Here is a 44,536-nt window from a genome sequence, read left to right as displayed (position 1 = left end):
ATACGCTCCTATCGTCGGTGATGGTGTGTTATCTAGTTACTAGTCGGGCTGCTTTTGTGGGTCGTACCTGACCACCGGAAGAAAACAGCCCCGTAGCGCCCAACAAACGCATCAATGCGCTGTGGAGCACTACAGTTACCACCCTACCGCATGTTTGCGGTCGTTTGCATTCTTTTGAGGGTGGTGGCGGTGATTGGTCATTATTCGGGCTTCTCAATGTTTTATGCATCAAATATCTCTGCTCCCGCGGAGGTGCAGCGTATGCAGAATTTGTGCCATGGTTTAGCGTCTTCGACCATGGCTTTTAACTACGACCAAAGACACTAACCTATCGAAAACCTCTGTCTAAAAAGCAGGCGGCCCCGGACGCACACGCATCCGGGGCCGCTTGCTGCGGTTATTTACATTCGGTTATTAGTCCCATTCGCCGCGCAAAATCTGCTGAACGAATTTCTTGGGCAGCCAGAAGGAGTGCTTCGTGATGCGGCTACCGTCGGGTAACTCGTCGGTATCCTTGAGCTTGCCTTTTCCGACAAACTCGCCAGGTTTAACTTCGTAGTAGGTTTGGGAGGCGTGAACCTTCGTAAAGAGGTATTTGTTCACCTTGCTCTGCGGGAAGTTAGTGGAGACCTTAAAGCCATCCTCACCATTCGGCTTGACTGTTAGCTCAACACCTCGATTAATGATTTCCTTCGTCTCTTGCCATACCCTCATCAGTTCAGGCTCTAGGGGCTCAGGGAAACCCCAAAACTTAATCTGATCCAGGCAGAAATCACCGGATTCATTCTCTCGGAAAACAACGAACATGAATTTCCTTGAGAAAATCTCGGCGTAAATATGGGACTCTTCCCACTCCTCTTCCTTCGCCAGTTCAATAAAACGGTAGTTCTTAAAAGGAGAATCCTCTTTAGGGAGCCCGTTTTTATCAACACGAATAGCGCGAATATTCATGTTTGCCTTTTTAAATTCGGCAGTACTGTCAATATCCGAGGAAAGGCCTAGAATTTTCCTCACAAGAGTGCTGTTGCGGCCCTTGGCGTTAAAGTTAACGTCAAACTTCTTACAGAGTTCTTTCTCGCTCTGGCCCCGGTACTGCAGAAGCTTTTCTTCAATAATCTGGGTAAAAGGCTTAGAAGTGTCTTGTGCTGCGCGAGCGATACTCTCCTGTTCCTCCTGGCTGAAAACCTTGGTGCGGAGGAGAGTCGTCATGTAGCTACTCTTTAGCGACCAGGCGCGCCTATTGGCCAACTCAGGGCCATAGGGCTGAGTAGTGCGATCCTTGTCTTTACCGGCACCCTTGCGGCAGGTCGAAAGATACATGCTGTCAGATTCGGAAAGCTCGTGCGCGCGTCCCTCCAGGACTTTCTGGGTAATACGTTTATAGTCCTCGAGAATGGTCGGCATATCCTCTTCGGGCCAGTCGAAAAGGAAAAATTTATCGGTGATATTATTCAAAATATCGCGAGTCTTTTGATATTTATAAAACAGAAGCAAAATATTTTGGCACTTATGCCAAAGGTGCGTCTGATAAAAATCGTCTAGGTTTTCCTCATGAAAATTAAACATGCTGAGGACTAGGCGTTCTTTGGCGGAAATAGTGCCGTTCGCGTTCACTCGGTAAGGGGTCGTTTTGATTTCGACCCTTGCCGCGGGAATATCGGGGTCCGGGGAATTATTGGGGTCAATCCCATAGGACAGCTTTTCAACGAGGCTGCCGTAGATTCCCTTGGAGAGCTTGCTAATTTCCTTGTGAGTAGTCGTTGAGGGAGTGCCCTTTTTCTTATCCTCATAGGTCTTGTACTCGGAGTTCTGGTACTCCTCCAAGAGGTCATAGAGTGAGCGACCAACGAGATTCTCCGCTGTGTATTTGAGGATGCTATCAATGCTCGAATTGTCGTAATCGAAAAGGCCCATGGTCGGTGTTCCTTCCGGAAGTAGAGGGGTGGCGGCGGTGCTGTTTCTTGCTCTCATGCTACGTCAGATACGGCAGCTGCGCTCTTTAGGTCGTCACTGGCTTTTCCCGAATCCACTTGATCTGAATAGCTGTTCTATGTTATAGTATTAGTATTCGAATATATTTACAGAGGACTATAAGGACTACTGACTCATGGATCAGAAAACCACCAGCAGTAGCCAGCCTATCCGAGTTATCGAGCTTTTCGCCGGTGTAGGTGGCTTCCGCTTAGGATTTGAAGGCTATAACGCCAACTGCATGACCCTGCCCTCCGCGGGCCCCTTCACGACTGTCTGGGCGAACCAGTGGGAGCCCCCGGGAACGGTTGGCCGCCAGTTTGCGGCACGCTGCTATCAGGAACGTTTCGGTGAAGAAGCAAACCTCGAAAACCGCGACATCCACGCCGTACTTGATGACGTGGAGGCGGGCCTCTACGAAATTCCCGATGCTGACCTGCTCTGCGGTGGCTTCCCCTGCCAGGATTACTCGGTCACCAAGCCCCTTTCGCAGTCGCACGGCATTGAAGGTAAGAAGGGCGTGCTCTGGTGGGATATTCACCGAGCGCTCGAACTTAAGACCCCCAAATATGTTGTTCTGGAGAACGTTGACCGCCTGCTGAAGTCGCCCGCTAAGCAGCGAGGGCGCGACTTCGCCATTATGCTCTCCTGCTTCTACGCGCTCGGTTACAGCGTCGAATGGCGCGTTATCAACGCGGCAGAGTACGGCCACCCGCAGAAGCGTAAGCGCGTCTACATTTACGCTGAACACAACGCCCCCGAATGGGATTTGTCGCGCCGCATCACCCACACCGGTGTTTTGGCAGAAGCGTTCCCGGTCAAAACTGCAGAATCTGAGGGTCTTCTCTCCGTCTTCGAAGAGCTCAATGAGGCCGATGAGTTCACCATCTCCGATGACCCCTACTACGAGACGGAACACTTCGGAATCGGTGCTAAGACCTCACCCTTCCAGATTGCCGGTGTCATGCAGAACGGCACCGTGCTCACCAGCAAGGTAGAGCCCGATTACCGCGGCGAATTTAAGACGCTCGGTGACGTAGTTCTTCCTGACTCTGAGGTGCCGGAACAGTTCTTTATTGCCCCTGACAAGGTACCTTCTTGGGAGTACCTCAAGGGTGCGAAGAAGGAAAAGCGTATCAATAAGGCAAGCGGCTTTGAATACTTCTACACCGAAGGCTCAATGTCTTTCCCTGACCCGCTCGACCGCCCGGCGCGTACCATCCTGACCGGCGAAGGAGGCTCGGGAGCCTCCCGCTTCAAGCATGTTGTGATTGGTGATTCCGGTGCGTACCGCCGTCTCGTTCCCGATGAACTGGATCAGCTGCAGGGCTTCCCCCGCGGCTGGACTGACACCGGCATGAGTGACGGTAACCGTGCCTTCTGTATGGGTAACGCCCTCGTGGTGGGTATCCCGCACGAAATCGGTAAGGCTATCGCCCGCCGACACAACCAGTAAGACATAACCAGTAAAACGCATAGGAGGTGCAGTAGCCCGAAAGCTACTGCACCTCCTTTTGCATGCCCGGCGGCCTAAACCAGAGCAGGCCTAAACCAGCGCCTCATCAAGCCAGCTCAGACTTGAGCGGTGCTCATCCAACAGCTCAAGAGCTCGGTTAGGCAACTCAACCTTCAGGCGGGCACCCGCCAACGACTGATACTGCGTATTTCCCAAACCGGGGTGTAGAAGAAGAGTCCGCGAAGAGCTCACACCCACCAGCTCACTATCAAAGAGCTTATGCAGATCTTTGCGTAGAAGCAGACCCTCATCCACTCGGTGCTCACCCTCGCGCGCATAGCTGTACAGGTGTGCCGCATCCAGCGCCGCCGTATGGCAAGCGCCCGTAAACGCACACATGCTTCCGAAGCGGTTCAACAGCTCCTGACGGAACTGCGGCTGGCCATTGCGAGCCTTGACGGTGCGCATCGTAAAACCGCCGCGAGGATTCACGGGAATCCCGCGGGCCTCACCAAGATTGAGCTGGTGAATACCCGAAGTGTTCAGGCTTTCAAGCCAGGTGAGGACTTTCGCGGTATCGAGGGCAACAATGCTGTTCTGAGTGTTGTATTTGCCGGGTACGCTCAGCGCTTTGAAAGAATCCTTATCTGCTGCACCGATAAGCTCAGTCCAGGTATCACCGTAGTAGGCAATGAACCGCTGAACCTTCTCGGCTTTCTGCGGCGGATTCTTATGCAGACGCTGCTCGGGCTTGAGATTGTCTCTCCTCAGACACTTCCCATCGCAACGCCACAGCCCATCGGATTTGAAGGTGATGCGGCTGCTTCCACAGCGGGGGCAAAAAGTCATGACCTTATCAGCTTCGTATGACTCAATTTTTCGGATAACGGCTGATCCGAGAAGAATCGAATTATCTCGAATCAGCACGAAGTCGCCCTCTCGAACGTTCTTGTGGTTGGGAACTTTCGAGTCGTAGACATAACGGAATTCCAAGGCGTCATCGTAGACTTTGCCGCTGGCGGCGCTTCGGTTCTCTTCGTCGGGAACGGAACGTAGCAGCCACGCGTGGGGGAGCCGCATGTCAGTTGCGGCGTGTTTGCTCGGGAGGCTGAGGGTCGTCACCACGGACGGGAGAACGAGGTCCGGCAGTGAGGGCGTTGAGTTGTTGTCCATAGCAGCAGCCTAGCAGCACGGGCGGTTTGCTGCTGCTTGGGTGGTCACCGGTTCACGGGGGAGGGGTGGTGGAATCCTGTAATTACAAAAATCTTGGAGGCCCCCCATACGCCTTTCCTCGAAAAGCCACATGTGTTTCGAGAAGCCACGTAACATGTTGCTTTTCGAAACACATGTGGCTTCTCGGCGCATAAATTCGGTGCAAAGTTCGGCACCCGCATGCACAACTTTCACCAGCCACAATGCTATTGATTCGCATCACAGGCCGGCGTTCTTAGGTATCCTTGGGGTAACACTCAGACAGAAGCCCGCCCTCCACCTCGAAAGGGGCCGCATGAAAACCTTCTGGACTAACCTACCCCTCACCATCCGCGCGGCAGTCATCTTCTGCTACGCCTACGCCGCGGTGCGCATCCTCAACCTCTTCTCTGAGGCAGGCACCGCACCGCTGACCCCGCGCACGCTCCTTGACGGTGCCCTCACCGCCGCGCTCGTCGTCGGCGCTCTCGCCCTGTACCTGGGTAACGCGCTGGGTGCCGCTCTACGCGCCCGGCGAGAAGGCTACGAGCCCCGCCCGGTCGGCATCATCGTCGCCTACGCGCTTTTCGTGGCGGTGTGCACCTACCTTGTCTGCCGCCTCATCGCTTACACCGTGGAGGCGGGGCTCACCTGGCTTTTCCCGCCCGCCCTCGACTCGGTTCTGACCGCCGTGGGTATGGCTGTTCTTGGCGTGATTAACTATGTGCGCCTCGACCGAGCATATCCCGACCGCCGCAAAGACTAACCGGGGGAGCGGCCCCAAAAGAAATCCCTGTAATTACAAAAAATCTCCCGCACCGGGTGGAGCACACCTCCAAGGCATGCCCCCCAGTGCGGGAGATTTCTATATCAACGGAACGCCGCAACCTTCACGCTACAGCGCCGCGTGCACCTTACAGGCTCTGTGCCTGAATTGCGGTGATCGCAACGGTGTTGATGATGTCCTCAACGGTGGTACCGCGCGACAGGTCGTTCACGGGCTTACGCAGACCCTGCAGAACCGGGCCCACAGCGGCAGCACCCGAAGACTGCTGAACAGCCTTGTAGGTGTTGTTACCGGTGTTCAGGTCGGGGAAGACGAACACGGTAGCCTGACCAGCGACCTCGCTGCCGGGCAGCTTGGTCGACGCAATGGACATGTTCGATGCAGCGTCGTACTGAATCGGGCCCTCGACCGCGAAGTCGGGGTTCGATGCGCGCACGAGCTCGGTTGCCTCACGCACAACGTCCACGTCTGCGCCAGCGCCGGAGGTGCCGGTCGAGTAGGACAGCATAGCAACCTTGGGGGTCACGCCGAACTGGCGTGCAGTCTCCGCGGATGCCTTCGCGATGTCGGCCAGCTGCTCTGCGTTGGGGTTCGGGTTCACTGCACAGTCGCCGTAGACCAGAACGCGGTCTTCCATCAACATCAGGAAGACGGAGGACACGATCTTGGTGCCGGGGCGGGTCTTGATGAACTCGAGCGAGGGGCGGATGGTGTTCGCGGTGGTGTTCACAGCACCGGAAACCATGCCGTCTGCGATGCCCTTGTAGACGAGCATGGTGCCGAAGTACGAGGGGTCGGTCATGCGCTCGCGAGCAGCCTCGATGGTGACGCCCTTGTGTGCACGCAGCTCAGCGTAGGTTGCGGCGAAGTCCTCGGTGTACTCGTTGTTCTCGATGTCGATGATGCGGATCGAGCTGGGCAGTTCGATACCCTCAGCCTGGCAGATTTCTGCGATCTTTGCGGGGTTGCCGAGCAGGATCAGGTCGCAGAAGTCGCGGCGTGCAATGATCTCGGATGCGCGCAGGATACGCACGTCGTAACCCTCGGGCAGGACCACGGAGCGGCGGTTTGCGCGTGCGGTCTCGATGAGGTTGTGCAGGAAGCGCAGCGGGGTCATGGATGCGGGGCGCTCAATTTCGAGGCGTGCGAGCAGTTCGTCCTTGTTGACGTGCTCGTCCCAACCGCCCATTGCTGCTGCGAGCTTGCGCTGGTGGCCGCTTTCGAGGGCGCCACGGACGCGGGAGACTGCGCGTGCAGACTTGAAGGTGTCCTTGGTGGTGGACAGCACGGGGAACGGTGCGTTGTCGATGAGGGAGCCGACTGCGGTGTTCTTGCCGGGCAGTGCGTCCAGGCCGCCGGTGAGCAGCACGCCGGAGGGTGCCGGGAAGGTCGGTGCCAGTGCGGATGCGAGGGTTGCTGCAACGATGTCTGCACGGTCGCCGGGGACGATGACGAAGTCGCCGTCAACGAACTGGTTCAGGAAGTTGGAGACGTTCATTGCTGCGACCTTGATGCCGTGAATATCGCGGCTGAGGTCTTCTGCCTTGATGCCTTCGGTGTCGAGCTTGAGGGCTTCGGCAACTTCACCGACGGTGGGTGCGTTCAGTTCGGGGATTTCGGGCAGTACGTAGACGGGCAGGTTTGCATCGCCGCGCTTGACGGACTTCTCGATTTCGTCGCGCAGCTCGGGCTCGGCGCGGCCGACGATGATGGCGAGCAGGTCTGCCTTGGAGGCGAGCAGTTCGGTGCGTGCCACGTCAACGGCGGTGACTGCTTCTTCGACGGTTGCTTCCTGCGCACCGACGATAGCGACGACGGGCAGGCCCAGGTCGCGTGCAATCTGGACGTTCAGGTCGAACTCGACGGAGAGTGCGTTGGCGGGCAGGTAGACGCCGTCGACGATTACGACGTCGCTGTTTGCGGCGACCTTCTCGTAGGCGGAGACTGCGCGTGCAGAGATCTCTTCGGTGTCGCCTTCTGCGATGAGTGCGAGGGCGTCGGTCATGGAGACGGCGCCACCGACCTGCTCCTCAGCGAGGCCGAAGTGCTCGCGGATGAGGCGTGCGACGGGGTCGTCAGAGATGGTTGCGCCGTCGAAGACGGGGCGGAAGAAGCCGACGCGGTCTGCGCGCTTGATGAGGGAGTCTGCTAGGCCCAGGGCGACGAGGGACTTGCCCGAGTTCTGGGACATAGCGGAGAGGTAAAGACCGGTGGTCATAGTTTTACTTTCCTTCTATGCGGATGTTCGGCGCTGGGTCCCGCGGCTGCGCAGGGGTGTATATGCTCCTGTGCGCGGGTGCGTCGAGCTTATAGGTCATCTTCTATCTTAAGGCGTTGTGGGGGTGGTGCCTAACAGGGTGTGCGGTGCGCTGCGTCATGTGGGCGGGCTGTTCCTCTGTTTGGGTGTGCTGTTTAGGGGTTGAGGATGCGCGCGTACCGTACGCTGTGGCCGGGCGCCCAGATGCCGCGTGCCTCAAATTCGATGCTGTTGCGCTGGTAGCCGAGGTGCTCGTAGAAAGAGAGCGCTCGTTCGTTTTCAGCCATGACCCACAGGTAGGAGTTTTCGTCCGGGTAGATGACGGATTCGTAGAGTGCCTGCCCGAGCCCGGTGCCGTGCGTGTGGTTGAGCGTGTACAGGTGCGTGAGTTTGCGGGTGCCTGCGGGCAGCTCGGGCAGGGAGTCGGCGCGTTCGAGTTCCCAGGAGGACTGCTCGCACAGGGAGAGTGCCAGGCCGACCGGCTTATCCCAGTCAATCTGCGCGCCGATGGAGCAGGAGAGTCCGCCGTCGGGGGTCCAGCCGGGTACGTCGTAGGCGAAGAAGCCGCGCACGGTGGGGGAGGAGATGTGGCGGCGGAAGTCTTCGAGGTATTCGTTGCGTTCGGCGCGGTGGCGGTCGGTGAAGCTTTCCCCGAGCGCGTCGAAGTAGAGCGGGTCGTAGGTCTGCTCCATGCAGTCCAGCTGCAGGTTCACGTATTTTTCGGCGTCGGTCGGTTCAATCGGTGCGAGCGCGTAGCGGCCCTGACATACAAATCCCATGGGTTCTAGTCTACTCAGCCGGTTTCTGCGGAGGTGGGCTCCCGCGGGTGCGTACGCTAGGGGCGTGCGGGCTGTCAGCTTGGCTAGTCGGCTAGTCTAGTGGGTATGGCGAAAAAGAGCAGGACACCCAAGAAGACCCAAAAGGCGCAGAAAGCCCAGAAGCAGCAGAAGAACCGCATCGACGATACCGAGAACACCCCCGTGCAGGGTGCCGCCGCTGGCGTGTACCCGATTTCTACGGGTGAGGCGGAGCTGGTCCCCGACGGCTACCATGCTGACGGCTGGTTGCTGCTCATTAATGGTGTGCAGTCTTCCCACGTGATTGTGGGTGAGCCCCGCCAGCTGGATTTTGAGTACATGCGCTGGATCGCGGCGGTCGTCTCCTCGCACGTGGCCGAGCACCTGGACGCCGCGAAGCTGCGCATCACCCACCTGGGCGGCGGTGCGTGCTCGATGGCGCGCTATTTCGCCGACCTGTACCCGACGAGCCGCAACACGGTCGTTGAGCTGGATGCCAAGCTCGCCGAGTATGTGCGCGCCTGGTTCGACATTCCCAAGGCGCCGCGCGTGAAGATTCGCGTGGGCGAGGCGGGTGCCGTCACCGCGACCTTCGCGCCCGCATCCCGCGACGTGCTGATTCGTGACGTATTCGCCGGGGACACCACGCCCGAGGCGCTCACCACCGTCGAGTTCACCCGCACCGTCGCCGAGTCGCTGGCACCCGGTGGCCTGTACATCCTGAACTGCGGTGACGGGCCGGCGCTGACCGGTGCCCGCGCGGAGGCGTCCGCCCTGCTTGAGGTGTTCGAGTACGTGTGCATTGTGGCGGATTCGGCAATGTTGAAGGGCCGCCGCCGCGGCAACGTCATTATCGCCGGTTCGCACGCGCCCCTGCCGGAGGCTGGTTCCGTGCAGGCTGCCGCTATCGCCCGTGAGCTCATGGGTGGAGGTGTGCCCGCCCAGTACTGGGACACCGCGCGGGTGCGCCAGTTCGTGAGGTAGCGGTTTCAGCTGTTGCATGGGTTTTCAGTAATGACTTAAGTTTTTCGGTGATAGGTTAGTGACTTCGGTAGGGGCTTTTAACTACCGCCAAAGACCGTAACCTATAGCCCAATTCGGCGCCCCCTCCACGGCAGACGCTACTATAGTGGCATGCGATACACCTACCTTGGCCCCTCCGGCACCTTCACCGAATCCGCCCTGCTGAGCGTCCCCGGCGCAGCCGACGCCGAACGCATCCCCGCCACCAGCGTGCCTGACGCGCTCGCACGCCTGAACGCGGGCGAGGTGGACGCCGCCATGGTGCCCATCGAAAACTCTGTGGAGGGCGGCGTGAGTGCCACCCTGGATGCCATCGCAGCCAGCGAGGGTGTACGCATTATCCGTGAGGTGCTCGTGCCGATCCGCTTCGTGCTGGTCGCCGCGAAGCCCCTTAGCATCGAGGACGTCAAGACCATTTCCACCCACTCGCACGCCTGGGCGCAGGTGCGCGGCTGGGCTCAGGAAAACGTGCCCACCGCGGCGTACCTGCCCGGCTCCTCCACCGCGGCGGCGGCTGTCGGCCTGCTCGAAGAGGGTTGCACCTACGATGCGGCAATCTGCTCTCCGGCGCTGTTGAACTACCACCCGGAACTGCACGTACTGCAGGACAACATCGGCGACAACAAGAACGCCGTAACCCGCTTCGTGCTGCTCTCCCGCACCGCCGACATCCCCGAACCGACCGGCTCCGACAAGACCACTCTGACCGTGCCGCTGCCCGCCAACCGCGCCGGCGCCCTGCTCGAACTGCTCGAACAGTTCTCCGTGCGCGGCGTGAACCTCTCCCGCATCGAATCGCGCCCCACCGGCGAAGGTATGGGCTCCTACTCGTTCAGCATCGACGCCGACGGCCACATCTACGAGGCACGCATGCGCGATGCACTGCGCGGCCTGCACCGCGTCTCCCCGACGCTGAAATTCCTCGGCTCCTACCCGCGCGCCGACCACGAAAACACCGAGGTCGACGCCATCCACTCCGATGGCTCCTTCGACGCCGCACACGAATGGGTTGAGTCGCTCTTCCCGAACGGTCGCCCCGCACAGCTGCAGCGCCGCTAGACACCCCCGCACCTACCCGCGCCCCACCAGCGCAAACCCCGCCCACAACCCACCGCAAGATTAGGTAGGATAAAACAGTGATTGATATTAACCTCCTCCGCGAAAACCCCGACGTCTTCCGCGCCTCCCAGCGAGCACGCGGCAAGGACGAAACCCACGTCGACCGCATCCTCGAAGCCGACACCGCACGCCGCGCACTCATCGGCGAATACGAGACCCTGCGCGCCGAACAGAACGCCTTCGGCAAGACCGTCGCAAAGGCACCCAAGGAAGAAAAGCCCGCCCTCGTCGCACAGGCGAAGGAACTGGCAGCCCGCGTCAACGAAGCAAAGGCAGCCTCCGAAGCGAAAACCGCCGAATACGAGGAACTGATCAGCAGCATCGAAAACCTCATCATCGACGGCGTACCCGTCGGCGGCGAAGACGACTACGTAGTCGTCAAGAAGGTCGGCACCCCCCGCGACTTCACCACCGAAGGCTTCGAACCGCGCGACCACCTCGAAATCGGTGAACTCGTCGACGGTATCGACATGGCACGCGGCGCGAAGGTCTCCGGCGCACGCTTCTACTTCCTCAAGGGCCAGGTAGCACGCCTCGAACAGGCACTCATGTGGATGGCGCTCGACCTCGCAACCGAGCACGGCTTCACCATGATGACCACCCCCACCCTGGTACGCCCCGAAATCATGAACGGCACCGGCTTCAACGTCAAGCACGACGACGAAATCTACCGCCTCGAACGCGACGACCTGTACCTGGTCGGCACCTCCGAGGTGGCGCTCGCCGGCTACCACACCGACGAAATTCTCGACTTCGAGAAGGGCGCGAAGAAGTACCTGGGCTGGTCCTCCTGCTACCGCCGCGAGGCAGGCTCCGCAGGTAAGGACACCCGCGGCATCATTCGCGTGCACCAGTTCAACAAGGCTGAAATGTTCGTCTACTGCCCCGTCGAGCAGGCAGAAGAGATGCACGAGAAGCTGCTGTCCCTCGAAGAGGAAATGCTGCAGCGCTGCGGCCTCGCATACCGCGTGATTGACACCGCCGCAGGCGACCTGGGCACCTCCGCAGCCCGCAAGTTCGACTGCGAGGCGTGGGTCCCCACCCAGGGCACCTACCGTGAGCTGACCTCCACCTCGAACTGCACCACCTACCAGGCGCGCCGCCTGAACATTCGCGAGCGCACCCCGGACACCGTGGACGAGGCAGGCAACGTGCGTAAGGGCCGCACCCGCTCCGTAGCGACCCTGAACGGTACCCTGGCGACGACCCGCTGGGTGGTTGCCATCCTGGAGACTCACCAGCAGGCAGACGGTTCCGTTGTGATTCCTGAAGCACTCCGCCCGTACATGGGTGGCGCCGAGGTCATCCCGGCAGTAGCTGCTGAGTAATCTCACAACCAGCTGAAAAACCCGCTCACCGCGTAAACGGTGGGCGGGTTTTTGCGTATCCCGGTAGTCTAAGAACTATGCCTCTATACCGTAAACTCCTTGGTGTTTCTGCGGCGGCGGCTCTGACCGCCTCCGTCACTCGTGCCCGCCGTGAAGCGCGCCGACGCGCTATCGAACTGGGCGCGCCCTTCGGCGTTCTACCGACCCTGCCCACCGGTGAAGCGCAGCGCGTGGGCGTGGTGTACAACCCGAGCAAGCCCGGCGCTGCGGCGGCTATCGAGATTCTGGAACGTACCCTCGCGGCGAACGGCCACCCGCAGCCGCTGGTGCGCACCACCCGCGTGGACGAGCCCGGTTCCGGGGCTGCCCGCGAGCTGATTGCTGAGGGTGTTGACCTGCTGATTGCTGCCGGTGGTGACGGTACGGTGCGTGCTGTGGCGGCGGCGCTGGCGCATTATGAGGGGCGCAAGCCGCGCCTGGGTATTCTGCCGATGGGTACCGGTAACCTGCTGGCGCGTAACCTGTACATTCCGGTGAGTGACGTGGCGGCGTGCGTGAATATTGCGCTCAACGGTGCAGGTCAGAGCGTTGATGCGGTTGAGATGACGACGACGAGCACCCCCGGCGAAGAAACCGAACACACGTTCTTTGTAATGAGTGGTGCCGGCTTTGATGCGCTCGTCATGAATGATACGAACGAGGATATTAAGGCGAAGTTCGGCTGGGTTGCGTACGTGCAGTCCGGCATGAAGCATATGCTGGGCAGGTCGCATCCGGTGCGCATTAGCGTGGACGGTGGGGAGCCTCGCATTTTGCCGATGCGGTCGGTGCTGATCGCGAATTGTGGCCGCCTGCAGGGTGGTATTCGCCTGGCGGATATGACGGATGTGAATGACGGTAATCTTGAGGTGATTGTGGCGTCGCCGCGTGACCTGGTGGAGTGGGGGCTGCTGATGGCTAAGGTTACGCGCCGCACGATTTTGGGTTCGCCGCGCGTTGAGTTGCCGGTGATTCGCCACCTGGTGGGGTCTGAGGTGGTGTTGGAGTTCCCGGATGGTGCGCAGCCGGTTGAGGTGGATGGTGACCCGGCACCGTCGGCGTACCGTATTAGCGCACGTGTGCTGCCTGCCGCCGTGGAGGTGGCGGTCCACCCGGACGTGCTCTAAACGTATAAACGCGGTGGGGTATGACCTATTGAAAGGTCGTGCCCCACCGCGTATTTTCGGGTCTACCGGTTTTTAGTTTTTAGGCTTCCCAGGTGATGAACTCGTCCGGGTCTGCGGAGCTAAAGCTCGGCAGAGTAGAAGGTACCCAATAGCGCCAGTCACCGTCGTGCCATTCCATCACTACGTCCCAGCTACGGTATTCACCCGAGGGAATCTGAAAGAGTAGACGCATAGTCGCGCGCTCCGGGGTGTAGGAGATATAGCGGTAGCCAGCAATGCGCGTTACAGTACGTGTCTTAGTATCCTTGAGGCGGTTCTGACGTGCTTTATCAGCACCTGGACCGACGACAGTCGGCATGTAAGCTTCCGGAGCCTCATTAATCTCGATGGTTGCCCACATAGCAGCGTAGAGCGCACCCTCAGCAGAATGCTCAAAGCAACTACGAATCGGCGAGTTTGCTACCGGGCCTGCGGTCTTCGATACCGGTCCAGTCCAACCTACATCAGTGGTCACCCAGGAGGTGCCCTTGGGGGCGGCGTCCAGTACCGACTGGTCGTCTGAGGCGCCAGCGCCGCAGGTGCCTGCCGCTACCGTTGAGGTGGCCTTCGACTGAGCCGCACCGTTCGAGCCGCCCGCGGCGGAGGTGTTGGAATTATCGCCGCCGCGCGGAATCAGCACGATGACCAGTACAACGAGCAGGGCGACGACAGCTGCTGCCAGTCCGAAAGCCCAGCGGGGGATAGTGACTCCACCCTTGTTCTCCATAACAATCTCCAAAATACGTAGACCCCGCAATTTCGGGGCGCGACAAACCCACCCCCCAGCAGGAGGGCAGAGATTGAATGAGTGATGAGAAACTATGCGGTGCCGCAGGAAAAAGCGTCTGATCCAGAACACAACATCGAGGACTGCAAGACGCAAAAACACGGCGGCACGTATTTATCGGTGTCAAAAGATACCCTATCATGCCTACAGATATCCTGCAGGCGCTCGCCCTGAGCTACCATGATATGAGCTGGACTGCACGAAAAACACCGAATTTCTACCGATAATCCGGTGCCAAACCATGCACCCGCTATGCGTCAACGCCCGACGCAGACACCAACCGCAGGCGGTCGCAACGCTACACTGCCCCGCCTAGACACATCACACCGATACATAGAACCGTTCATCAGAGAAAGCCCCTCTCCATGACCCGCAAAATCACTGCTGCCGCCGCTGTACTTGCCCTGCTCGCCACCGGTTGCTCTGCTAGCACCGATAGCTCCGCACCGGGCGGAACCCTCATCACCGGCGGAACCTCTACCGCCACCAGCACCCCCACCCCCAGCTCTACTACTCCTGCACCCGCAACCACCACCGCAGGTCGCACCCCCACCGTCACCGAGGTGACCGCCTCCCCGAGCGCGACGGAAAGCACCACCGCGGCATCCACCACTGCGGCAACGACCCCGACCCCGACCGTGAGCCTTGACCCCTCACCCCTGGCGGGAACCGGTGGTGGACCCCAGCAGCCCTCCAGCGTTCCCATCCTCAACAGCATCACTGACGAAGACCGTGGTCGCGCGCTTGAAACCGCGAAAGCAATTGTTGCTGCATACACTAGCGGCAAGCCGTACAAGGAATGGTCTGAAGAGCTCTACCCGATGGTCGATCCCGAAGTGCAGAATGAGTACGGCCCTAAATCGCGTATTGACCTTTTGAAAGGAACCGTAATCAGCGCTGAACTGGTCGATGACCCGACCCTGAAAGTTCCTGGTGGGGACAACCCCTACTGGCTTACGGTTAGCGTGCGAGTCGAGGGAAGCCTCAGCCCCGCCTACTACGTGCGTTTGCACCGCACTGCGGAGCGACCCAATAAGTGGAAGGCGTCTCATATCCTTGAGCCGCAGGGCTTCAACAGCTTTGTGAAGGAACGAATGAAGGAACAGAATAAGTAGAGCGGTGGGTGCGGCTTCCTGCTAGGATGCGCCCCTGCAGGGGTTTGAGTCGGGAGCCTACTGGCACCCTAACTACCTATTTATGACCTGAATTATGAAAAAAATCGCGGATTTTTTCACTATTTCCTGAAAATCAGAGGGGATAGTGAAAAAATTGGCGATTTTTTACACTATTTTTCTCGCCGTCCAGTCCGGTGCAGTTCTCGCTTCTAGACGCTGTGAGTCGGCAAAAATCCCATGTATCGGTTCTGTGGCTGTAGGGGAATTTATTTTCAAAATATTCTTGGGTACCCCAAAATACCCCCTTATCTTGTCAGGGGTATCCCCTATGGTCGTTATAAGAGATGTCCAAACAGGTTATCCCTATAGCTCGTGGAAGAGGAGGAAAGGCCATGGCTGAGAAAACCAGCACCGACGATGGTGCCCTGTACCGTGCCTATAAATTCCGCCTTGACCCCAACCAGGCACAAAAAGCTGAGCTGATGCGATGTGTAGGCGCAGCGCGCTGCACATTCAACCTTCTCAATGAATACAATCTTCAAATTCTCCGAAATGAACAGGAATATCGGAGAACCCGTGCCGCTGAAGGCATAGACTATGGGACTATCAACGGCGAGCTTAAGAAACTAGGCAAGAAAGATCCGGAATATAAATTCCTTGGACAAGCTGAGTATGAAAAGCGGTACCTAACCCCTGAGAAGCAACGTCATGAAGCTATCGCTCAGGCTATTGCTGACGGTGCTGACCCAGCTATTGTCTGGCCCGAAACTGAACGATTCACTGAGCCTTGGCTGCATACTATTGCTCGACGAGTCCTTGTTTCTGGGATAAAGAACGCTGATAAGGCGTGGGACAACTACAACAAATCCCGCATGAAGCAACGTGCCGGCGCCCGAATGGGCGTCCCTCGTCGTAAGCGTAAGGGCATCAGCCACGACTCTTTTACCGTCGACCGCGACCCACGTAAGGACGAAGTTGGAGCTTACGGCACCCCCTACAAGCAGGGCGAGCCTGAGTACGTGCGTCGTAAGGCACAGCTCAAGCGCCGTAGCATTAAGACCACCCCAACTATTGGGGACTACCGCCATGTGCGCCTCTCGCACCTGGGCGTTATTCGTACTCATAACACTACGAAGCCGCTGGTGAAGGCCGTGCGAGCTGGCGCGAATGTCAAATCCTACACTGTCTCCCGTGCCGCCAACCGGTGGTATGTCTCCATCCTCGTGGAGCTCACCCGCCCGTCTGCGACCCCTACCCGTGCGCAGCGTGCCGCTGGTGCCGTCGGTGTAGACCTGGGCGTACGATACCTCGCCGCGCTCTCTGACGAGCAGGCACCGCAGCGTTTCGCGCGGTACCCATCCTTGGAGTTCACTGGTGACGGTGTCCCCACCCTGGCAAACCCCCGCTGGGCACGTACCGCCGAGCGCCGCCTGGTACGCCTGCAGCGTGCCCTTGCGCGCGCTCAGAAGGGCTCTAACCGTCGTGCCCGTATTGTGAAGCAGATTGCACGGCACCACCACCTGGTAGCCTTGCGCCGTGAATCCGGTCTGCATCAGGTTTCTAAGCGCCTGACCACCGGGTACACCCTCATCGGGCTTGAAGACTTGGCTGTGGCGGGTATGACCGTCTCAGCTGCCGGTACCATCGAGGCACCAGGCAAAAACGTGCGCCAGAAGGCCGGTCTCAACCGCTCCATCCTCGACGCCGCTTTTAGTACACTGCGCCGTCAGCTGGAGTATAAGGCCAGCTGGTACGGCTCACGGGTACAGATTATTGACCGCTTCTTTGCATCCTCTCAGACGTGTAGCGCCTGCGGAGCACGAGCGAAAACCAAGCTCGACCTTCGCGTGCGTGTCTTTGAGTGCGCGGCCTGCGGTGTGCGGATTGATCGTGACGTAAACGCGGCACGTAATATCTGTGCGGAGGCTGTGCGGATGCATGAGGCGCAACTCGCCCCCGGCACGGGGGAGAGTCTAAACGGACGCGGAGTTGCTGACTCTGACACTACCGGTTCGGTGGTGTTGGAGGATGGGGCGTTGGATGCGTCAAGGCCAGCCGCCACGGGCGGCGGGTCACCGTAGGCGAGTAATCGTCTACTCATCCCCTTATATACGTGTGGAAACTGAATAATTTTTTTGGTCTTTGGCTGGGTATTGCGACTTGTGGCTGAGTGTGTTCCCCGTATGCGCGGGGATGAGCCCTGAATCAGTCCCGTACGCAGTGCGTAGGCGTTGTTTTCCCCGTATACGCGGGGGTGAGCTCGGCCGCCTGGGCAGGTACCTGCTGGTGACCCAGCGTTCCCCCGTATGTGCGGGGGTGAGCCCACCACCAGCAGCCCTATGTGACGGTTTAGAAGGCGTTCCCCATATGCGCGGGGGTGAGCCCGTTTGTCCCTTTGCTAAATGAGGGTGGCTGCTGCGTTCCCCGTATGCGCGGGGATGAGCCCATCGTGCACAATATCATCGCGTTGATCCGCATGTTTTCCCCGCATGAGCGGGGATAACTAGAGAGGTGCCGGGCTGCATGCTCCTCATTCTGCGTGCTTGCAGAAATGAGCTGGCATGTGCCTGGTTGCTAATCCTCCGGTAGCTTCTGACACCCCACCAAACCCGCGCCTCCTGCCCCGATGTCACCCCTAGTAAAAACCCCCGTTAAAAACACGGTCGGGGCCGTCTCGCACGCAGGCTCGAAAAGTGCGAGAATGGAACGAAAAGAAAACTACGAAAGAAGATACTTTCATGCTTATTCTCGTTGTGAACGCTGGTTCTTCCTCCCTGAAGTACCAGGTGCGTGACACCTCCCTGCCCGAGGCAGAGCAGATGCTGACCTCCGGCCTCGTCGAAAACATCGGCACCGACGTGGCCAACCACGAGGTCGCATTCGACATCATGTCCGAGAAGCTTGAGCCCGTCCTGCACGGCCGCGAGCTGCAGGCAGTCGGCCACCGCGTGGTGCAGGGTGCAGAGAAGTTCACCCACCCCACCCTGCTGACTGAAGAAGTTGTCCAGCAGATCGACGACCTCTCCCCGCTGGCACCGCTGCACAACCCCGCACACGTTCAGGGTATGCGCGCAGCAATGCACAAGTGGCCCTCCCTGCCGCAGGTCGCTATCTTCGACACCGCGTTCCACTCCACCATGCCCGAAGAAGCATGGCGCTACGCAATCCCCTACGACCTGGCTGACAAGTACAGCATCCGCCGCTACGGCTTCCACGGCACCAGCCACGAGTACGTCTCCCACGTTGCAGCTGACATGCTCGGCATTGCACGCGACGAGTTCAACGGCATTGTCGCACACCTCGGTAACGGTGCGTCCGTGACCGCTGTGAAGGGCGGCAAGTCCGTCGACACCTCCATGGGCTACACCCCGCTGGCCGGCCTGATCATGGGTACCCGCTCCGGCGACATCGACCCCTCGGCACTGACCACCATCCTGTCCCGTGAGGGCATTGACGGTGAACGCCTGGACACCATCCTCAACAAGGAGTCCGGTCTGCTCGCACTGGCTGGCTCCAACGACATGCGTAAGGTCGTTGAGGCTGCACAGTCCGGCGACGAGCGTGCACAGCTCGCACTGGACATGACCTCCTACCGCCTGATGAAGTACATTGGCGGCTACAACCTGGTTGTTGGCGGCGCGCAGGCACTGATCTTCACCGCTGGTATCGGTGAGAACTCCGGCGACTTCCGCAAGCTGGTCCTGGACCGCCTCGGCGCACTGGGCATCAAGTACAACGAGGAGGAGAACGCTAAGCGTTCCCCCGAGCCGCGCGTGATTTCCACCGAGGATTCCGCTATCAAGGTGCTGGTCATCCCCACCAACGAGGAGAAGGCTATCGCTGAGGCTACCGAGGAACTCGTCAAGAGCCTCTAAGCCCCACGCACCCCGCCGTGTAGGCGGCTCAGCGTAAAGTAATCCGCCGTGGTACCCATTCCGTATGGGTGTCGCGGCGGATTTCTTATGCCCGCGAGGCGGCGCGCTCCTTACGCTGTGGCGTGCTGTAGCGTCGCGAATGGGCATTCTATGAGAAAAAGCGCATTCACATTCACTAGTAAGTGCCCAAAAACGATAGAGTGGAATCAGATAACACTCGATACGAAGCGGACGAGACATGACTCAACCCCCTGAAAACCACCAGCAGCCCGGCGGGCAGTTCAACGCCCAGCCCGGCCAGCAGGCATTCCACGCCCCCGGTGAGCCCCTCCCGCAGGACCTCTCCGCCGGCTGGCTCCCCGAAGACGAACGCCAGAAGCCGGTCAGCCCCCTGCCCCAGCCGAAGCTCTTCGCCTACCAGTCGATGCTGCCGCCGAAGGTGCTGCACGCGCTGCGTCACCCCTCCGAAATTCCGTGGCTGGTCGCCGCCTACGCCGTCACCGCGGTCGGCTACATTGTGCTGTTCATGGCGCTGGCTGACCTGTTCAGCTCGATGATGCGTTACGTCTTCAGCTCAACCGGTGAAGGCTCGGTTCGAGTACCTTCCGGCAGCACCTCCGCAAGCCTGGAAGACCTGATTTTCCAGACGGTTGGTCTGCTCATCCTGGGCCCGATTGCCATCTTCATTGTTCGTGCAATCTACTACGCACAGCAGCGTGTTCGCGGTGTGCGCATCACCCCGACCCAGTTCCCCGAGGCGTACCAGATGCTCGCCGAAGCAGCTGAGGCGGCAGGCCTGCGCCGCGTGCCGGATGCGTACGTTGTTCTCGGTAACGGCACCATGAACGCTTTCGCGGCAGGTCACGGCTTCCGCCGCTACATCTGCCTGTACTCCGACCTGTTCGAGATCGGCGGTAAGTCTCGTGATCCGCAGGCGCTGCGCTTCATCATTGGCCACGAGGTGGGCCACATCGCCGCAGGTCACGTCGGTTATTTCCGTCTGATTTTCACCACGCTGTTCAACCAGATTCCGGTGCTGTCGAGTGCGCTGTCCCGCTCGCAGGAGTACACCGCCGACAACTTCGGCTACCGCTTCTGCCCCGAGGGCGCTGAGGGTGCTGTCAAGGTGCTTGCGGCAGGTAAGTACCTGAACAAGCAGGTCAACTTCGATGAGCTTGCCGACCGTGCCGTGACCGACCGCGGTCTTGCCGTCTGGTACGTGAACCTGCTGGCAAGCCACCCCATCCTCACGTGGCGTGCGCACGCGCTGCGTGACCGCACCCAGCCGGGCCGCCTGTTCTGGCGCCCGACGGAGAACCCGGTCAAGGATGCCGCACCGCGCGTTCCTGTCCTGATCCCGGCGGCGGAGCCGGTGCACATGTGGCCTGACCCGATTCAGTCCACCGAGTTCATGCGTGAACACCAGGATGTTTGGGCAGACCACACCCTGGAAACCGTGGACGTGTACTCCAAGCCCGAGAACGCCCCCGCGTTCGATGCGAACTCTACGCTGTTCGCTGGCTGGCTCACCGAGCAGGCTCGCGCCTTCCACGGCCAGCGTTGGGATGCGTACGCTGCCGCCGGTGGCGCGCCGGCACCGGGTGCTCCCGGTGGCCCGCAGATGCCCGCACCGGGTCAGCCTGCGCCCAATCAGCCTGCCTACGGTCAGCAGCCCGGCTTCGGTCAGCCTCCCGCAGGCCAGAACAGTGCAACCCAGAACGGTGCAGGCCAGCCCGCCCCTGAGCAGCCCTCTAATGGCCAGCCTAACGGCCAGTCTTCTAATGGCCAGTCTGCTCCCGAGCAGTACGGTTACGGCCAGTACGGCAACAACTCCTCTGAGGGTGGCTCGTACGGTTACGGCTTCGACGGCGATAAGAAGTAGTTCCTGAGCTGTAGCTCCTGAGCTACAGACCCAAGAACCTTTGAGAACCCGTCGGGGTGCGTGAGGCGCCCCGGCGGGTTCTGCCGTTAACCGCCTCCTGCACGACCCCCAGGTGAGAAGGGGCGCCCGCCACTGCATCCGCCGCGTGCCGCGGTCATAGAATGGAAACCATGCTTTCATCACTTCGCTCCATCAAGCTTGACCCGCTACTGACCATGCTCATTAGCGCGGTTATCCTCGCGATTATTGTGCCGGCGCGCGGCGACTTCGCCGAATGGTTCAGCACCGGAACAAAGTTTGCGGTCGCCCTGCTGTTCTACCTGTACGGCGCTCGCCTCTCCACCGCGGAGGCTATTCGCGGCCTGACCCACTGGCGTCTGCACCTGATGATTCTGAGCTGCACGTTCGTGCTGTTCCCCCTGGTCGGTTTGGCGCTTTCACCGCTACGTCTTGTGCTCGGTGATGGGTTGTACATGGGCATTCTGTTCTTGACCTTTGTGCCCTCGACCGTGCAGGCGTCGATTGCGTTCACCTCGATTGCCGGCGGTAACGTGGCGGCGGCGATTGTGAGCGCCTCGCTCTCTTCGATTGTGGGTGTGGTGGCGACCCCGCTGCTCGCCATGATGCTGATGAACACGGGCCATATTGAGTTCTCCGGAACGGTCTTCCTGGACATTGCCATTCAGCTGTTCCTGCCGTTTGTGCTCGGTCAGCTGACGCGCCGCTGGGTGGGGGAGTTCGCCAAGAAGCCGACCACCAAGTGGTTGGATAAGTTCTCGGTCATGATGATTGTGTATTCGGCGTTCTCTGCCTCGGTGGTGCAGGGTGTGTGGACGCGCGTGGCGTGGTGGCAGATTGTGCTGCTGGTCGTGCTCATGGCGATTATTGTGGTGTTCATGCTGTGGCTGACCGACCAGCTGGCTAAGCGCCTGGGGTTCAACCGTGCCGACCGCATTACGATTCAGTTCTGCGGTTCGAAGAAGTCGCTGGCGGCTGGCCTGCCGATGGCGATCATTATTTTTGGTGCGGGCTCGCTGGGTCTGATGATGCTGCCAATCATGATTTTCCATCAGGTTCAGTTGATGATTTGTACCTGGCTTGCGGGCCGCTATGCGCGCTTGGATGTGGTGGGTGCCGCCTCCGCGAAGGAAGTTCAGTAGGGGCTTGAACCCTATCTGCCGGGGTGCTCGGCGGGTGCTATTGGGGGCCTCTGAGCCTGTGAGATAAGCCTCTGATGAGGGGTTTTAATGGGTTCTTTGGGACTGGATGACCTGTCTATGAAGTGATATAGCGCGCATTCATCGAAAAACTCTCTGACTAGTGCATATGCGTGCAAAATGTGGTATTAGTACTGGTCAGTTGGTTTTCTGTGGGTTATATGCACTCTATTGCATCAAAGTGACCGGCGAGACAATCAACACTATCGGGTGTTGAGCGGCGAAAAAGCCCCAATTTTGCCCTAGAATATTTTGTCGATGGGTTAGACAGATTTGCATCCTGTATGCAAGAATTTATGACTCATGTGGGAATGGTTGAGATTCACTCCCTCACACCGCCCACGAGCATTGATGCAGCGGATTCACTCCCCGCCCGCATCCCGCACCGGAAGAGACTCACTCACTCAACCGGAAGGAAGCTCAAAACCATTTATTCACTCAAACACAACTGGATACACTCAGCTTAATGACGCGCTTAGATTCCATCTATGCGCTAATCGCTGTCTGTATCCGCCAAGAAAGAGGACACTCCATGGCTACCATCATGAGCGTGAACGTATGCGATTCCAAGTACAACGCTGACCCCACCGGCGTACGAGACTCCACTAGTGCTATCCAGAAGGCTATCGATGATGTTGCTGCGCAGGGCGGCGGCTCCGTGGAGATTCCCGGCGGCATGTACCGCGTCTCCTACCCCTTCATCGAAATGAAGCACCGCGTCGAGATTTTCGGCCACGGTCAGGCAACCCGAATCGTCGCTTTCACTGACAAGAGCATCCCGTCGTCCAAGAATGGTAGCTACGAATGCACCGGCGTTTTCCACACCGGTAGCTACACCACCCCCATGAGCGGTGGCACCAACCAGAACAAGCCCATGCGTATGGGCGTGCGTGACCTGTTCATCCGCACCAACAAGTACAACCTGCCGCTGGATTCTAAGAGCAACCAGATTTTCCTGGAGAAGCACACCCAGCCCGTCGACAACGTTGCAGGCGTCATCTTCCACACCCGCATTGCGGACGCTAACCCCGGTGAGCCGGACGCAGTGCCCACCCTGTCCAACATCGAAATCTGGGACACCGCCATTGGCGTTGCGATCCTGGGCCTGGACGACCAGGGCATGAAGATTGACAAGCTGCGCATCCGCCAGACCCTGCGCCAGGGCCTGCTGGTCGGCAAGCCTGTCGGCCACCCGCTGCGCCCCCGCGAGGGTGACACCCCCGGCGCGGCAGATAACAAGTTCTCCATGATTGACGTCTCTGACGCAAACATGAGCTTCGGCACCTACGCGGGTATCGAGATTTACACTTCTCAGTCCAAGTTTGAGGCGTCCACCAGCTGGTTCAACAAGCGCAACCAGGGTAAGAACGCCCTGTACGAGGTGAAGACTCGCCACGTGGGCGCAGGCTGGTTCATTCAGGGCACCCGTAACATGTTCATTGGCTGCACCGCCCAGGAGAACGCCGGTCACGGCTGGCTCGTGGAGTGGGGCAACAACCAGTTCATTGGCTGCCTGGGTGAGTCCTCCAGCTTCCAGGACGCTGTTACTGGCGCTGCTCGAGGTGACGAGGCGGCGAACTGGTACATTGGCCGTAACGCACGCGGTAGCCGCTTCGTGGCTCCTCGTTCGCACAACCCTTACAGCTGGGCGAAGGCTTCCCTGTACGGTTTCTACATTGAGAACAACATTCGCGATATGCACATTACGACTGCGTCTGCGAAGGATGACCGTATTGGTGAGAACAACATGGTCGGCCGCCGTGTTCACGTGACCGGCGCTATGGGCGATAACGTGCTCATTGAGGTGGATCATATTCGCCACGCGACTTTCGCGCCGAAGCAGCTGGAGAAGCGCGGCAACGGCGTGTTCATGGGCTAACCCTCACGGGTTAGGTCCTGCGAGCTGAGGCTCGTGATCACAAAATCTTAAAACGCATACGTCTGAGGGGCGGGGAGTAATCCCCGCCCCTCGGCGTTTAACCCGCACCCAAAACAGCCGAAAAACTGTAGAAAAACGGGGTAGGGGAGCAGGCATCACAGTGCCCGGTCATCGCCTCCACACGCCCAATGCGGTACCCTTGAGCAGGGAGGCAGGTCTGCCGGTGCACAGGCCCGCACACGCCAAAACACCCGCAGAAATGCGCCCAACACGCCGCACCACACAAACTCAACACTGCACCCACGCAGCACCGTACTCACCGCATACTGCCGTATTCACTCAATTCACTCACCACGCCGCCTTCAGCACCGAACGCGGTACCCATCGAAAGAATTGAGCCCCTCATGCCCGATACGCCCATGAGCGTCAACGCCATCAACTACGGCGCAGACCCCACCGGTGCCAAAGACTCCACCGCAGCCATCCAGCGCGCCGTTGACGCTGTCGCCGCACGCGGCGGCGGATCCGTAGAACTACCCCGCGGCATCTACCGCGTCTCCTACCCTTTCATCGACATCAAGCACCGCGTCGAAATCTTCGGCTACGGCTCCTCAACCGTCGTCATCGCGCACTCCGACCGCGCCATCCCCACCACCGCCAACGGCCACACCGAATACACCGGCGTGTTCCACGTCGGCAGCTACACCACCCCCGTCTACGGCAACTACAACGCCAACAAGCCCATGCGTATGGGCGTACGCAACCTGCACATCCGCACTAATGCCGCAAATACCCCCATCAGTAGCTACCCGCTCGATGCGCACACTGCCCCGCTGAATAACGTCGCCGGCGTCATCTTCCACACCCACCTGACCGGCGACATGCTCAACGAACCGGACATCGTGCCCGTTATCGCCGGCGTGGAAGTCTGGGACACCGCCATCGGCGTCGCCGTACTCGGTCTGGATGACCAGGGCATGAAAATTGACGACGTGACCATCCGCCGCACCCTCAACCAGGGCCTGCTGCTCGGCAAACCCGCCGGCCACCCCCGCCGCCCCAATGAAGGACAGAACTCCGGCGCGGCAGACAACAAGCTGCGCGGTATCGACGTTGCCGAGGCGAATCTCAGCGGCGGCTCCTACGCCGGTATCGAGGTGTACGCGGCGCAGGCTAAGTTCGAGAACTGCTCCAGCAACAGCAACCACCGCACCAGCAACAAGAACGCCCTCTACGAGCCCGCCACCCGCCACGCCGGCGCAGGCTGGATCGTGCAGGGTGAACGCAACATGTTCATCGGCTGCACCGCACGCTCCAACGCGGGCCACGGCTGGATTGTTGAGTGGGCGCACAACATCTTTATCGGATGCGAAGCGGAAGGCTCCAGCTGGGCTGGCACCGTCAGCGGTGCCGCAGGTGCTGACGAGGCCGCCAACTGGTACATCAGCCGTAACGCGCGCGGTACCCGCATGGTTGCGCCCGTCTCCTACAACCCGCCGGAGAAGCCTGCCTCCCTGTACGGCTTCTACATTGAAAACAAGATTTACGACCTGCGCATCACCGAAGGCACCGCCAAGGACGACCGCATCGGTGAGGGTAATATGCTCGGCCGCCGCGTGTACGTTACCGGCGCAATTGGCGCGAACGTGGTTATTGAGGTTGAGGAGCTGCGCCACTCCACCTCGCCCGCCGGTCAGCTCACCAAGGAAGCCTATAACGTGATGCGCGGCTAGTAGAGGCTAGTAGACACGCCCGAACCGGTCCAGGACTTTCCTGTGAATCGTGAGGGAGGCGCGTGTGCCCTAGTGGGCGCGTTATACCGCTATATATCAGCTAAAAATCAAAGCAGCTGTGAATGGAATACATACCATTCGCAGCTGCTTTGTCGTTTAGAACAATGTTTAATTTTTAGTTGATAAAAGTCTCAATCAAATATTGAATAAAATATTAATATGTACTTTAAACTTTCTATGGCGGTGTAAAACAGTCCATTCACTGTGCACCGCCATAGCCGTGCGACAGCATGCGGAACACGCACATCATTGGTACACGCCAAAACGGCGTATCGCCGCACGTCAGCCCCTATTCATTGCCGCTTCTCACTATTCCTCAACGCACTCCTTTCCCCTTTTCTTATTCGCTCCATTTGGCGACCCCGCAGTCGACCCAAAAATCGGTTCCTTCCGGCCGGTTCCCAACCACAATTACATAAGGAAAAATCCATGCTTCCGGTTATCTCTCGAGCGCTCACACCCGCTCCCCGCGCACGCCGCACTTTCGCCCTCACCCTCGCACTCGCCCTCGGTGCCGTACCCGTCACCTCCGCGGTGAGCGCACAGCCTGCCGCCCACGCTGTAGAAGCCCACGCCGCAAAACCCGTCGTGAACCTGCAGCTCGTCATCAAGGCAGAGCAGCCCAAGGACGACCCCAGTTACGTTGAATGCGTCGCCAACTTCCTCGGCACCATGAGCGCCACCCCCGGCGTGTGGGCGGTCTGCCACGGCTATCTCGACAGCGAAGAATACACCGTCACCCGCCGCCACAGCAGCGCAACCGTCACCCGCGGCCAGCTGGTGCGCATGCTCTACCGCATGGCGGGATCGCCGACCGTCAAGGACCTCCCGAAAACCTCGCCCTACAAGGACGTGCCCACCACCGACCCCAACTATGCTGCGTACATTTGGGCAGCGGATGCGGGCATCACCTCCGGCTGGGATGACGGGCTCTTCCACCCGGACGATTACGCCACCCGCCACACCCTCGCCGCGTTCCTGTATCGTGCCGCAGGTAGCCCCGACGGTGCCGCACGCCTGCGCCAGATCCGCCGTCCGCTACGTGCCGAAGTCAAGAAGGCTGAACAGTTCAAGACCGAAAACCGCTGGGCAGCCCGCACGCTCGGCACCTACCCCGAAGTCGACCGCGACGGTGACGGCGCGGCAGACGTGGTGGACCCCGCCAGCCCCCTGTACTTCTCCGACGCCCTGTACATGCTCAAGGCGTACGGCGATAAGGGCCTGAAGGTTGTGGGCACTCCCGCCGTTGACTAGGAGGCCGTTGACTAGGAGTAGTACCGACCAGCTCAGCGCTAACTAGATTCAGCGCTGACTAGCGCATATATTCACCGCCCGCCGGTGCGACCCGAAGGTTGCGCAGGCGGGCGGTGCTCTGTTCCGGGTGCTGTGCTGTTCTGGCAGGTTGCGAGCACCCGTGCCCGCCGTGCATTCGCCTCCGTGCAATGAAAGGCGCCTGCGCTGCACCCGCTAAGCTAGAAGGCATGAAGATTGCCACCTGGAACATCAACTCAATCCGCGCCCGTGAGAACCGCGTCGAAGACTGGCTCGACGAACACGACGTTGACGTGCTCGCCCTGCAAGAAACCAAAACCAAGGACGAAACCTTCCCCTTCGACCTCTTCGAATTCATGGGCTACGAGGTTGCGCACTTCGGCCTGAATCAGTGGAATGGCGTGGCAATCGCCTCCCGAGTTGGCCTCGAAGACGTGCAGCGCGGCTTCGATAATCAGCCGCACTTCGGTAAGACCGGCGAGCCCGAGGTGCTGGAGGCGCGCGCGATCGGTGCGACCTGCGGCGGCGTGCGCGTCTGGAGCCTCTACGTGCCCAACGGCCGCGGCCTGACCGACCCGCATATGGACTATAAGCTCCACTGGATGGAGGCGCTGTGCCAGAACGTGCACAACGAACTGGCTGCTAACCCGCAGTCGCAGCTTGCCCTGGTCGGTGACTGGAACGTCGCCCCCGAGGATGCCGACGTGTGGGATATAGACTACTTCCTGCGCAACGAAATGACCCACGTTTCCGAACCCGAACGCCGCGCCTTCGCCGCCCTACTCGAAGAGGGCATGGTGGACGTAGTACGCCCGCACACTCCGGGCGAGTACACCTACTGGGACTACCAGGCGGGCCGCTTCACCAAGGATGAGGGCATGCGCATTGACTTTCAGCTGTTCTCGCCCGCGCTCGCCGCACGCGTGGAACGTGCCTGGATCGATAAGGTGGAACGCGCCGGTGAAGGCGCAAGCGACCACACGCCGGTCGTGGTTGAGATTGCCGACTAATCCGAGCGTATAGCTTGCCGTAGAACCGCGTGTAGTAAGGAGGCGGGGGAGGGGTCCCTCGCCTCCTTGCTGTATCTGTAGGTACTTCTGTGTCTGTACTTCTGCCTTTGCGTGCCTGTTCCTGCGCGCCTGTCTCTGGGTTTCTGCCAATATTTTGGGGTTTTCTGTGTGGCTTAGTTGAAAAGTTCGGCTAGCCGAACTATTGTTAAATTCCGCCCGGGACGACAGGCAAAAGCGCATTATGATGCCTGCGCAGACACACCGTGTCCCTAGCGTCCCGGCGCGGCAAATTCCACACATCAACCACATACTCAAACCCGTGACTTCGAATGAAGGATGCCTCATGAACGCTTTCACCCCCGCAGGCAGCAACGCACGCCGCCTCGTCCAGGCGCTCTGCGCCGCCCTCGCACTCACCCTGCTACTCGTGCTCACCGGCTGCGGTAGCACCTCCAGCACCACCGAAGGCGCTAAGAGCAGCAGCGGCAAGAAGACTGTGCTCACCACCTTCACCGTGCTCGCAGACATCGCCCGCAACGTGGCAGGCGACGACCTGAACGTTGAATCCCTCACCAAGCCCGGTGCAGAGATCCACGAGTACGAGCCCACCCCCTCTGACCTGAAGAAGGCACACGCCGCCGACCTGGTGCTCGACAACGGCCTGAACCTCGAATCCTGGTTCGCGAAGTTCGTTGAAGAATCCCACGCTAAGCACGTGACCGTCTCCGAGGGGGTCACGCCCATCTCCATTACCGAGGACGCCTACGAGGGCAAGCCCAACCCCCACGCCTGGATGAGCCCCAGCAACGTGCAAAAGTACGTGGACGTGATGATTCGCGAATTTAGTGCTCTCGACCCGGCCCACGCCGCCGACTACAAGACCCGCGGTGAAGCCTACAAGAAGCAGCTGCAGGGTGTGCGTGACGAGCTCGTCAAGGAAATCTCCACCCTGCCCGAGAACCAGCGCGCACTGGTCACCTGTGAAGGCGCCTTCTCCTACCTGGCGGCAGACGCGGGCCTGAAGGAAAAGTACATTTGGGCGGTCAACTCCGAACAGCAGGCGACCCCCTCGCAGATTTCCTCCGCGATCGACTACGTGCGCCAGAACCAGGTGCCCGCCGTGTTCTGCGAATCCACCGTCTCTGACAACCCGATGCGCCAGGTCGCAGACGCCACCGGCGCACGATTCGGCGGCGTGCTCTACGTGGACTCGCTCTCCGAGGCGAACGGCCCCGTGCCCACCTACCTGGACATGATCCGCTACGACGCACGCACCATCGTTGCGGGCCTCAAGGGCAACTCCTAAACCCGGCATAAACCCGGGCTAAACCAGGGTCAAATCCGACCTCGAAAACCCCGGGTAAACCCCAAACCCCCGATAGGATAGGAGGGGCGGTCGCCTTCTTGGCTTCGCTCCTCCCACGCCGTTAACACTCACTCACACAGCACCCGCCCACACGGCACCCACTCAGCAACACGCAAGCAAGTACACCCGCCCCACGCATACGGTGACCACCAGAAAGAACACAAGGAATGAGCACTCTTCTCAGCTGCGAAAATGTGCACGTGAACTACGGGCCAGTCCGCGCCCTCACCGGCGCATCCTTCACCCTGGACACCGGGCGTATCTGCGGCCTGATCGGCATGAACGGCTCCGGCAAATCCACCCTCTTCAAAGCCATCATGGGGGTCGTGCCCATGCACGCCGGAAGCATCACTCTCGACGGGCAGCCCGTCGGCGGTAACCGTGGCAGCCGCGGCAAGAACGCGCACCACCACCGCGCCGGACTCGTCAGCTACGTGCCGCAGAGCGAAGAAATCGACTGGACCTTCCCCATCTCCGTGCGCGAGGTCGTCAGCATGGGACGCTACCGCAACCTCGGCATCACCCGCCGCCTGCGTGCCGCAGACCGTGCCGCCGTGGATGAGGCACTCGCCCGCGTGGAACTGACCGACCTTGCCGACCGTCAGATTGGGGCGCTCTCGGGCGGTCAGCGTAAGCGCGCCTTCGTGGCACGCGCTATCGCCCAGGGCGCCCAGCTGCTGCTGCTGGATGAGCCTTTCGCCGGCGTGGACAAGCGCAGCGAGGCGATGCTCATTCAGGTCATCGAACAGCTGCGTGACGAGGGCGCGACCGTGCTGGTTTCCACGCACGACTTGGCGAGCCTGCGCCAGTTCGCCGACGAGGCGCTACTGCTACGCGGCGATATTCTGATGCACGACACCCCCGAGAAGGTGCTCGCCCCCGAGAACCTGGTGCGTGCCTTCGGCATGGAAGTGGACGCCGGCGCGTCGGTCGCTGCTACCGGCACTACTGCAAACAGCTCTGCGGAAGGGAAGAACTAAATGGACATCCTCAACTTTCTGGTGGAGCCGCTGACCCTGCCCTTCATGCTCCGCGCGTTCGTGGTCACCGTCATAGCCGCCGCCGTCTGCGCCCTGCTCTCCTGCTGGCTCGTGCTGCTCGGTTGGTCGCTCATGGGTGACGCAATCTCGCATGCGGTGCTACCCGGCGTGGTGCTCGCCTACATTTTCGGTGCGCCCTTCGCAGTGGGCGCGGTCATTGCCGCACTCCTGGCTGTGGCGCTCATCGGCGGGGTGCGGCGTAGCGGCCGCGTGCGCGAAGACGCCGCGATCGGCATCGTGTTCACGACCATGTTCGCGTTCGGTCTGGTGCTGATTTCGGTCACGCCGTCGAATACCGACCTGAACCATATTCTCTTCGGTAACGTGCTGGGCGTGTCCTGGTCGGACGTCTGGCAGGTCGCTATCCTCGCGGTGGTGGTTGCCGCCGTGCTGCTGGTCAAGCGCCGCGACTTCGTACTGTACGCCTTCGACCCGGGCTTCGCGCAGGCGGTGGGGCTGCGTCCGCGTCTGCTCGGCGCGCTGCTACTCATTATGCTGGCGCTAACCTCCGTGGTGGCGCTGCAAATCGTGGGCGTGGTGCTGGTCGTGGCGATGCTCGTCATCCCCGGCTCCACCGCGCGCCTCATCACGGACCGGTTTGTGCCGATGCTCGCGGTGAGCGTGGGAGTCTCCCTGGCCGGCACGCTGACCGGCCTGTACGCCAGCTACCACGCGGATGTATCTCCCGGCGGTGCCGTGGTCGTCACGCAGGGCATACTGTTCGCCCTGGCGTACGTGTTCGCCCCGCGCTACGGTCTGCTGGGCAGGATGCGTGCCCGCCGACTCAGCACTGCTGCAACGAAAACTGAGCCCTCAGCTTCCTAAAACTAACTCAATACAGCGCTAGGCGGAGGCCCTTTACGGGACCTCCGCCTAGCGCTATTTTCTGAAATTCTAGGGTGCCTCTACCGCCCTGCGCCTAGCGCACCGTGCGGGACACGAACAGGGAGGCGGTCGCCTCCGCACCCAACGGAATAATGGTGCCGCCGGGCTTCACCGCGCCAGCCGCGTCCGTCTCGTGCAGGTTGCCGGAACCGGCACCGACCACGCTCACGTTCACCGCCTCCGAGAAGGGCGCACCCTCCTCAATGTGTAGGCGCACGCCGGGCACAAAACCGTGGCCCTGCAGGTAACGCAGCAGGCGCGGGTCATCATCGTTAATGCGTTCGAGCACGACTGTTTCGCCGGGTTCGCACTGGCTCAGCGGCACGGTCTGCGGAAAACTAATATGCCCCGAAGAATCCGGAATCGGGTCGCCGTGCGGGTCGCGGGTCGGGTGCCCCAGCAGGGTGTCGATGCGGTCCACCATGAAGTCGGATACCGCGTGCTCCAGAACCTCCGCCTCGTCGTGCACACGGTCCCAGGTGTAGCCGAGCGTCTCCACGAGGAACGTCTCAATGAGGCGGTGGCGGCGGATCATTGCCAGCGCGTAGGAGCGGCCGGTTTCAGTAAGCTCAATAGCGCCGTAGGGCTGATGCTCGATCAGGTCGGCGGCGGCGAGGCGCTTGAGGCCGTCAGATACCGAAGAAATGCGCAGGCCCATGCGTTCTGCCAGGGCGGATGCGGTGGCAGGGGTTTTGGTCCATTCTTCGAGGCTCCAGATTTCCTTGAGATAGTTCTGGGTGCTGACGGAAAGTTCTGAAAGAGGCATAAAGATAAGTCTACCTTTTCTCTGGTTTTGCCCGTCGAGCTACAGGGTATTCAGCGCGGGCTTAAAGAGCGTCCCGCCCGGACGGTTCACCCCTGGCAGGGGGTGACCATCACGGGCGGGATCAGGTGTTCGGTTCCGCGCTGGCAGGTACGAGAGGCTGGTAGGCACTATAGGCGGGCAAGCGCGAAAGAATGAGGGATGCGCGGCGGCGGTTAGGTGGCACGGCGGCGCGAACGGTCAATACGGGTCAGCAGTTCGATGAGCGCACCGCGTGCCGCCTGCTCCTCGTGCCAGAGGGAGCGGACGAGGGTGCGGCTGACTGCCTGGGTGGTGATGCCGAGCGCGGTTGCGGCGGCCTTCTGCTGGCCGCGTACGCCGGGTACGAGCAGGTTTACTACGCGCCATTCGGCGTCGGTGCGGTCGGCGCATACGCGGTAGAGCAGGCGTGCGGAGCCTGCGGCGAGGTCGGCGAGGTGGCGGTTGTCGGCGCTGACGCTGATGCAGCGTACGGGTGCGCCTCCTTGTGCTTCTTCGACGGCGAGGCGTGAGAATTCGAGGGCGTCGCCGGTGCAGTCGGTGGTGCTGACGGCGCCGAGTGCGCCTGCGAATCGGGGGATGTTGAGCTCGCCGATTCCGATGCCGACCCAGAAGCCGTTATCGCGCGCGGCAATGAGCGCCGCGTGGAGTGCGTCGCTGGCGCGGTCGAAGGCGCCCTGAATTTCATCAGGGTATGTCTGGGCGAAGGCAACACGCGGGTTGAGCTTTGCGAGTTCGTCCGACAGTGCAGTGAGTGAGTGCTGTGCGGAACGTTGAATAAAGGTTAGAACGAACACCTTCCTATTATGCCGTAAAACCTTCAACAAGCGGCGTAAGGTTCGCCGTAATACCGGCAACATTTAAACCCCTAAAAATGCGCATTGATAAGGGGAATTATCGTGAGCATGCACTGTGTGCAGAAATCCTCGAAAGGACGTAGAACACCCCCGAAAGGAAAATAATTTTCATGCAAGTGCACGTTGAATTATTCGCTTTCGGGGGCGTTGAGTGGAGTTGATAGACGGGGCTACCGCGGAACTACTGTGCGTTCGTTACCTGCGAGATATGCGGTAGCTGACGCAGCGGCTTCTGGAATACCATCACCACCAGCGACAGGAAAATGAACACCGCGTAGAACAGCGCCGTGTACGTAATACCCCAATCAACAATGAGGAAGCCTGCCAGCAGAACAGCCAGTGGGGTCAGCGCCATATTCGGGATGCCCTGCACCGAGTGCACGCGACCGATCATATGCTCCGGGGTGGACGCGTTAATGTACGCAATGATGCTCGAATTGAAGGAGGGGAGCACAATACCCGCCAGCACAATCAGCAGGCACACCGCCCACAGCATCGAATGAACCACCGGCAACAACAGGTAGCAGGCCGACATGATGGCCAGGGAGGTGATACCGAGCGGGCCGAGCGCAAACTTCTCGGTCAGCGGGCCGACCAGGAACGAGCCGAGCAGCACGCCCACGCCGAAGGCGCTCGCAAAGATGCCGATGAAGAGCGGGTGCGCGCCCTCCAGGGTGTAGTAGTAGATGAAGGTGAGCGGAATACCGACCGTTCCAAAGTTCGCAAGCGTTGAAACGAATGCAATGGACACCAGCACCTTGTTCTTCAGGATGTACTCGAAACCGGCTTTTGAGTCCTGCCAGAAGCTGGTTTTCTCTCCTTCTTCCTCTTCTGCGGGCTGCCGACTAGCACCGTAGCTCTTGGGCGCGACGATGAACGCCAACAGGTTCACAATCGCGTGAACGGCGGTCATGAGCACGGTCGAGAACCCGATAATGATGCCCGCGACCGGGCCACCCAGCAGGTTGGCGGTGGACTCGCGCGTCTCGCCCATACCGGAGGCGTACCCCAGGTGTTCCTTGGGCACTACGCGGGTGATGATGGACTGCTCACTCGGGTAGTCGAAGGTTGAAATGATGGCGGCGAGAGAAATCGTAATCACCAAAACGTAAATATTGGTGACATTGAAAACGAGGTAGAGAAGAATCGCAACCCAGGACAGCGACTGGCCGATACAGGACAGCGCCAGGCACTTCGAGGGGCCGATTCTATCAACCCATGTTCCGGATATCGCCCCGGCGCAGGTAGCGAGAACACCCGCGACAAAGAGGGTGATGCTCGCGGCCTCGGGGGAGCCGGTCAGCGCCAAAATAATGATGGGCGTGGTGATATAGCTCATCGAGTCTGAGAGCTGGTTGGCTCCAATGGCGAAGAGAGTATTTCGAAAATCTCTATTCTTGAGTAGCTCGGTGTTGACACTCATGGGGGACCTCCACTGTGTATGAATTACTGTAATCGAACATATTTTGATGTATTGCTTTACCTAAACTTTGTGGCTTAAGTTTGGCAAGATACCTAATTCCTTCATATGCGGCAAGTGATCCAGATATAAGGACTATAGGAGATATTGCAGCATTTATCTCTGGGACTTTATCTGTATGAGCTTCCTCGTAACCTAGACGAGTCATATTTCGTAGATTACTTTCACGGATGCATCTATAGCATCCTGTAACCTTTGGGTCATAGATGCAACAATTAATTATTGGGCCATTGTAGCTTGCATCAATCCATGGCTTACCAGATTTTAATGAAGCATCAGAGAACCAAAATGGTATATCGTCTGGACTGTCAGCGCAACGGTACACTAGGTCATATTCATTAAAATATTTAATGAGGTCATCAGAGGAAGTAATTTTCTTATCTTCGGATGTAATAAGAATTTCTGAATTTATTTTTTGGAGATTTTTCATGGCAGCCGTTGATTTTTTGAGCCCAAGGTCTTTTTCTGTGTATAGAATTTGCCTATTGAGATTCGACTCTTCAACATTGTCAAAATCAACTATGTGTATTTGAGATACTCCTGAAGAGGCTAAGTTCATGGCCACGGATCCACCAATTCCTCCAAGACCTACAATTGCAATCTTCGAGGAGGACAGAATATTTTGCACCCGAAAAGGGTCGCTACTTCCTGAAGTGTCAATCCAAGAAAAGAATTCACGACTTCTTGAGTACCTATTAGATTTTGTAGATAATTTAAGGTAGGATCCATCTTCTATGTGACCCATCGTTATGAGTGATTCTATAATTTTCTTTGAATTTTTAGGAGTTAATCCTAAAATTTCTGATGTCTTTATAACTACCTCATCTATCGTGTATTCTCCTGTTAAAATCTCATTCAGGTTCTTAAAATTTCCCGAGGGGTCATGAATTGTGTTTGATATGCCTTGTGTTATAGATCCAATAATGAATCTATTGTTTTTAATTTTTATAATTGAGTGACCAAATCGAAGCTTTGGGTACATTTTTCCATCTTTCTATCTGTTGGATGTTTGTATGCGTAGAGGGGCTCGAGTAACTGAGATTACCGAGCCCCTCTGGAGGTGGTTATTTACTGTCCGCCTACACGATGTGCCGGAGGACGGGTACCACCATGAGCCCTCTTGAGCTCATCTTCGGATGAGGTAATCAAATCCTGAATATCGAGTTCCATTGGTGTTCCTTTCGACAGATAGTCATCTATGGCTATCGAATCTTGGCTGAGCGAGTCAGCTCAACCCCCAACATCTGTTGGTGTCTTAAATCATAGTGGAGATATGAGTCATATGCATGAACTCATGTTGAAAAACTTTCCTCATTTTGAGTATTGACATTAGGGTTAGTTTGACTACAATTCATTCTTGGTGGTTCCGCCCGGCTAAACCCTGGCTAAGCTCTGGTCGAACCTCAGCTAAACCCGATTGCGGGCGCACCAAAGACGCCCGCAACGCAGCGGGCGGGGGAGTGTAGAAGAGCGCAGAATAAGGGCTTCACTAGGGGTGCTACTCCACCAGGCCCGCGAAGCCCGACAGAGCCAGCACCTCCTCAACATCCTGTGGCACCGAACGCGCCACCCACGGCGAATGCACCAACACCGCCTGCCACTGACCGCGCGACACCGCCACATTCAAACGATTCGGCGACAACACAAACCCGGCACCGCGCCCAGAATCAACCCGCGACGACGCCAACGACACCAACACCACTGCAGCCTCCTGACCCTGGAACTTATCCACCGTACCCACACGCACGCCAGCACCCGAAGAATCCGCCAAACCAGCAGCAATCAGCGCCTCACGCACACAATCAACCTGCGCGTTATACGCCGCCACCACAATGCAATCCTCCGCCGCCAACGGGCGCGGCTCAGCACCAGCCGCCGGAACCCACTCACGACCCAATAACTCGCGCACGCAATCCACCACCGCCTGCGCCTCCTGCACAGAACGCACCGAACAACCCGCATGCTCCACCGGATACGACACCACACCCGGCGCAACACCCTGCAAGGCGCGACCAGCCGTCGCCGCCGCGCTCGCCAACGCGCCATCATACGACAGCCACGAAACCCGCTCGCACAACGCCGAATCCATACGCCACGACTCACCCAAGAAATAGCCAAAACGAGGATCCAGCGCCGCCGCCCCGTCAGACAACCAGCCCAACGCCGAAACGTCCACCGGGTACGGGTGCACACCCGTCGACACCTGCGGCAACTGCTGCGGATCGCCCAACAGCAGCACCGAACGAGCCGCACGAGCCGCCGCCACCGTATTCGTCAGAGAGAACTGGCCCGCCTCATCAACCACCAGAACATCCAGCGACTCGGCAGGCACACGACGCTCACTCACGTAATCCCACACCGTGCCGCCAAACAGCAGGCCGCCCGCACCAGAAATCAGCTCCACCAGCTCAGAATCAGACACCTCAGACCACGGGGCGTCCGGGGTCACCGACTTACCGCGCAGACGCACCGCACGCGAAACATCAAAACCATCACGGGCACAGCACGCCACCATGAGATTCTCAATCACCGCATGCGACTGAGCCACCACGCCCACCTTCGCACCCTCAGCCACCAGGCGCGCAATCACATGCGAGGCGAGGAAGGTCTTACCCGCACCCGGAGGGCCCTGAACCGCCACATAGGAATGGTCGAGAGCGCGAACCGCCGCGTGCACGGCATCCACCGTGGGCAGGTCAGAGCCGGAAAAATCAACCTCAAAGGGTAGATTTTCTACATTTTTGGTGTTCGAGGTGCTCCTCTTCATGCGCGGCGCGCGGCGGAACAGCAAATCCGTGGAGGCACTTTTCACCCCCGTCAGCGAAGCCGCCGCATCGAGCACGCTCGGCAGGGTGCGGGACGAGGAGGGAGCCTCGGAGGGCTCGGAATCTTCATCGGATACGGGGTCATTAAGCACGGAGTCGTTGGGCATGAGCGCGCCGCCGAAGAGCAACCCGTGCACATCAGACTGCAGAGCCGCCTCAATCGTCGCCGTAGACACCGGATCGCCAGGACCAATACCCGAAGGCAGGGCACGGTGCGGCTCATCCTTCACGCGGATGCGCTCCTGCAGAAGCACCTCCAAGAACTCGCCAGCCGACTCGCCGGTCGACTTGCCGGACTCTGCGGCAGCCTCTTCGGGGTTCGCAGAATCCTCGGAACCGGCACGGAAACCACCCTGCGCTACCGCCAGCACACGCATGCCAAAGAAACCCGTCGCCGCCAACTCAGCGGGCACACGCTCACCCGGATTCGACGCACGGAAATAATTCAGCTGCGACTCCATACGGTCCAGCGCAATCTGCGGGCTCAACCCCGCCTCATACGCACAAAAAACCGCACGGTCAGAGGGCGCAATCACCAGGCTCGGGTCAGCCTCAATTCGCGCACGCAACAGGCGCACCTGCGCGCCGCGCACACGATACCAGCCGGGGGCGTCTTCAACCTCGGTGGGCTCCTTCATGGCGGCGGCTAGCGCCTCCAGGTCTGCGGGGGTGTTCAGAAGAGCATGCGCATGCTCCGCCGAAAGCACCTGCACTCGATCAAGGTACGCGTAATCGCGGCTCGCTACCCACGCCGTCGGGCCGTCCTCCAGTCGGCGAATGTGCTCACGCCAGAACGGGGCACGCTCGCGGCGGTGATAATTCGTCATGGATAGTAGCATCGCCGCCTCAAGCTCGCCGGCACCCCAGCCGTGCTCTGCCGCGTGCTCCTCTAGGGAAGCGAGCTGGGCATCTAGCAGGCACTGCAGGCGGTACTGTTCGCTGTCGTTCTCGACGGCGGCGGGCACCCGGTACATGACCGGGTGCTCCTCAGGTTCGGGATTCTCGGCGGTATCTTCGGCAGTGTCTTCGGTGACGAGCTCCGGGGCTTCGGTCGCGAGGGCAAGAGATGCCGCCGCGTTCAGGCACGCCGGGCACTCGCCGCAGGTCAGAAAATAGGGGATGCGCTCGGCAAGTTCCGCCGGTTCTACACCCTCGTTCAGCGCCTCGGTGAGCAGCAGGAGGCGCTGCTCCTGCAGGCGAATCAGCGGCAGAATGCGCGCCGAATCAACCCGGTGAGGTTGAGGAACGGGGGAGTGGTGCTCAGTATGCTCGGTGGGCCCCGATTCGGACCCCGCGCTGTACTCATCCACGCCGTGCTCCAGATGAAGGTCGAGGCGCGCGGCATTCTTGGTGTTCTCGGCGCTCTCGGTTGCACTAGCGGTCAGCAGGTGCGCCGCCAGGGCACCGCGCAATAGCGCCCGATACGCCGCCTCACCCAGGTGCGGGGTGCAAACGATTAGGGCGGTATTGCTCTCGGCGGTGCTGTCCGCAACCGGGCAGTCGAGGCGGTCGAGCTCCACCGTGTAGGTCAGCCCCGCCGCGGAGGTCGCCACCAGGGGCACCGGGCGCGCCGTACCACCCGCATGCTCACTGCTGACTACTCCACTGCCAACTACTGCACTGCCGATCATTCCTCCGGCGGTCAGCGCTCGCAGGCACTCGCGGTACGCTTCGCGGGCGCGCTCGGACTTCTCGGGGGCTGGGCGTGCAGACTGCTTCTGCGCACGCTCTCGAAGCTCGGTGTAGAGCCGCAACTCGCAGGCGGAGGTGGCGGTCAAATCAGCGAGGGTGAAGGTGAGGTTCATGGCGACTTTTCTGCTGGAGGAGAGAGAAACAAGGCGGGTGTGAAACCCTGCCGGGTGAGCGGGCGCGAGCCCCGGTGGAGAGAGGTGTGAGTACCCTACGCCACCCCTCGCCCCGAGAGGTTGATTTTCAGGTTTCACGTGAAACACTACAGAAAATCAACCTGCACGGGATGATTTAGGGGGTCTTTAGTGCTTCCGCAGTAGCTTCCGGCGCACTAGAAGCACTCGGCGCGGTCGAACGGTTCGCAATCGCCGCCGCGGCAGCGTCCACGCGTTCCTTCGCGGCGGGTAGCGCATCCGCACCGCCCAGATTGTTCAGAATAATCGCGAAAATCAGGCGGGTGCCGTCGGGTCGGGTCGCCACACCGCACAGCGAAGATACCGTGTACAGGGTGCCGGTCTTCGCCTGCACAAAAGTGCGTGCGTGCACGGCGTTCGCCGCACCAAAACGACCGGATAGGGTGCCGCTCACGCCCGCGACCGGGAACGTGCTCATCAGCTGCTCCGCATGCTCATCAGCATTCAGCAGAGCCACAACCTGCACGAGGGTTCGGGCGGTCACGCGGTCCGTTAAGGACATGCCGCACACGTCTGCCTGCACCAGGTTTTCAATGTTCACGCCGGCATCCACGAGTGCCTGGCGCACGGTCTGCTGTGCCGCTTCGCCGCTGCCTTCCTTACCTGCGGCAATGGCGGCGCAACGGCCGAGCACCTCGGCGAGGGCGTTGTCGGATTCGAGCATCATGTGTTGTGCCTGCTCCAGCAGGGTTGCCGATTCGACCGCGGCGATTTCAACTGCTTCCGCGGGGGCGGTGCGGCGCTCCGCGAGGGTGAAGCTCATGCCGGATTCCTTGCCGGCGGTGTTGAGCGCATCCACGAACGCCTGCTGGGCGGCAACCGCCGCATCATCCGGGCGCACCGGGTTGCTTGCGGTGGACTTGCCTGGCACCGTGTGCGATTCGAGCGCAATCGGGTGAATGGGCGTGATCTGGCCGGACGCCACGTCGGCGGCATCCCAGCCGGGGTTCACGCCGGGGCCGCTGAAGAAGGTGCCGTCAAGGTAGACGGGTAGCGCCGCGGTCGGCTTCTCGCCCTCGTTCAGCGCCTTCACGGTCAGCTCGGCGAGGGTGGTTAGGCCTGCGCGTCCGACAATCTGCTTCGGGTCAGAGGCGCCCGCGCCGAGCAGGGTGTCGCCGCCTGCCATGAGGTACAGTCCGGCGGAGTCGCGGGTGACGCGTGTGCGCAGGCGCGCCTGCAGGTTCGCGTAGTGGTTGAGTGCGAACAGGGTCAGCACCTTAAAAGTGGAGGCGGGTACGCGTGCGGTGTCGGCGTTGGCGGCGTAGAGGTCGGCGGGTGCGGTGGCCGCCTTGATGCTGGGCAGGTTGCCGTCCATGCCGGTGACGAGCAGGCTGTACTGCGGGTAGGTGCCGCCTGCGAAGAGCGCGGTGAGGGCGGCACGTAGCTGTTCCTGCTCCGCTTCGGGCAGTGCGGGTGCGAGGGTCGGGGTGGCGCTGGGGGTTGCGGAGGCGGTCGCCTCGACGGTGCCGGTGGGGCTGCCGGTTGCGCTGCCGGTGGGGCTTGTGGAACCTTCGGGGCGTTTCTGTTCGGTTGCGGCGGATCCGCAGGCGGTGAGGAGGAACATGCCGCCGAGGGTGAGGGCGGCGCGTCGGGTGAGGGTGGTGGTCTGGGTGTTGTGCTTGTTGGAAGGCATCTTTTGAGCATAGCGGGCGGATGGGGTGCCTATCGAATTTACGCGCCGGTGCTGGGATGCTCATGCCGTGTTCCTGCCGCCCCTCGCGGACCCTCTCTGGGCTGCCCGGTACGGCGGCCGGGTGCGCCGGCGGGGCGCGCTGGCGGGCGTGGGACTAGGCGGAATGTTAACTGTGGTGTGAGCGTGGTAAATTACGCTGGTTTTGGCGCCGAATACGCGGTTTCGGTGTGCGTGAACGGGTTACAATGGGTGAGTTCAACACCTAACTTTCGCACCTTGCGCGCCGAAGTCGCCGCGAAAGTGACTCTAACTCACGAGAAAGAAGGTTCCGATGGAACTCGACGTCACTATTGAAATTCCCCGCGGCTCCCGCGTGAAGTACGAAGTGGACCACGAGACCGGCCGCCTGCGCCTGGACCGTGTGCTGTTCACCTCCATGCAGTACCCCACCGCTTACGGCTACTTCGAGAACACCCTCGGTGAGGACGGCGACCCGCTGGACGCAATGCTGATCCTGGACGTTGACGTTGTTCCCGGCGTGCTGGTTGAGTCCCGCCCGGTCGCAGTGTTCAACATGACCGACGAGGCTGGCGGCGACGCTAAGGTTCTGTGCGTTCCCACCGACAAGCGCTACGACCACATCAAGTCCCTGGCTGATGTTCCCGAGCAGCTGAAGGCTGAGATTCAGCACTTCTTCGAGCGTTACAAGGACCTGGAGCCCGGCAAGTGGGTTAAGGGCGAGGGCTGGGAAGACCTGGCTGCTGCTGAGAAGATGGTCCAGGAGGCTATCGACCGTTTCGCAGCTGAGGGTCACTAAGCTGCCGCACCGTTAGGTGCACCCGGTTTTTGTAGGGGGCGTGTTCCCCGCTTTCGGTTCGTGCGAGTTTTCGCGCGTGCTGGAGGCGGCGGGCACGCCCCTTTTTGCTGTGCTCGGAGTTGTTGTCCAGGGCTTTGTTGAGGGGGATTTCAACAAGTACTTTGCACGGTTGGGTTTGTAATATTTCTGAAAGTTCAGATTTTTAAAGATATTTCTAAAGTTCTAGTTGCATAAATATTCAAGTTTAAAGTGAGATTTTAATAAACTTCAGGTTTACATTGATATATATTTTTTCACGAGAATGAAATATTTGCTTGTGAGTACTCGAAACGGTGAATTTTCAGAGTAGGGTTGAAGGAGTGTGGTGTAAGAGCGTCGACGAAGCGTAAACGCCACACACTAATGTCATCACTCAACTCAATTTAAGGACTATCATGTCTGAACTGTCACGCCGGCATGTGTGCCGGCTTTCATCATTTGCCCTAGTAAGTTTCTTCGTAGCACCTCAGAGCACGGCATGGGGTATTCAGGGCTCTGTTGGGTCTCCCCAGCAAATAGATGGGTGCACTGTTGCCCCGCTTCGTGAAGCATGGTTGCCGACTAATGGCGCAGATAATGTCATTCTGTGGTTTCAGCTCCTTCCCTTTTCGGGCCCCTATGCTGGGGTGCATACGCTTCCGTCGGTAGACCTGATGGGGAATCAAGGAGAGCGATTCTTGCATGAGGTAATTCGCCCCCATATTCGCCGTGATACAGGGCAGTGGCTGTCCAGAATTCCTTCGGGTCAGCAGATTATGGTTGAGCTTGAACAGCTGAGTGGATCGCAAGAATACATGGTGCAGATGAGTCGTTGGCAACCGGGTTCTATGGGATTGACAAGCCATTCTCCTGAGGGATACCCGGCTGCACCATCACTGACAGTGCGTGAGGACTCGGGTCTGAAGGTGGTTCGTGCGCGTGGTGCCTCAGTGGAGAGCACTGAGTATTTTTGTGGTGTCTACCAAGGGGAGATGAAGGGAAACGCATCCTTTGGAGAAGATGACGGTGCGTTTATTCAAGCTCAGCGCTGGGAATGGGGTCTTGAGGTTGATAAAGATATTTCTCAGCCGGAAGAGTTGTTTCAACGAGGGTGCTTTGGCGTGTATTTCCCGGGTCGTAGCGAATACGGCGGATCTACTGTGTCGGCTTCCTATCGGATTAGTGTTAGGACGCCGGGAGGCGTGTTGACATATACCACAATAGCTGCCCCATAAAACAATTATGGGGGTAATCGCAGGGTTGTGGATTCGGGAAATCTTGCTCTGCAAAAAGAGATGATTGATAGGGGGTTGGTACAGATTTAATAGAATTAAACACAAATCATCTATATGTATAGATATTCAGGAAAAATTGGTGGGTTGGCATTCAAACTATTTGAATGCGTTTGAACTACATGGCTTAAGAAAGGAATACAATATGGTTGATTATAGTAAATCAAAGCATGTGAATGTTTTGGATTTTGGTGCAGACCCAACCGGTACGAAGGATTCCGCACCAGCAATTCAAAATGCCATTAACTCGGTGGCCGCTGTTCCCGGTGGTGGTTCTGTCGAGATTCCTTCGGGAATCTATCTTGTGAGTAATGATTTTATTAATCTCAGGGATAGGGTAGAGGTGTATGGTCATGGATTTTCAACACAAATTATTGGGTTTAATAAAAACCCGAAGATTTTAAGAGATGTTGATGGTGACGATATGGAGTGTCAAGGGGTATTTCATATGGGGTCATACAATACCTTTGTGGGTGATATGGGAACAAATATACCAATGCGTTTTGGGGTACGGGATATGTTTATTCGTGCCGCCAATCTTAATCTTTTGAATCCTAATATTCGTAAAGGATTTTTTGAGTATCAAATTGCTCAGGGTAAGCACGTTGCTGATAATTATATACCGGATAATATTGCGGGCATTATTGTTCATACAAGATATAATATTTTTAATGAACCTGAAGCTGCCCCTATTATTTCAAATGTTGAAATCTGGGATACGGCAATCGGAATTGCCATCCTGGGTGAACATGATCGTGCTATGAAGGTTGATAAGGTCCGCATTCGTAAAACTCGCAGACAAGGGCTCTTGGTGGGAAAGCCGGTGGGTCATGTTCAGCGTAGAACAGAGAGTTTGAACTCTGGAGCTGCGGATAATAAGTTTGTGATGGTTGAGGTCTCTGATGCCAATCTTGGTGGCGGATATCATGGGGCAATTGAGGTGTACGGAGCTCAATGTAAATTTGTGGCATGTACCGCCTGGTTTGCTATTCGCAATAAGCCAAATTCCGACCTTTATCACGATAGAGATCAGTACCGCAGAAAGTCTGGTGCCGGGTGGGCGATTTTTGGCGAACGGAATATGTTCATCGGATGTACCGCTCAGGAGAATGGCGGGCACGGGTGGGTCGTAGGTTTCAAGGATAATCAGTTTATGAATTGTCTAGGTGAGTCCTCGAGTCTCGAGAATTCACTTATTCTTAAGGGAACTGCACGCACTGATGAAGCAGCTAATTGGTATATTGGACGAAATGCTTCTGGAGCACGCCTAGTATCGCCGCGTTCGGCTAATCCGAAAGTTGGCCAGCGTTCCTCGCGTTACGGGTTTTATCTGGAGAATAAGCTGGATGATATTAGTATTGTGGCCGGTTCATCGCGTAATGCCCGTGATGGTAATAAATTGACTTCGAATGACGGTCGGCACCTTTTCTTTAGGAGAGATCGCAGTGTCCCCTGGGGCAATTTCTATATTGATATTAATTTTGTGGTCTATAGGACCTCGCAAGATAATGAGATTAATCGGAATAGTCAAAATGACGTAAAAGTTTAATCATTCTGAAATAATTGCGCGGAGAGTGAATCCCGAGTATGTTCAAAGGGATTCACTCTTCTTCTACTCTCACACCTTTCACCGAGGATAGAAAATGAAGAAAAACCTCTCGACCCGTGGCGCGG

33 protein-coding genes (1 of these 33 only partly in view) are annotated in these 44,536 nt (G+C 59.0%); 22 read left to right on the top strand and 11 right to left on the bottom strand.

Going from position 1 to position 44,536, the window contains the following annotated elements:
- Positions 1–414: 414 nt before the first annotated feature.
- A complete protein-coding gene (locus HMPREF2682_RS06110) occupies positions 415–1,914 on the bottom strand; it encodes a Sau3AI family type II restriction endonuclease (RefSeq protein WP_070832333.1) in 1,500 nt (499 codons plus the stop codon).
- 193 nt (positions 1,915–2,107) lie between these two features.
- Here HMPREF2682_RS06110 and dcm point away from each other — a divergent pair, with 193 nt between their 5' ends.
- Entirely contained in the window at positions 2,108–3,427 is a 1,320-nt protein-coding gene (dcm, locus tag HMPREF2682_RS06105; RefSeq protein ID WP_070832330.1) for a DNA (cytosine-5-)-methyltransferase, read from the top strand.
- Between the two features lie 90 nt (positions 3,428–3,517).
- Here the strand turns inward: dcm and HMPREF2682_RS06100 are convergent, their stop codons facing one another.
- A complete protein-coding gene (locus tag HMPREF2682_RS06100; RefSeq protein WP_246823482.1) occupies positions 3,518–4,507 on the bottom strand; it encodes an HNH endonuclease in 990 nt (329 codons plus the stop codon).
- Positions 4,508–4,934: 427 nt separating this feature from the next.
- Here HMPREF2682_RS06100 and HMPREF2682_RS06095 point away from each other — a divergent pair, with 427 nt between their 5' ends.
- Complete coding sequence (locus HMPREF2682_RS06095) at positions 4,935–5,384, top strand: hypothetical protein (RefSeq protein ID WP_070832328.1); 450 nt, start codon at positions 4,935–4,937, stop codon at positions 5,382–5,384.
- 148 nt (positions 5,385–5,532) lie between these two features.
- Here HMPREF2682_RS06095 and pta read toward each other — a convergent pair whose 3' ends face one another.
- The gene (gene pta, locus HMPREF2682_RS06090; RefSeq protein ID WP_070832325.1) at positions 5,533–7,623 is read right to left on the bottom strand and encodes a phosphate acetyltransferase; all 2,091 of its coding nucleotides are present in this window, start codon (positions 7,621–7,623) and stop codon (positions 5,533–5,535) included.
- A gap of 194 nt (positions 7,624–7,817) precedes the next feature.
- The gene (locus HMPREF2682_RS06085; RefSeq protein WP_070832322.1) at positions 7,818–8,441 is read right to left on the bottom strand and encodes a GNAT family N-acetyltransferase; all 624 of its coding nucleotides are present in this window, start codon (positions 8,439–8,441) and stop codon (positions 7,818–7,820) included.
- A 105-nt stretch (positions 8,442–8,546) separates the two neighbouring features.
- On the opposite strand from HMPREF2682_RS06085, the gene HMPREF2682_RS06080 reads away from it, so the two are divergent.
- The 4 genes from HMPREF2682_RS06080 (at position 8,547) to HMPREF2682_RS06065 (ending at position 13,095) form a co-directional block, all read left to right on the top strand.
- Complete coding sequence (locus tag HMPREF2682_RS06080; RefSeq protein ID WP_070832318.1) at positions 8,547–9,443, top strand: spermidine synthase; 897 nt, start codon at positions 8,547–8,549, stop codon at positions 9,441–9,443.
- 150 nt (positions 9,444–9,593) lie between these two features.
- Positions 9,594–10,541 (top strand): prephenate dehydratase, encoded by a 948-nt coding sequence (pheA, locus tag HMPREF2682_RS06075; protein WP_070832315.1) that lies wholly within the window; start codon positions 9,594–9,596, stop codon positions 10,539–10,541.
- 77 nt (positions 10,542–10,618) lie between these two features.
- The gene (gene serS, locus HMPREF2682_RS06070) at positions 10,619–11,929 is read left to right on the top strand and encodes a serine--tRNA ligase (RefSeq protein ID WP_070832313.1); all 1,311 of its coding nucleotides are present in this window, start codon (positions 10,619–10,621) and stop codon (positions 11,927–11,929) included.
- 77 nt (positions 11,930–12,006) lie between these two features.
- The gene (locus HMPREF2682_RS06065; RefSeq protein ID WP_070832310.1) at positions 12,007–13,095 is read left to right on the top strand and encodes a diacylglycerol/lipid kinase family protein; all 1,089 of its coding nucleotides are present in this window, start codon (positions 12,007–12,009) and stop codon (positions 13,093–13,095) included.
- Between the two features lie 79 nt (positions 13,096–13,174).
- Here the strand turns inward: HMPREF2682_RS06065 and HMPREF2682_RS06060 are convergent, their stop codons facing one another.
- Positions 13,175–13,861 carry a DUF8175 domain-containg protein gene (locus HMPREF2682_RS06060; RefSeq protein WP_070832307.1) on the bottom strand — a complete coding sequence of 229 codons (687 nt, stop codon included), beginning with the start codon at positions 13,859–13,861 and terminating at the stop codon, positions 13,175–13,177.
- 425 nt (positions 13,862–14,286) lie between these two features.
- Between HMPREF2682_RS06060 and HMPREF2682_RS06055 the strand changes: the two genes are divergently transcribed.
- From HMPREF2682_RS06055 to HMPREF2682_RS06000, 12 genes are all read left to right on the top strand, one after another.
- Positions 14,287–15,036 carry a carbonic anhydrase gene (locus HMPREF2682_RS06055; RefSeq protein ID WP_070832305.1) on the top strand — a complete coding sequence of 250 codons (750 nt, stop codon included), beginning with the start codon at positions 14,287–14,289 and terminating at the stop codon, positions 15,034–15,036.
- 344 nt (positions 15,037–15,380) lie between these two features.
- Complete coding sequence (locus tag HMPREF2682_RS06050; protein ID WP_083321765.1) at positions 15,381–17,117, top strand: RNA-guided endonuclease InsQ/TnpB family protein; 1,737 nt, start codon at positions 15,381–15,383, stop codon at positions 17,115–17,117.
- 657 nt (positions 17,118–17,774) lie between these two features.
- Positions 17,775–18,911, top strand: coding sequence for an acetate/propionate family kinase (locus HMPREF2682_RS06045; RefSeq protein WP_070832300.1), 1,137 nt, complete (start codon positions 17,775–17,777; stop codon positions 18,909–18,911).
- A 238-nt stretch (positions 18,912–19,149) separates the two neighbouring features.
- Entirely contained in the window at positions 19,150–20,793 is a 1,644-nt protein-coding gene (locus HMPREF2682_RS06040) for a M48 family metallopeptidase (RefSeq protein ID WP_070832297.1), read from the top strand.
- Positions 20,794–20,954: 161 nt separating this feature from the next.
- Complete coding sequence (locus tag HMPREF2682_RS06035) at positions 20,955–21,953, top strand: bile acid:sodium symporter family protein (protein WP_371440898.1); 999 nt, start codon at positions 20,955–20,957, stop codon at positions 21,951–21,953.
- Positions 21,954–22,542: 589 nt separating this feature from the next.
- Entirely contained in the window at positions 22,543–23,889 is a 1,347-nt protein-coding gene (locus HMPREF2682_RS06030; protein WP_070604924.1) for a glycosyl hydrolase family 28-related protein, read from the top strand.
- Positions 23,890–24,293: 404 nt separating this feature from the next.
- Complete coding sequence (locus HMPREF2682_RS06025) at positions 24,294–25,622, top strand: glycosyl hydrolase family 28-related protein (protein WP_070832295.1); 1,329 nt, start codon at positions 24,294–24,296, stop codon at positions 25,620–25,622.
- Between the two features lie 489 nt (positions 25,623–26,111).
- Complete coding sequence (locus tag HMPREF2682_RS06020; RefSeq protein ID WP_070832292.1) at positions 26,112–26,936, top strand: S-layer homology domain-containing protein; 825 nt, start codon at positions 26,112–26,114, stop codon at positions 26,934–26,936.
- 227 nt (positions 26,937–27,163) lie between these two features.
- Positions 27,164–27,964, top strand: a complete 801-nt coding sequence (locus HMPREF2682_RS06015) for an exodeoxyribonuclease III (protein WP_049337791.1) — start codon at positions 27,164–27,166, stop codon at positions 27,962–27,964.
- 343 nt (positions 27,965–28,307) lie between these two features.
- A complete protein-coding gene (locus HMPREF2682_RS06010; protein WP_070832289.1) occupies positions 28,308–29,270 on the top strand; it encodes a metal ABC transporter substrate-binding protein in 963 nt (320 codons plus the stop codon).
- 227 nt (positions 29,271–29,497) lie between these two features.
- Positions 29,498–30,310: a metal ABC transporter ATP-binding protein gene (locus HMPREF2682_RS06005; protein ID WP_070832287.1), complete on the top strand. Its 813-nt coding sequence runs from the start codon at positions 29,498–29,500 to the stop codon at positions 30,308–30,310.
- A complete protein-coding gene (locus HMPREF2682_RS06000) occupies positions 30,311–31,195 on the top strand; it encodes a metal ABC transporter permease (protein ID WP_005507642.1) in 885 nt (294 codons plus the stop codon). It begins immediately after the preceding gene.
- A gap of 94 nt (positions 31,196–31,289) precedes the next feature.
- Here the strand turns inward: HMPREF2682_RS06000 and HMPREF2682_RS05995 are convergent, their stop codons facing one another.
- The 6 genes from HMPREF2682_RS05995 to dacB all read right to left on the bottom strand — a co-directional run bounded on the left by HMPREF2682_RS05995 (position 31,290) and on the right by dacB (position 40,735).
- Positions 31,290–32,021 (bottom strand): metal-dependent transcriptional regulator, encoded by a 732-nt coding sequence (locus HMPREF2682_RS05995; protein WP_005504316.1) that lies wholly within the window; start codon positions 32,019–32,021, stop codon positions 31,290–31,292.
- Positions 32,022–32,233: 212 nt separating this feature from the next.
- Positions 32,234–32,854 (bottom strand): hypothetical protein, encoded by a 621-nt coding sequence (locus HMPREF2682_RS05990; protein WP_005507641.1) that lies wholly within the window; start codon positions 32,852–32,854, stop codon positions 32,234–32,236.
- Positions 32,855–33,095: 241 nt separating this feature from the next.
- On the bottom strand, positions 33,096–34,337 hold the full coding sequence (locus HMPREF2682_RS05985) for an MFS transporter (RefSeq protein WP_070832285.1): 1,242 nt from the start codon (positions 34,335–34,337) through the stop codon (positions 33,096–33,098).
- Complete coding sequence (locus HMPREF2682_RS09285; RefSeq protein ID WP_005504319.1) at positions 34,306–35,376, bottom strand: HesA/MoeB/ThiF family protein; 1,071 nt, start codon at positions 35,374–35,376, stop codon at positions 34,306–34,308. The genes HMPREF2682_RS05985 and HMPREF2682_RS09285 overlap by 32 nt, the downstream gene beginning before the upstream one ends.
- 516 nt (positions 35,377–35,892) lie before the next feature.
- Positions 35,893–39,024, bottom strand: a complete 3,132-nt coding sequence (locus HMPREF2682_RS05980) for a DEAD/DEAH box helicase (RefSeq protein ID WP_070832282.1) — start codon at positions 39,022–39,024, stop codon at positions 35,893–35,895.
- A 175-nt stretch (positions 39,025–39,199) separates the two neighbouring features.
- Complete coding sequence (gene dacB, locus HMPREF2682_RS05975) at positions 39,200–40,735, bottom strand: D-alanyl-D-alanine carboxypeptidase/D-alanyl-D-alanine endopeptidase (protein WP_070832279.1); 1,536 nt, start codon at positions 40,733–40,735, stop codon at positions 39,200–39,202.
- A gap of 331 nt (positions 40,736–41,066) precedes the next feature.
- On the opposite strand from dacB, the gene ppa reads away from it, so the two are divergent.
- The 4 genes from ppa to HMPREF2682_RS05960 form a co-directional block, all read left to right on the top strand.
- Positions 41,067–41,552 carry an inorganic diphosphatase gene (gene ppa / locus HMPREF2682_RS05970; protein ID WP_005504328.1) on the top strand — a complete coding sequence of 162 codons (486 nt, stop codon included), beginning with the start codon at positions 41,067–41,069 and terminating at the stop codon, positions 41,550–41,552.
- Between the two features lie 434 nt (positions 41,553–41,986).
- Positions 41,987–42,805, top strand: a complete 819-nt coding sequence (locus HMPREF2682_RS09395; RefSeq protein ID WP_141762616.1) for a hypothetical protein — start codon at positions 41,987–41,989, stop codon at positions 42,803–42,805.
- A 202-nt stretch (positions 42,806–43,007) separates the two neighbouring features.
- Positions 43,008–44,411, top strand: coding sequence for a glycosyl hydrolase family 28-related protein (locus HMPREF2682_RS09280; protein ID WP_083321764.1), 1,404 nt, complete (start codon positions 43,008–43,010; stop codon positions 44,409–44,411).
- A 94-nt stretch (positions 44,412–44,505) separates the two neighbouring features.
- On the top strand, positions 44,506–44,536 hold the 5' portion of the coding sequence (locus HMPREF2682_RS05960) for an S-layer homology domain-containing protein (RefSeq protein WP_070832273.1). It continues 800 nt past the right edge of the window; 31 of the gene's 831 nt are visible here — the first part of the coding sequence; the start codon lies at positions 44,506–44,508; the stop codon falls past the right edge of the window.

This window comes from Rothia sp. HMSC061D12 (genome assembly GCF_001836735.1).
In the GTDB taxonomy this organism is placed as follows: domain Bacteria; phylum Actinomycetota; class Actinomycetes; order Actinomycetales; family Micrococcaceae; genus Rothia.
The sequence above is the reverse complement of the archived record's forward strand: the minus strand, read 5'-3'. Positions and strand labels throughout refer to the sequence as shown.

What these genes read in the sequence shown, in the direction of transcription:
- HMPREF2682_RS06110 (WP_070832333.1), bottom strand. Translation starts at nt 1,914, where the DNA reads ATGGGCCTTTTCGATTACGACAATTCGAGCATTGATAGCATCCTCAAA.
- dcm (WP_070832330.1), top strand. Translation starts at nt 2,108, where the DNA reads ATGGATCAGAAAACCACCAGCAGTAGCCAGCCTATCCGAGTTATCGAG.
- HMPREF2682_RS06100 (WP_246823482.1), bottom strand. Translation starts at nt 4,507, where the DNA reads ATGCGGCTCCCCCACGCGTGGCTGCTACGTTCCGTTCCCGACGAAGAG.
- HMPREF2682_RS06095 (WP_070832328.1), top strand. Translation starts at nt 4,935, where the DNA reads ATGAAAACCTTCTGGACTAACCTACCCCTCACCATCCGCGCGGCAGTC.
- pta (WP_070832325.1), bottom strand. Translation starts at nt 7,623, where the DNA reads ATGACCACCGGTCTTTACCTCTCCGCTATGTCCCAGAACTCGGGCAAG.
- HMPREF2682_RS06085 (WP_070832322.1), bottom strand. Translation starts at nt 8,441, where the DNA reads ATGGGATTTGTATGTCAGGGCCGCTACGCGCTCGCACCGATTGAACCG.
- HMPREF2682_RS06080 (WP_070832318.1), top strand. Translation starts at nt 8,547, where the DNA reads ATGGCGAAAAAGAGCAGGACACCCAAGAAGACCCAAAAGGCGCAGAAA.
- pheA (WP_070832315.1), top strand. Translation starts at nt 9,594, where the DNA reads ATGCGATACACCTACCTTGGCCCCTCCGGCACCTTCACCGAATCCGCC.
- HMPREF2682_RS06065 (WP_070832310.1), top strand. Translation starts at nt 12,007, where the DNA reads ATGCCTCTATACCGTAAACTCCTTGGTGTTTCTGCGGCGGCGGCTCTG.
- HMPREF2682_RS06060 (WP_070832307.1), bottom strand. Translation starts at nt 13,861, where the DNA reads ATGGAGAACAAGGGTGGAGTCACTATCCCCCGCTGGGCTTTCGGACTG.
- HMPREF2682_RS06055 (WP_070832305.1), top strand. Translation starts at nt 14,287, where the DNA reads ATGACCCGCAAAATCACTGCTGCCGCCGCTGTACTTGCCCTGCTCGCC.
- HMPREF2682_RS06050 (WP_083321765.1), top strand. Translation starts at nt 15,381, where the DNA reads ATGTCCAAACAGGTTATCCCTATAGCTCGTGGAAGAGGAGGAAAGGCC.
- HMPREF2682_RS06045 (WP_070832300.1), top strand. Translation starts at nt 17,775, where the DNA reads ATGCTTATTCTCGTTGTGAACGCTGGTTCTTCCTCCCTGAAGTACCAG.
- HMPREF2682_RS06040 (WP_070832297.1), top strand. Translation starts at nt 19,150, where the DNA reads ATGACTCAACCCCCTGAAAACCACCAGCAGCCCGGCGGGCAGTTCAAC.
- HMPREF2682_RS06035 (WP_371440898.1), top strand. Translation starts at nt 20,955, where the DNA reads ATGGAAACCATGCTTTCATCACTTCGCTCCATCAAGCTTGACCCGCTA.
- HMPREF2682_RS06030 (WP_070604924.1), top strand. Translation starts at nt 22,543, where the DNA reads ATGGCTACCATCATGAGCGTGAACGTATGCGATTCCAAGTACAACGCT.
- HMPREF2682_RS06025 (WP_070832295.1), top strand. Translation starts at nt 24,294, where the DNA reads ATGCCCGATACGCCCATGAGCGTCAACGCCATCAACTACGGCGCAGAC.
- HMPREF2682_RS06020 (WP_070832292.1), top strand. Translation starts at nt 26,112, where the DNA reads ATGCTTCCGGTTATCTCTCGAGCGCTCACACCCGCTCCCCGCGCACGC.
- HMPREF2682_RS06015 (WP_049337791.1), top strand. Translation starts at nt 27,164, where the DNA reads ATGAAGATTGCCACCTGGAACATCAACTCAATCCGCGCCCGTGAGAAC.
- HMPREF2682_RS06010 (WP_070832289.1), top strand. Translation starts at nt 28,308, where the DNA reads ATGAACGCTTTCACCCCCGCAGGCAGCAACGCACGCCGCCTCGTCCAG.
- HMPREF2682_RS06005 (WP_070832287.1), top strand. Translation starts at nt 29,498, where the DNA reads ATGAGCACTCTTCTCAGCTGCGAAAATGTGCACGTGAACTACGGGCCA.
- HMPREF2682_RS06000 (WP_005507642.1), top strand. Translation starts at nt 30,311, where the DNA reads ATGGACATCCTCAACTTTCTGGTGGAGCCGCTGACCCTGCCCTTCATG.
- HMPREF2682_RS05995 (WP_005504316.1), bottom strand. Translation starts at nt 32,021, where the DNA reads ATGCCTCTTTCAGAACTTTCCGTCAGCACCCAGAACTATCTCAAGGAA.
- HMPREF2682_RS05985 (WP_070832285.1), bottom strand. Translation starts at nt 34,337, where the DNA reads ATGAGTGTCAACACCGAGCTACTCAAGAATAGAGATTTTCGAAATACT.
- HMPREF2682_RS09285 (WP_005504319.1), bottom strand. Translation starts at nt 35,376, where the DNA reads ATGTACCCAAAGCTTCGATTTGGTCACTCAATTATAAAAATTAAAAAC.
- HMPREF2682_RS05980 (WP_070832282.1), bottom strand. Translation starts at nt 39,024, where the DNA reads ATGAACCTCACCTTCACCCTCGCTGATTTGACCGCCACCTCCGCCTGC.
- dacB (WP_070832279.1), bottom strand. Translation starts at nt 40,735, where the DNA reads ATGCCTTCCAACAAGCACAACACCCAGACCACCACCCTCACCCGACGC.
- ppa (WP_005504328.1), top strand. Translation starts at nt 41,067, where the DNA reads ATGGAACTCGACGTCACTATTGAAATTCCCCGCGGCTCCCGCGTGAAG.
- HMPREF2682_RS09395 (WP_141762616.1), top strand. Translation starts at nt 41,987, where the DNA reads ATGTCTGAACTGTCACGCCGGCATGTGTGCCGGCTTTCATCATTTGCC.
- HMPREF2682_RS09280 (WP_083321764.1), top strand. Translation starts at nt 43,008, where the DNA reads ATGGTTGATTATAGTAAATCAAAGCATGTGAATGTTTTGGATTTTGGT.